Origin of the sequence: Arthrobacter sp. Soil763, assembly GCF_001428365.1 — a bacterium.
Taxonomy (GTDB): Bacteria; Actinomycetota; Actinomycetes; order Actinomycetales; family Micrococcaceae; genus Arthrobacter.
In genome coordinates this window covers 346,030-402,197 of record NZ_LMSH01000003.1, presented here as the reverse complement: position 1 = coordinate 402,197, position 56,168 = coordinate 346,030, and the positions used below count along the sequence as shown (strand labels likewise).

Below are 56,168 nucleotides of genomic sequence, written 5' to 3'. Positions count from 1 at the left end.
CCCCGACGTCGTCCTCACCCCGGCCGAATGCACGGTGCTGTTGCTCGCGGCGCAGCTCTGGGAGCAGGCAGCCCTCGGCTCCGCCGCCCGGGACGCCGTCCGCAAACTCCAGGCGGCCGGCGGCCTCGCCGACGCCGAGCCTCCGCCCGGCGTCCAGCCCCGCATCCGCCCGGCGGGCCAGGCGTTCGAAGACCTCGTCGCCGCCGTCCACGGCCGCCATCCCGTGCGGTTCAGCTACCTGGCCGGCAGCACCGGCAACGAAGAAGTGCGCACGGTCGAACCGTGGGGGCTGGGCAGCCGGTTCGGGCAGTGGTACCTCGTCGGCTACGACCGCGCCCGCGGCGACCGGCGGTTCTTCCGGCTGTCCCGGTTCACCTCAGCCGTCGAGGTGCTGGAGAAGGACAGCTTCACCCCGCCGTCGTCCTTCAACGTCCGCGAACAGCTCGCCACCCTGCCCGAACTTCCGGTCCGGCAAGCGGTCGTCGACGTCGCCCGCGGCGCCCTGCTGGGGCTCCGCAAGCACGCCGCACCGGCCGGCGACTCCGCGGACGCCTCCGACGCCGTCCCGCCACGCCCCGGCTTCGACCGGCTCACGGTGCCCTACCGTGACGCGGAAACCCTGGCCGAGGAGCTGGCCTCCTACGGCGCCAGAGCCGTCGTCGTCGCCCCGGCCGTGCTGCACACCTCGGTGCGCCGGCGCCTGGCCGCCGCAGCGGCGTTCGCCGCCGCTCCGGCGCCGCAGATCGACTTCCCCGAGCACGCCCCGGCCAAGCGGGTGCGGAAACGCACCTCCGAGGACCAGCTCAAACGCATGCTGCAGCTGGTGCCCTTCCTGGTCCACAACCAGGGCCTGCACATCAGCGACATCGCCGAGCGGTTCGGCATCAGCCGCAAGGAACTCGAAGACGACCTGCGCATCCTGATCTGCTCCGGCCTGCCCGAGGGCTACCCGGATGATTTGCTGGACATCCGCTGGGACGACGACCATGTCTACATCCTCGAGGACCTGGACCTGAAACGCCCGGTCCGGTTCACCGTGGACGAAGCCTGTGCGCTGCTCGCCGGGCTACAGGCGCTCAACGGGCTGCCCGGCCTGGACGAGGGCGGGGCCCTGGAATCGGTGACGCTGAAACTCACCGCGGCAGCCGGCGAGGAAGGCCTGAAGGCAGCCGCCGTCTCCGGACCGGAGGTGGCACCGAAAGACTCCGCCACCCTGGACGCAGCCCGGGAGGCCATCGGCGCCGGCGAACGGCTGCACCTCGAGTACCTGTCGCCCCAGCGCGACGCCGTGACCGAACGTGACGTGGACCCGTTGCGGCTGTATTCCCTGGACAGCACCTGGTACCTGGAGGCGTACTGCCACCTGGCCAGGGGCCTGCGGAACTTCCGGCTGGACCGGATCCAGGGCCTGCGCCGCACCGGGGTCCCCGCCGGTGCGGCGGCCGCCCCTGCGGGCGGGTTCCCCGAGAAGCTCTTCACGCCCACCGACGACGACGCCGTCGTCGTGGTGGAGTTGACCCGGCAGGGAGCCGGCCTAGCCGATGACTACTACGCCGAGCGCACCGCGGAGCTGCCGTCCGGGAACCTGCTGGCCGAAATCCGGTTCGGCAGCGCGGCGTGGCTGCCCATGTTCGTGGCGCAGCACGGCGGGTCCGTCCGGGTACTGGAACCCCGCGCCCTGGCAGAGGAAACCAGGACGTGGCTCGAGGCGGCCCTCGCCCGGTACGAACCCGCCCCCGCCGCCCGGCTAGACTGAACAGCATGCCTTGGTGGTCCTGGATCCTGATTTGGATAGCGCTCGTCGCGCTGTCACTGCTGTTCTTCGGCGTGCTCGGCGTGCGCTTGTTCCGGCAGTTCATGGCCACCGTCAAGGAGCTCGGGGAGGCGGGGGACCGCTTCGCGAACCTCGGCTCCGCGCCGCTTACCCCCGGTTCAGCCGTTGTTCATGTTGGGGACGTAGCGTCGGAGCACGACGGCGCGGGGGACTCCGCGGGGGCGCAGGCCGCCCCCGGCTCAGCGGTTTTTGCCCCGCCCGCGGCCATGCGACATGATTACCATGCATCCAAAGTCGCCCGGCAGGAAGCCCGGCGGTTGCGCCGGATCCGGCGCAAAGCGGAACGTGGCCAGCCCCAGGCGCTGCGCGACATCGATCTCCGTTAGACATAGGATGTACTCAAACGAAAGGACCATCCGGCATGAGGCTTGAAGGCTGGCATCTCATCATCATCATCGTCCTGGCACTGGTGCTCTTCGCGGCACCGAAGCTGCCGGGAATGGCCCGGAGCCTCGGGCAGTCGATGCGGATTTTCAAATCTGAGGTCCGCGAAATGAAGAAGGACGGCACCCCTGAGGCAGCCGCCGACCCCGACGCCGTCGAAGGCAAAGTCGTGAACCACCCCCGGTCCACCGGCACCGAAAGCCGCCCGGGCGGGGGAACCGATGTTCCGCCGCCGAACCGCGCCTAGAACCAGATGGCAGTAACCAAAAGCCGCCGATCGAATCCCGAGGGCCGGATGGCCCTCCTCGATCACCTCAAGGAGCTGCGGAACCGGCTCTTCAAGTCCGCCATCGCCGTCGTGCTCGGCACCGTCGTCGGGTTCCTGGTCTACCAGCCCATGCTGGCGGCCCTGATCAAACCCATCCGCGACCTCAACGAACACGAGGGCCGGCAGGCCTCCCTGAACTTCGACGGCGTGGCGAGCTCCTTCGACCTGATGATTCAGGTCTCCGTATTCCTTGGCCTGATCGTGGCCAGCCCGGTCTGGCTCTACCAGCTCTGGGCGTTCATCGTGCCGGGGCTGCACAAGAAGGAGCGGCGGCTCGCGCTGTCCTTCGTCGCCGCAGCCGTCCCGCTCTTTGTCGGCGGCGTGCTGCTCGCGTGGCTGGTACTGCCCAACGCGGTGCGCGTGCTCACCGACTTCACGCCCTCCGGCGGCTCCAACTTCATCAGCGCCCAGGTCTACCTCTCCTTCGTGCTGCGCCTCCTGCTGGCCTTCGGCATCGCCTTCCTGCTGCCGGTGGTGCTGTTCGGCCTGAACCTCGCCGGCCTGGTCAAGGGCCAGCAGCTGCTGCGGAGCTGGCGGATCACCGTCTTCCTGGTGTGCCTTTTTGCCGCCATGGCGGCCCCGGGCGCGGACGCGATGAGCATGTTCTACCTCGCCGTGCCCATGCTGCTGCTGTTCTTCACCGCCATCGGGCTGTGCCTGATCAACGATCGCCGGCGGGAAAAGCGCGCGGCCAGGGTCGACGCCGAGACCGAAGCCACCGCGGACCGGGCGACTCCCAGCTCCGAGCTGGAGAATCTCTAGCCCGCAGCACACTAGGCTGGAATCATGTCCTCACTACCCGGGCCGGAGTCGCCGTCCGAGCGCTACCGCGCCAGCGCCGAGCGGGCCGCAGAAGCCAAGACCTACCTGGGCGGATTCACCCGTTCCCTCGCCTTCGAGCTGGACCCGTTCCAGCGTGAGGCCTGCCTGTCCCTGCAGGCCGGCCGGGGCGTCCTCGTGGCCGCACCCACCGGAGCCGGGAAGACGATCGTGGGGGAGTTCGCCATCTACCTGGCCCTCCAGCGCGGCCTGAAGGCCTTCTACACCACCCCGATCAAGGCGCTGAGCAACCAGAAATACACCGAGCTGGCGGAGAAGTACGGCCCGGCCCAGGTCGGCCTGCTCACCGGGGACACCAGCATCAACGGCGAAGCGCCGGTGGTGGTCATGACCACCGAGGTGCTGCGGAACATGCTGTACGCCGACTCCGCCACCCTGGACGACCTCGGTTACGTGGTCATGGATGAAGTCCACTACCTGGCCGACCGGTTCCGCGGGGCCGTCTGGGAGGAAGTCATCATCCACCTGCCCAGCGAGGTCCAGGTTGCCTCGCTCAGCGCCACCGTGTCGAACGCCGAGGAGTTCGGCGCCTGGCTGGACACCGTCCGCGGGCAGACGGACGTGATCGTTTCCGAACACCGCCCGGTGCCGCTGTGGCAGCACGTCATGGTCGGGCGCAAGATCGTGGACCTCTTCGCCGGCGACACCAGCTTCGACGAGATCGCGCCGGCAGGCCAGGACACCGCCGCGGCCACGGCCGAACCCGGAGCCGCCCCCGGCGCAGGGCGCGGCACCATCATCACCGAACGCGCCGGCTACGAGGTCAACCCCGAACTGCTGTCCATGGCGCGGGCGGAAAGCCAGATGAACTTCCGCGGCCGCTACGGCCACGGCGGCCGCCGGCAGCGCAACCAGCGCGGCCCGCGGGACGCCGCGCCGCAGGCCGCCCCGCGCAGCCCCGTCCGCAAGGCCAGCAGGCCGCAGGTCATCGCCAGCCTGGACCGGATGGACCTGCTGCCGGCCATCACCTTCATCTTCTCCCGCGCCGGCTGCGACGCCGCCGTCGCCCAGTGCGTCTCCGCCGGGCTGTGGCTGACCACCGAGAAGGAACAGGCCATCATCGCCCGGCGGGTCGACGAGGCCGCCCAGGACATCCCCTCCGATGACCTCGATGTGCTCGGCTTCTGGAGCTGGCGCGACGGCCTCCTCCGGGGCCTCGCCGCGCACCACGCCGGGATGCTGCCCACGTTCAAGGAGGTCGTGGAGAAACTCTTCGCGGACGGCCTGGTCAAGGCCGTGTTCGCCACCGAAACCCTGGCCCTCGGGGTCAACATGCCCGCCCGTTCCGTCGTGCTGGAAAAGCTCGACAAGTTCAACGGCGAGGCCCACGTCAACATCACGGCGGGGGAGTACACCCAGCTCACCGGCCGGGCCGGCCGGCGCGGGATCGACGTCGAAGGCCACGCCGTGGTGCTCTGGCAGCCGGGGACCGACCCCGCCGCCGTCGCCGGACTCGCGTCCCGGCGCACCTACCCGCTGAACTCCAGCTTCCGGCCCACCTACAACATGTCCATCAACCTGGTGGCCCAGTTCGGCCGCGCCCGGGCGCGTGAAATCCTCGAGTCCTCCTTCGCCCAGTTCCAGGCGGACCGCTCCGTCGTCGGCCTCGCCAAGCAGGTCCGCAGCCGGGAGGAATCGCTCGCCGGCTTCAGTAAGTCCATGAGCTGCCACCTCGGCGACTTCACCGAATACGCCCGGCTGCGCCGCGCCCTGTCCGACGCCGAGAAGACGGCCGCGCGGGGCACCTCGCGCGCCCGGAAGTCCCTCACCGAGGACTCGCTGAGCCGCCTGCTGCCCGGCGACGTCGTGGACGTACCGTCCGGGCGGGCGCCGGGGCTGGCCGTCGTGCTGAGCTCGGACCACCATTCACGGGAGCCACGCCCGGCTGTCATGACGCTGGACAACCAGCTGCGCCGGATCGGCCTCACCGACGTCGAAGGCCCGCTCTCACCCATCACCCGGGTCCGGATCCCGAAGTCCTTCAACGCCAAGGTGCCCAAGTCCCGGCGGGACCTCGCGTCCTCGGTCCGCAACGCCCTGCGGGAGAACCGGCCGCCGGCACCTCCCAGCCGGGACGAGGACTTCGGCCGCGCCGCCGCCGCGCCGAACATGGAAAAGAAGATCACCGAGCTACGCCGCGAACTGCGCGCCCACCCGTGCCACGGCTGCAGCGAACGCGAGGACCACGCCCGCTGGTCCGAACGCTGGTGGAAGCTCCGGCAGGAAACTGACGGCCTGATCCGCCAGATCCAGGGGCGCACCAACACCATCGCCAAGACCTTCGACCGTGTCTGCGCGCTCCTGACCAGCTACGGCTACCTGGAGAGCTCCGAATCCGGGCAGCTGGCCATCAGCCCCGACGGCCAGCGGCTCCGCCGGATCTACGGGGAGAAGGACCTGCTGATCTCCCAGTCGCTGCGGATGGGGGCCTTCAGTGACCTGGACGCCGCCGAGATCGCGGCACTGGCCAGCGTGCTGGTCTACCAAGCCAAGCGCGAGGACCGCGGGCTGCGGCCCAAGATGCCGAGCGTCTCGCTCGAATCCGCCGTCGACACGGTGGTGCGTGAATGGTCTGCCCTGGAAGACGCCGAGGAAGCCGGCAAGCTGCCGCTGACCGGTGAACCGGAACTCGGACTGGTCTGGCCGATCTTCAAGTGGGCCAAAGGCCGGCACCTGCAGGACGTGCTCAGCGGCACCGACCTGGCCGCCGGCGACTTCGTCCGCTGGGTCAAACAGGTCATCGACCTGCTGGACCAGCTGGCCAAGATCCCCAGCCTGGATCCTCGCGTCGCCCGGCTCTGCGCCGAGGCGATCACCCTGGTCAAACGCGGGGTCGTGGCGTACTCATCCGTCGCCTGACCGGCTGACCGCCGGTAACCCTGCATTCCGCTTCCCACCCCGCCCGGCCCGCCGCCGGGCACCAGCAACAAGGAGTATTCCGCCATGACCGCTTCACCGTCCCGGCCGCGCAAAGTGACGCTGTACCGCAACGGCTCCGTCTATACCGCTGCGGACCCCTTCGCCACCGCCATGCTGGTCGACGGCGACACCGTCGCCTGGGTCGGGTCGGAACACGCCGCGACGTCCATCGCGGACTCCAGCATGGAGGTCATCGACCTTAAGGGCGCCTTGCTCGCGCCGGGCTTCGTCGACTCCCACGTCCACCTGACAGAAACCGGCATTGCCCTGGAATCGCTCCGGCTCGGCGGAGTCCGGTCAGCGGCGGAGCTCCTCGACGCCGTCGCCGGCTTCGCAGCGGCGGGATCCGCCGCCGACGGCGCCGTCCTGGGCCACGGCTGGGACGAAACGCTCTGGACTGATCCGGCGCTGCCCACCCGCGCCGAACTCGAACGCGCCGCCGGTGGCCGTCCCGTCTACCTGTCCCGGGTAGACGTGCACTCAGCGCTGGTCTCGGACTCCCTCGCCGCCGCGGCAGGCCTCGGAACCCTGGACGGCACCGGCCCGGACGCGCAGGTCAAGCGTGCCGCCCACACCGCCGCCAGGCTGGCTGCCCGGAAACTTCCCGCAGCCGCCGTGACCGGCTACCAGCAGGCCGCCCTGACCGAGGCCGCCGCGAACGGCTACGTCGCGCTGGCCGAGATGGCGGCCCCGCACATCGGCAGCATCGAGGACCTCCGGCTCGCCGCCGGCTGGAACGCCGCGGACCGGACCGGGCGGCCGGCGCCGGAGATCCTGCCATACTGGGGCCAGCTGGCGGCCTCGGAGGAACACGCCCGCAGCATCCTGGAGACCCTGGGGGTGCCTGTCCTCGGCCTGGCCGGGGACCTGAACATGGATGGGTCCATCGGCTCGCGCACCGCCGCACTCCGCGAGGACTACAGCGACGCCGCGGGGGAGCGGGGCACCCGCTACCTCTCCGTGGACGAAGCGGCGGCGCACCTGGCCGCCTGCTCGCTCCTCGGCCTGCAGGCAGGCTTCCACGTCATCGGTGACGCCGGACTCGACGCCGCGCTTGAAGCCCTGGACCGTGCGGCCGCCGAGGTGGGCGAGCAGCGTATCCGCGCGGCTGGCCACCGCCTCGAGCATGTCGAAATCGCCGACGCCGCAGCGATCGCGCGGCTGGCGCACTTCTCGGTCACGGTCAGCGCCCAGCCCGCCTTCGACGCGCTCTGGGGCGGCCCGGACAGCCTCTACGCCCAGCGGCTGGGCGCACGCCACACGGCCATGAACCCGTTCGGGTCCTTCTTCTCGGCCGGCGTTCCGGTGTGCTTCGGCAGCGACAGCCCGGTCACGCCGCTGCGGCCCTGGTCCAGCGTCCGCGCCTGCCTCGAACACCACAACGACGCCGAGCGGATCTCCGCCCGTGCCGCTTTCCTCGGCCACACCCGGGCCGGCTGGCGGGCCGCCCGGTACCGCAACCCCATGGCCGGCCAGCTCGTGCCGGGCGCCCCGGCCAGCTTCGCCGTCTGGGAAGTGGAGGAGCTGATGGTGCAGGTGGCCGACGGCCGGGTCCAGTCCTGGAGCACGGACCCCCGTGCCCGGACCCCCCTGCTCCCTGCGCTGGACACCGGGACCGACCCGGTGTGCCTGCAAACGGTGCGCGACGGCGTCGAACTTTTCGCCAACGGCGCACTTCGCAGTTAGCTGCACAGCTAGCCGGCGCCCGGATCCGGTCCGCCGGCTGGCTATAATGGAGAGCTGTGCCTGTCGCCGGCCAACTGCCGGCAATCCCGGCCCTTCGACCGTTTCCCCAAGGAAAGGCCCCGCTGTGCGTGTCCTCACGATTATCCCGACCTACAACGAGCTGGAATCGTTGCCCAAGACCCTTGGGCGCCTGCGCACCGCCGTCCCCGCCTCCGACGTGCTCGTGGTCGACGACAACAGCCCGGACGGCACCGGAGAACTCGCCGACAGCATCGCGGCCACCGACAGCCAGGTCCACGTCCTGCACCGTGCCGGCAAGGCAGGCCTCGGCGCGGCGTACATTGCAGGGTTCAAGTGGGGCCTGGACGCCGGCTACGACATCCTCGTCGAGATGGACGCCGACGGTTCGCACAAGCCGGAGCAACTGCCGCAGCTGATCGAAGCGGTGGAGCAGGGCGCCGATCTCGCCATGGGCTCGCGCTGGGTCCCCGGCGGAAGCGTGGTGAACTGGCCGCTGTACCGCCAGGCCATCTCCCGCGTCGGCAGCACGTACGCCCGCGTCATGCTCGGCGTCAAGATCAAGGACGTCACCGGCGGCTTCCGCGCCTTCCGCCGGACCACGCTCGAAAAGCTCAATCTCGATTCGGTGGACTCGGTCGGCTACGGCTTCCAGGTGGACCTCGCCTGGCGCGTTGCCAAGCTGAGCCTGAACATTGTGGAGCGTCCCATCACCTTCGTGGAGCGCGAACTGGGCGCCTCGAAGATGAGCGGCAACATCGTGGTCGAGGCCATGATCAACGTCACCAAGTGGGGCCTCACCGCCCGCTGGAACACCCTCAGCCGCAAGCTCGGCCGCAGCTAGCCCCGGGCCGGCGCAACCGACAGACGCAAAACAGGCCGGGCCGGCACCTCTTGGAGGTGCCGGCCCGGCCTGTTTTCGTGGGGCGCAGCCTCAAGCGGAGCGGCGTTCCCCGCGGCGCTCACGCAGAATGGTGAGGCGGTCTTCGAGGATCTGCTCCAGCTCCGGCAGGGAGCGGCGTTCCAGCAGCATGTCCCAGTGCGTGCGGACGGCTTTTTCGTTGCTGTTGACGGGACGTTCGCCGTCGACCAGCAGCGCTTCCTTGCCGGTCTTGGAAACCCAGACCGGGGGAATCTCGGCCTCGGAGGAGAAGGTTACGAAGACCTGCTCGCCGTCCTCGCAGCGGTACTCAACCCGCTGGCGCGGAGCCGGTTCGACGCCGGATTCCGTCTCCATGCTCTGTGCGCCAAGGCGCATGCCCCGCAGGCTGCGATCGCTCATCTTTTCTCCCTTATGCTCGGTTCCCAGGGCCCGGCCCTGCGCCGGCTGGCGCCGCTAGGCGCCGCCGGACTATGTGGTGCATTGCGTTCCCGGTGCACCTGCAGGTGCACTTTTCACTGCCAAAATCGACATTAGGTTCAACGCGCCGCGAAGCTTAATTGTTCCAGCCAGCCGAACCGGCCGGACAAATACTCCACTATACGCGCCCGCCGTCCGCCAGGTAAAGCCGCCGGACCGCGAAGGCCCGCCCCGCCGGCGTGGCGGGGCGGGCCTTCGGGCCGCTGCAGTCTGTTCTCAGGCCTCGGGCGCAGAGCCTGGGGCCGACGTCGGCACCGGTGGCGCCACCGGGGCTGCGGCGGCCGGAACAGCAGCTGCAGCTCCTGCAGCCGCAACCGGAGCCTGCCGGCCGGGACGGCCGTCGGGGTTGCCGCCCGGGACGTGCTCGGCGTCGGCCGCGGGGCCGAAACCGCCCAGCGCGCCGCCGATGCCCTTGAGCGCTTCACCGACTTCGCTGGGGATGATCCAGAGCTTGTTGGACGTGCCCTCGGCGAGCTTCGGCAGCGTCTGCAGGTACTGGTAGGCGAGCAGCTTGTGGTCCGGGTTGCCCTTGTGGATGGCGTCGAACACCTTCTGGATCGCCTGGGCCTCACCGTCGGCCCGCAGGATCGCCGCCTGCGCGTCACCTTCGGCCTTGAGGATCGAGGACTGGCGCTGGCCCTCGGCGGTCAGGATGGCGGACTGCTTGGTGCCTTCGGCCGTCAGGATGGCCGCGCGGCGGTCCCGCTCGGCACGCATCTGCTTCTCCATCGAATCCTGGATGGAGTGGGGCGGGTCAATGGCCTTCAGCTCAACCCGGGAGACCCGGATGCCCCACCGGCCGGTCGCTTCATCCAGCACCCCGCGCAGCTGGCCGTTGATCTGGTCCCGGGAGGTCAGGGCCTCCTCGAGGTTCAGGCCGCCGACGACGTTGCGGAGCGTGGTGGTGGTGAGCTGTTCGACGGCCTGGATGTAGTTGGCGATCTCGTAGGTGGCGGCGCGCGCGTCGGTCACCTGGAAGTAGACGACCGTGTCGATGGACACCACGAGGTTGTCCTCGGTGATCACCGGCTGCGGCGGGAAGGACACGACCTGTTCGCGGAGGTCCAGGAGGGGCAGCAGCCGGTCAACAAAGGGAATCAGGAGCGTCAGGCCCGGATTCAATGTCCGCTGGTACTTCCCGAGGCGTTCCACGACGCCGGCGCGGGCCTGCGGAACAATCCGCACCGACCGCACGAGCACGATTATGACAAACGCTACGAGTACCAGCAGCACTACTGCGACTGCGATATCCATACATCACCTTTTCCCCAAATTGTGTGGTTATGGTTGGCGCGGCAGTTGCTACCGCGTCCCGGGTTCCTGCTGCGGAACGATCACCGCGGTGGCGCCGTCAATGGCGCTGACCACCGCACGCTGCCCGGGCGCCAGCTCTCCGGACACCGAGCGCGCGCTCCAGACGTCGCCGCCAATCTTGACCAGGCCGCCGTCGGAGTTGACCTGTTCCACGACGATGGCGGGTTCGCCAATCAGCCGTTCAATGTTGCTGCGCTGGTCAGCCGGACTGTTGCGCAAGTGCTTGAGCGCCACGGGGCGCACGAAGCCGATCATGAGCAGGGAAACGACGCTGAAGACAACGATCTGCAGCCACGGTTCGGCGCCGGCAAAATCCGCAATGAGCCCGGCCAGGGCGCCGCCGCCAAGCATGAAGAAGAAAAGATCGAGGGTGAGCATTTCCACCACGGCGAACACCAGGAACACCGTGAGCCACAGCGCCCACCAGTTTTCGGCCAGCCATTCGAACATTTCGTCCCCCTTGGCCACGCGCTGCGGGCGCTGCGGACGCAGACCCGGCGTGGCTTGGTTCCATCCTAAGCCGGGGGGCAAGCCCGTGGGACGGGGCGCCGCAGCCGGCCGGTGACCGTGGCCAAGTCGTTATTCCGCGGCGGCGGGACCGGGCGGCTCCAGCGGCGCGAAGACGCTGATCCGGAACCGGGCCGCGACCTCCGTGCGGGCCGGCAGCGCCGCGGTACGGGCCGCCAGCACCGCCCGGTCCAGGTGGTGGCCGGCTGGACCCATCAGGGCGAGGTTGGCCACGTCCGCCGGCGCCAGCTGAAGGGTGAGGTCGAGTTCGTGTTCGCCGGCTGCCCGGAAGTGGCCGGAGAGTGCGGCGGCCAGGCGTTCCTCCTTGGCCGGTTCGATCCCCAGCATGCCGGTATGTCCCGCCACCTCGGCCAGGTGCCCCGGCCGGGGCGTGACCACCACCAGCCGGCCGCCGGGGCGCAGCACGCGGGCGAACTCCGCCGCGTTGCGCGGCGCGAACACCACTGTCACGACGTCGACCGCGTCGTCCTCGAGCGGAAGCCGCTGCCACACATCGGCGACGATGCTGACGGCTTCTGGGTTCAGGCGGGCCGCACGGCGGAGCGCGAACTTCGAGATGTCCAGTCCGGCAGCAGCGGCAGGGACACGGTCCAGCAGCGCGCGCAGGTAGTGCCCGGTGCCGGTGCCGGCGTCGAGAACGGCGGCGCCGGGGGCTGCGAGGAACGGTGCGGCCAGTCCGGCGACGGCGTCAGCGAGGGGGCGGTAATGCCCGGCGGAGAGGAAATCAAAGCGCGCCGCGACCATGTCCGCGGCGTCCGCTTCGAAGACGGTGCCCTTGCCGGTGAGGAAGTTGAAGTAGCCCTGCCGGGCGGCGTCGAAGCTGTGACCGGCGGGACAGGCGAGGCGCCGTCCGCCGCCGTCAACCTCCAGCCGCTCCCGGCACACCGGGCAGGTCAGGGCGGGGAGGGTCCGGGCGAACATAGCCTCCATCGTACGGCGGCCGGAGGACTCGGCCCCGCGGGGTGTTTCACGTCACGTCCGTTCAGGGCTAGGCTCGCACTCGTGAAATCCCACCACCTGCCCCTGCTCAAGTCCGTTTCCGCCCCGACCGTGCACCCGGACGGCACCCGTGCCGTCGTGTCCGTGGTCCGGCCCGATTTCGATGCCGACGCCTATGTGGGCCAGTTGTGGAACGTGCCGGTGGACCCGGCGCTCCCGCCGCGCCGGCTGACCCGCGGTTTCCGCGACACGGCGCCGGCGTTTTCGCCGGACGGCCGGACCCTGGGCTTCCTTCGGGCCGCGGCCGGCGGAAAACCGCAGCTGCACGTCGTTGAAGCCGCCGGCGGGGAGCCGGTACCGGTCACCGCCGCACCGCTCGGCGTCAGCGCCTTCACCTGGGCCCCTGATTCACGCACCCTGGTCTTCAGCGCCCGAGACCCGGAGGAGGGCAGGTACGGCACCATCGACGGGGTCGGCGCCGGCGCCGAGGATGCCCGGCTGATCACGGAGTACAAATACCGGATGAACGGGGTCGGCTACACGACGGACAAGCCGGTTCAGCTGTTCGCCGTCGACGTCCCGGACCTGGCCGCCGAACCTCCGGTGGCGCCCGCGGGACGGGCCCTGAAGGCCGGTGCCGGCAGCCCTGACGGGGAAGACGACGGCGTGCCGGCGGCCCGGCAGCTGACGGCCGCGCGCACCGACCATTCCGGCGCTTCCTGCAGCGCCGACGGCCGCTACGTGTACTTCACCGCTGCCCTGCACGAGGGGAGCGACAGCGACCTGGGCAGCGGGATCTACCGCCTTCCGCTGGGTCCGGCCGCGCCGTCGGACCCGGAAGATCTCACCCCGGCCGACCTTGGCCGGCTGTCGGTGGCCGCGGTCCGTGAAAGCCGGGACGGACACTGGCTCTACTTCACCGCCCAGGACATCGGCGCGTCGGGACGCGACTTCGTGGCCCGTAACACGGCGCTGTACATCATGCCCGCCGGTGGCGGCGACGCGGTCCGGCTCAGCGACCCGGAGACCGCGGACCTGGCCGCCGGCGGCATCGAACCCCGCGGCGCCGACGGTGCCCTGGTGCTGAACAACGCCCGCGGCACGGTCCAGTTGCTGGCCTTCGGCCCGGAAGGACGCTCCGAGGTGCTGCTCGACGGGGACAGGGTGGTCACCGGCGCGGCGGAAGCCGGAGGTGTCGTGGTGCTCAGCTTCGCCGACGCGCAGAGCGCCGGCGATGTGGCGGTCCTGCGGGAGGCGCAGCAGGAGGGAGCGCGGGATGACAGTGCCCGGCTCCGGGTCCTGACGGACTTCTCCGCACCGTTGCGGACCGACGCCGGGATCATCGCCCCGCAGGAGCTGACGTTCGCCTCGGCCGACGGTTACCCGGTGCACGGCTGGCTGGTCCGGCCGGAGGGCGAGGGCCCGCACCCGGTGCTGCTGAACATTCACGGCGGCCCGTTCGCGCAGTTCACCGGCGCCCTCTTCGACGAGGCGCAGGTTTACGCCGCTGCCGGGTACGCGGTCCTAATGTGCAATCCGCGCGGCTCGGCGGGCTACGGCCAGGCGCACGGACGCGCCATCAAGGAGCGGATGGGCACGCTGGACATGGCGGACGTCCTGGCGTTCCTGGACGGGGCGCTGGAGAAATTCGAGGAACTCGACGGGGGCGCCCTGGGCATCATGGGCGGCTCGTACGGCGGCTACCTCACCGCCTGGACCATCAGCCACGACCACCGGTTCAAGGCCGCCATCGTCGAGCGCGGCTTCCTGGATCCGGTGAGCTTCACCGGCAGCGCCGACATCGGCTGGTTCTTCGGCGGCGAGTACACCGGAACGGATCCCGACCAGGTGACGGCCCAGAGCCCGATGGCCAGGGTGGACCAGGTGCGGACCCCGACCCTGGTGGTGCACAGCGAGGAAGACCTGCGCTGCCCCGTGGAGCAGGGCCAGCGGTACTTCACGGCGCTCAAGCGGCTGGGCGTGGAGGCAGCCTTCCTGGTCTTCCCCGGGGAAAACCACGAGCTGTCGCGCTCCGGTACCCCGCACCACCGCCGGCAGCGCTTCGACGAGATCCTGCGGTGGTGGGCGCGGCACCTTCCGACGGCGTCGAACCCGTCCCCGGCGGACGCGCCGGCCGCCGGCTAGGAGCGTCGGACCCGGCTAGGCCCCGCCCGGCAGGAACCCGAGTTCCTGCCGGGCAAGGCTGATGTCCGGCTGGGACCAGCGGGAGGCGTACTCAGCGTTGCTGCTCAGGGAGCGCAGTTCCGCGCGGTCAAGGTACAGGATGCCGTGCAGGTGGTCGGTTTCATGCTGCACGATGCGGGCCTGCCAGCCGCTGAACTCCTGCTGCTGCCGGGTGCCGTCCGCCGCGGTGAAGTCCAGCCGGACAGCCGTCGGCCGGCGCACCGCGGCCTGCAGCCCGTTGACGGACAGACAGCCCTCGTAGAAGGCGGAGTGGGCCGACCCCAACGGGGTGTACTCAGGGTTCAGCATGGCGAAGAACGGCAGGGGTTCCCGGCCGCGGGCCGCCGCGACCAGCGGATCGACCTCGAAGTTGTCTTCAAGCACGGCCAGCTGCAGGGGAATCCCAAGCTGCGGAGCGGCGAGGCCGACCCCCGGCGCCTTGTGCATCACCCGGCGCATCAGGTCGATCAGGCGGCCCAGCCGTTCCTCGTCGAGCTGGCCGGTGAACGGGACCGCCCGGTGGCGGAGGACCGGGTGGCCCACCTGGACGATGGGCGGCAGCACCCCGGCGTCGAGGACGTGGTCCACCAGCTCCCGGATCTGGTCGTCGCTGGCCCCGCTCAACGGGGCGTCGTGGTTGGCTTCGTTCCTGGCGTCTGCAGACATGGCACCAGACTACTGGCGCCGGCAGGCGGAGGTGACGAAGTCGTAGATTTGTCCGCGCAGTGCTGCTCCTGCGGCCACCTTCAGCACGCCGTCCCGCCCTCCGGCCGAGATGGTCAGCGGGAGCAGCGTTCCCACCTTGTCCTCCGCGACGGCGTGCGGGTCGCAGCGGGCCGGCCGGATGCCCAGGCGCAGCACGCGTTCCGGCCCGCCCGCGACGATCCGCACCGGCCCGGGCCACGGAAGGGCCGGGTCCTCCGCCAGCAGCGTGGTGCCGCCGACGCCGTTGAGGACCAGGAAGCTGCCGGAGCCGGAGCGTGCCGGGGTAATGACCAGGCGCAGGACGGCGGTCCGGCCGTCCGGGGAGCGTTCCAGGCCCGGGCCGAGCCGGAAGGCCGCGACCTCGGCCGCTGCCCGGGCCAGGCAGAGCTCATCGTGGTTCCGGACAAGGACACCGAAGGGGTCTTCCGCGGCGGCCCGGACGGACGCTTCCGGAGAGCCGTCGGCGGAGGTTAACCGGACCACGACGGTGGCCGTCCCGGCGGCCTTGCCGGAGGGCGCCGGGCGGCAGTGCGCGGCGGGCAACCGCACGGAAAGGCTTTTCACCTGGCCCGGCGGTAACTCCGTTCCGGCTGGTGACGCCCAGCGGGCGCCGGCAGGGAAGAGCGGGCTGTGCAGCGTGGCCGCGACCGCAGTGATCGCTGCACTGCCGGTGTTGGTCAACTGGATTTCGACAACCTGCTTGCCGTAGTTGTCGCGGAACTGGCTGATCGAGGCGCTCAGCGGCGCGGGGCGGCCGGTCGGGGAGGAGGTCCCGCCGGCGGGCGTTACCGGGCCGGTGGTCGTCCCGGAGGCGTCCGCGCCGGGACCTGCCCCGGAGAGCCCGGTACCGGTGCTGCACGAAGCCGCCGCCAGCAGGAGCGCCGCCATCCCCAGCCGGGGCAGGGACCGGCGCAGGGAGGATGGAAGGCTGCCCATGCGGCCAGTGTAGGCGGCGGCCCCGGCCGCGGGACAGTGCCGGGGGCCGGGTGGGCTAGTCTCGGTCCATGACTTCCCGCGCTGCTGCCCATCCGCTGCCTCCGGGGACCAGTCCGCTTGATCGCGTGCTGGGCCTGCTGCGTGCCCTCGAAACCGGGGGCGCGGCCGCGCTGGACCCGTTCCTGGCACCCGGCTACGTGCTGACCGAGGCTCCCAGCCTTCTCGCGCCGCAGGGGTCCGTCCGAACGCGGTCCGAGGTCCTGGCCGGCGCCGAGCGCAGCGGGGAGGTCGTCGTCGGCCAGCGCTTCGAGGTCCGCCGCAGCACCTGCGAGGCAGGCCGGGTGGTGGTGGAAGCGGACTGGTCGGCGGTCCTGCAACTGGGACTTCCCTATTGGGACGCGGGAGAAGAGATCCGGGCCAGTACGGTCGCCGTCTTCGAGGTCCGGGACGGCCTGGTCACCAGCCAGCACAGTTACGACTGTTACCACCGGCCCGACGAGCCCGGCCCGACGGCTACTGCATAGTGAAGCGGCGGGCGACGAAACGGTTGACCGCCGGCACCGCGGCCGCGGCGGCGATACCGCCGTTCCGGACGACCAGCAAGCCTGCGGGCAGGGGCCGGCCGAGCGCCATGTTGATCTCGGCCTGCCGGGCCGCGCGTGCCGCCTGGCGCACCCGCGCCGCTTCGTAGCCGGCAAGCCCCTCGCCGCTCCCGGCCAGAAGCGGCGGCACCAGCGGCGCCAGGGCCACGGCATCCAGCCAGCCCAGGCTCATGCCCTGGCCGCCGATCGGGCTGATCTCATGGGCCGCGTCACCGATCAGGACGGTACGGCCGTGCACCATCCGCCGGACCAGCCTCGACCGGACACCGAAACTGCTGAGCATGCTGTTGCTCCCGGGGTCCACCTCGGTTCCGGTCCGCCGTCGCACTTCCCCGGCGAGCCAGCCGGCGTCCGCGCCGTGCCCGGCCGGGCCCAGCCGGACCACCCAGCGCCGCAGCATCCCGGGCAGCGGAAAGGATTCGACGATGCCTTCCCGGGCCAGGAACAGCGCCGCGTCCGCACCGAGCCCGGTGCCGTCCGCGAAGTCGCCCATCAGGTAGCGGTCCGGGTAGTCCTTGCGGCGCAGCGGCGGGGCGAGGATGGTCCTGGCCATCGAGCCGACGCCGTCCGCGGCGATCACGAGGGGCGCCCGGAACTCCAGCTCCCGGCCGCCGTGCCGTGCCGTGACCGTGACCCCGCCGTCCTGCTCGCGCAGTCCGGACACCTCCACGCCCCGGCGCAGCGTCCCGGCAGCGAGGGCTCCGACGCGTTCCTCCAGCACGGCCTCGGTGCGGTCCTGCGGGACGGACAGGACGAACGGGTAGCTGCCCGACACGCGGGCGAAGGACATTTCCGCGACGGTGGTGCCGCCGTGCAGGGCCCTGCCGCGCCGGATCGGGACGCCCTGGCGGATCAGGTCCTGGTCGGCGCCGATCCATGCCAGCGCCGCCAGCGCCGGGGGATGGATGCCGATGGCCCTCGGGTGCGCCGCGGGGGAGGTGCGCCGTTCCAGCACCGTGACCTCCAGCCCAAGCTGCAGCAGCAGGGCGGCCATGAAAAGACCGACCGGGCCGCCGCCGATGATCACGACGCCGGACACGGCTTCTCCCACACCAGCAGGTTGCGGAAGGGAGAGCGCCGCTCCACGGTCCAGCCCGGGGGAGCGGCGGCGGCAAGTTCGGCCTCCGTGTAGCTGCGCCGGATGGAGGTCAGCCCGTCGCGCCTGATGAAGGACCCGGTGAACGGCAGGGCGGCCGCCCAGAACAGCGCATAGGCCGCCGGGCTGCGGCGGAGGTCGTTGTGGATCACCCGCATAGTGGCGAGCTCCGCGGAATCGGCCAGGAAAGCGGTGAACTCTCCGGGCGCCAGGTGGTGCAGCACGTGGTTGGACACGACGACGTCGAAGCGCGCGCCCGCCGCGAGCAGGTCCCGGGTCGACTGCCGCCGGAACGAGACCCCTGCGCGGGGAGGGCGCCGGGCCGCGAAGGCCGCGGCCCGGCGGTCCGGGTCCACCGCGGTGATCTCCAGGCGCAACCCGTCCCGGGCCGCCCAGCGGGACAGCAACAGCGGCACGTCGCCGCCGCCGCAACCAATATCCAGCAGCGTCGTGGTGCCGGCCGCGGAGAGCAGCGGCCTCAGCTCCCGGCGGTAAATGCCCTGCCAGCCGGAAACGGCCCGGTTCACCACCCCGAACTGTGCGTAGGTGCGCTCCAGCCGTCCGGCGTCGCAGTCCGGCCGGTCCATCTCCTCGACGGCATCGAGGGCGCGGCCGCGCAGCAGGTCCATCCCGGCGGATCAGACCGGCGCGGTAACCGGCCGCCGGACTGCGTCGGAGTCCGCGCCGCCGGACCGCGGGGCGGTCAGCCGGGTGAACAGCGCCGTCTCCACGGTCAGGCCTGGCCCGAAGGCCATCGAGCAGATCCGTTCTTCGCCTTCCTCCCGCCGCGGGCTTTCAGCGGCCGGGGCCGGGTCTTCCGCCGGCTGGTCCAGGATGTGCCGGAGCACGAACAGCACCGTGGCGCTGCTCATGTTGCCGAAGTTGCGCAGGGTTTCGCGGGCAGGAACCAACTGTTCGTCGCTGAGCTCCAGCCTGGCCTGGACCTTGTCGAGGATGCTGCGCCCACCGGGATGGATCGCCCAGTGCCGGATATCCCGGTAGGGCAGACCGGCCAGCGAGGCATCCTGGGACAGGAGCGGGTCCAGCGCGCCGATGATGTGGTCGTCGATGATGTGCGGGACGTAGCTGCCCAGGATCATCTCGAAGCCCTCGTCGCCGATGTTCCAGGCCATCGCCTCCTCGCCCACGGGCGTCAGGACGGTCTCGAACCGGTCCAGGGTCATCAGCGCCGGCTGGTCCGGCAGTTCGCGGGAACTGACGACGGCGGCCGCGGCGCCGTCGGCGAACAGTGCCGAGCCCATGATGGTGTCCGGATCGTTCGAGGTCCTCACATGGAGGGAGCAGAGTTCGGCGCACACCACGAGCACGACAGCGTCCGGGTCGGCGTCGCAAAACGACTTGGCAGCGCGCAGGGCCGGGAACGCGGCGTAGCAGCCCATGAAGCCCAGGTGGTAGCGCTGGACCGCGGGATTCAACCCGAGGGCGCGGACAATCTTGTAGTCGGGCCCCGGGTTGAAGAACCCGGTGCAGGAGACCGTCACGAGGTGCGTAATCATCCGCCGGTCCATGCCGGGGCAGGCGTCCACCGCCTTTTCGGCCGCCTCGATGAAGAGCTTGGCCGCCTCGGCGGCGAAGATATCGTTCCGGGTCTTCGTGCTGGGACTGAGCAGCAGCCCGGTCGCCTGGTCAAAGAATTTCGGGTTCTCCGCCCTGGCGCCCGTGGTCAGTTCCTCGACGGCGGTGTACCGGGTGTCGATGGCGGCTGAGTCGAAGCAGGTGCTCACCAAGCGGGAACCCAGCCTGCTCAGCCCCGGCTGGGCCGCGAACACGTCGCGGGCTTCGGCCTGGATCAGCACGGTGGGCGGGACAGCTGTTTCGAGGGACCTCAGGTAGACCGTCATGGTTCATTCTTAGTGAGGCCGCCGGTTAAGGCAATGCCCGTCGCCGCGCCGCCGCGCCTGCGCCCGGCACCGGTCCGGCGCGCCCGGCCGCTGTTCTAAGCTGGTCACAACCAGCCAGGCCGCGGCCTCCGGACCACGGCCGGAGGCCCCGCGACGCAGAGGGAGAAACCATGGACCTGCCCCACCCGGACGCACCGCCTGCGTCGCCGCATGTGGCCGACACGCACGACCTGATCCGCGTCCAGGGCGCCCGGGAGAACAATCTCAAGGACATCAGCGTCGAGATCCCGAAGCGCCGCCTGACGGCGTTCACCGGCGTGTCCGGATCCGGCAAGAGCTCGCTGGTGTTCGCCACCATCGCCGCGGAGTCCCAGCGGATGATCAACGAAACCTACAGCGCGTTCGTCCAGGGCTTCATGCCGGCGCTGTCGCGGCCGGACGTGGATGTCCTCGAAGGCCTGACGACGGCGATCATCGTGGACCAGGAGCGGATGGGCTCGAACCCGCGCTCCACGGTCGGCACCGCCACCGACGCGAACGCGATGCTCCGGATTCTCTACAGCCGGATCGGACAACCCCACGTTGGGCCGCCGACGGCGTTCTCCTTCAACGTCCCGACGCGGAAGGCCAGCGGGGTGATGAGCACGCAGAAGAGCGGCCGGGTCGAGAAGCAGGTGGTGAACGAGGCCGTCTATCTCGGCGGCATGTGCCCCCGCTGCGAGGGCATGGGGTCGGTCTCAGACTTCGACCTCACCGCGCTATACGACGACAGCAAGTCGCTGGCCGATGGGGCGCTCACCATTCCCGGCTACAGCATGGATGGCTGGTATGGCCGGATCTTCAGCGGGTCCGGCTTCTTCGACATGGACAAGCCGATCAGCAAGTACACCAAGAAGCAGCTCCACGACCTGCTCTACAAGGAACCCACCAAAATCAAGGTTGAAGGCATCAACCTCACCTACGAGGGCCTGATCCCGAAAATCCAGAAGTCCATGCTCTCCAAGGATCCGGACTCCATGCAGCCGCACATCCGCGCGTTCGTGGACCGGGCCATCACCTTTGCCACCTGCCCCGAATGCGGCGGGACCCGGCTCAGCCAGGAAGCCCTGTCCGCCAAGGTCAACGGGAAAAACATCGCCGAGGTGTGTGCCATGCAGATCAGCGACCTGGCCGGCTGGGTCCGCGAGCTCGACGAGCCGTCCGTGGCGCCGCTGCTGGGCGGGCTCCAGCACCTGCTGGATTCCTTTGCCGCGATCGGGCTGGGCTACCTCTCGCTGGACCGCCCGGCCGGCACCCTCTCCGGGGGAGAGGCGCAGCGGACCAAGATGATCCGCCATCTGGGCTCTTCGCTCACCGACGTCACGTACGTCTTTGACGAGCCCACGATCGGACTGCATCCGCACGACATTGAACGGATGAACGGCCTGCTGCTGCAGCTCCGGGACAAAGGCAACACGGTGCTCGTCGTCGAGCACAAGCCCGAAACCATCGCGATCGCCGACCACGTCATCGACCTGGGCCCGGGGGCCGGGACCGCCGGCGGCGAGGTCGTCTTCGAGGGCACCGTCGAGCAGTTGCGGGGGAGCGGCACCACCACCGGCCGGCATTTTGATGACCGGGCGGCCCTGAAACCCGCCGTGCGGGCAGCGTCGGGAACGCTCCCGGTGCGGGGCGCATCGACCCACAACCTCCGGGACGTCGACGTCGACCTTCCGCTCGGGGTGCTGTGCGTCCTCACCGGAGTGGCCGGGTCCGGCAAGAGTTCACTCATCAGCGGCTCCGTGGCCGGCCGGGACGGCGTCGTGGTCATCGACCAGGGCGCGATCCGCGGTTCACGCCGCAGCAATCCGGCGACGTACAGCGGGCTGCTCGAACCGATCCGGAAAACGTTCGCGAAGGTCAACGGCGTGAAGCCGGCGCTCTTCAGTTCCAACTCCGAGGGTGCCTGCCCTGCGTGCAACGGCGCCGGGGTGATTTACACCGACCTCGGCGTCATGGCGACGGTGGAGACGACCTGCGAGGAATGCGAAGGCCGGCGCTTCCAGGCCGCGGTCCTGGAGTACACCCTGGCCGGGCGCAACATCGCCGAAGTCCTGGCCATGTCCGTCACGGAGGCCCTCGGGTTCTTCGCCGAGGGGGAGTCGGCAACACCGGCAGCGCACCGGATCCTGGAGCGGCTCGCCGACGTCGGACTCGGCTACCTCAGCCTGGGCCAGCCGCTGACGACGCTTTCCGGCGGCGAGCGGCAGCGGCTCAAGCTCGCCAGCCAGATGGCGGAGAAAGGCGCCATCTATGTCCTGGACGAACCGACCACCGGGCTGCACCTGGCGGACGTCGAGAACCTGCTGGCACTGCTGGACCGGATGGTCGACGCGGGCAAGTCGGTGATGGTGATCGAGCATCACCAGGCGGTCATGGCGCACGCGGACTGGATCATCGATCTGGGCCCGGGCGCAGGACACGACGGCGGCCGGATCGTCTTCGAGGGCACGCCGGCCGACCTGGTCGCGGCGCGCTCCACCCTGACCGGCCAGCACCTGGCCGCGTACGTCGGAGCGTAGCCCTACGAGGCCAGCCGTTCGGGGGAAAGCCGCTCGGGGGCGTCCGGGCGGGCGCCGCCGGCGGGGTGGCTGATCTCGGCCCAGACCGCGTCGAGGGAGAGCCCGAGGACACCGGCGATCGCGGCGATCGTTGGGAAGGCAGGGGTTGCAATGCGTCCCGTTTCGATTTTACGGAGCGTCTCCGGTGAGACCTGTGCCTCGAGCGCGACCTCCAGCATGGGGCGGTCCGCCCTGGCGCGGCGCAACAAGGCACCGAGGCGCTGTCCGCGCTCGACCTCTTCGCCCGTGAGCGGCAATCTGACCATGGCACCGAGTATAGCGGGATTATATGGCCGGTATAATAATTGGATGATCGAGATTTTGAATGCCGCCGAACTGGACCGCGCACGCCAGACAGGTGCCGTGGTCGCGGATATCCTGCAGACCCTAAGGAACCGCACCACCGTGGGAACGAACCTGCTGGACATTGACCGCTGGGCCCGGAGCATGATCGCCGACGCCAGTGCCTCGTCCTGCTACGTCGACTATGAGCCGTCCTTCGGGCGCGGACCCTTCGGGCACTACATCTGCACGGCCGTCAACGATGCCGTCCTGCACGGACTGCCGCGCGATTACACCCTCGCCGACGGCGACCTGCTGACACTGGATCTTGCCGTCTCCAAGGCCGGGATCGCCGCGGATTCGGCCATCAGTTTCATCGTGGGGGAGTCACAACCGCCGGAAAGCGTCGCGCTGATCAATGCCACGGAGCGCGCCCTGGCTGCAGGGATCGAGGCCGCCGGTCCGGGGGCCCGCATCGGTGACATCGCCTACGCCATCGGAGCTGTCCTGAGCGAGGCGGGATATCCGATCAACACCGAGTTCGGCGGCCACGGCATCGGCTCGACGATGCACCAGGAACCGCACGTTCCGAACACCGGCCGCCAGGGCCGCGGCTATGAACTGCGGCCGGGCTTGCTCCTGGCCCTGGAGCCGTGGGTGATGACGGACACGGCGAAGCTGATCACGGATCCGGACGGCTGGACGCTGCGCAGCGTCACAGGATGCAGGACGGCCCACAGTGAGCACACAATCGCCATCACGGACGACGGAGCGGAAATTCTCACCACCGCGACGGCGTAAGGATCAACGTTCGGACGACGTTAGGAACGCCGGCCAGGACTGCAATGTTGCCGCCACGGCGGATCCACCCAGCCCCTTTCGGCCACTCCTGCCTAACGCCGATAATCTACATTATGTAAAGTAGAGCGAAAAGAGGATGCCCCAATTCCTCCCCGCAATACCGGCCTACATCTACGGGCTGACCCGCTTCACGCCGGCCGGGCGTGGCCTCCCCGGATCCAGGAGGAAGTACGCGGCGGTGCCAAAAACCGAACCGCCGATGCACAACAGCGTCACCAGGATGGGTGCGGAGAACACCGGCACCATGGAACTGACATTGACCACGAGCGGAAACCACAGAGCGGACCAGACCACAACGCTAAGCCAGCACGCCCAGCGCCCGCCTTTGCGCAACAGGAGGAAGGCGCAGGCGCCCAAAATGGCAGCAAGCAGGCCGGCCGAGATTCCGATGAAGGGTCCCCGGAGCACGTCGCCATCGATCGTATGCCCCCGGGCCCGCAGGGCCGCCGCCGTTTGGGCGAGGCGGAAAGAGCCCGCAACGACGACGGAGGCACCGCCCAGGAAGAACATCAGATGCACCGCCTGTATGGCCCGGTATACCCCGATGCGGCTCCCCTGCCGCCCCTGCTCCCCCGTCATGCCCTGACAGTACGCCCCCGAGGGGTGTCCGTCGATTGGCCGAGGCACATCGACGTCCGCGCGCCGCCGCCCTGGGGCCGAGGGCCGTCAGGGTGCGGTCTGCCCGGCGGTATCGATCCAGTACCGCCGCTTGCCGTTGCGGGTGTCTTCGTAGATCCCGCCGTTCCTTTCGATGGTCGCCCTGGATCCGGCGTTGTCCTCGTCGCACGTAATGAGGGCCCGGGAAATACCGAGGTCCCTGGCGACGGGCATCGCATCGGACAGCGCCTGCGCCGCATGGCCGCGCCGCCGCGCGGACGGCCTGACGCTGTAGCCGATGTGGCCGCCTTCGTTGAAGAGGAAGCTGTTCAGCTCGTGCCGGATGGCCAGCGAGCCCAGGAACCTGTCTCCGTCCACGATCCACAGGTAGGTGCATGGGACGTACCCCGGCCTCCGGGGGCTTTCGGGCAAGGCATCGGCAACGAGCGCACGCACGAAGCGGCCAAAAGTGGTGGCGTCCGTGAGCTCCTCCAGCGGCCAGTCCTCCGCGCCGCCGCCGTCCCTGCGGCCGCCGTCGAACTCTACCGACCCCTCCAGCCAGGAGGCGTGATAACTGACATCGGGGACGATAAGGCGGGCCATCCCCCGATCCTACGTGCCGGGACCGGTCAGGGCGCCCCGCCGTCGAAGGCCACGGCACTGGTGGCCACGACCGCCGCAGTCCGCCCCGGAGCCGCATGGTTCTCCCAGTAAAGGTTCGTGTGCGCAATGACCAGCTCGGGCGGCGGAGCGCCCCAGTCCGAGAGGTCCTCCGTCGTGTGGGCGTCGGCGACGAGTGTCACGTCGTAACCGCGGACAAAAGCTCCGTGAATCGTCGACCGGATACATTCGTCTGTTTGCGCGCCCGCAACGACGAGCCGCCCGACGCCGGCGGCGGCCAGGGCGTCTTCGAGGTCCGTGCCCTCAAAGGAATCCCCGTAGGACTTGTGCACCAGCGTTTCGTGCCCGGCCCGCGACAACTCGGGGACGAACTGCCACGCGTCACTCCCCCGCGCCAGCTGCGCATCCGAATGCTGGACCCAGACGACCGGAACGGCGGCAGCCCGGGCCTTGTCCACCAGTTCGGCGATCTTCGCGACGACGGCGTCGCGGCGGTACGCACCCTCGACCACGCCGTTCTGCACATCGATCACGATCAGGGCGGTGCGGGGCCGGTCGGGCAGCGTGGTCATTGGTAAGCCTCCTGCGTGGGCGGGTCTGGGGACAGACTAGACCCGGGCGGGGCCCGACTCCAGAGCCGCCGAGGTTAGGCTTGAAGTATGCCCTCCCCCGCTTCCCCGCACTCCCCCGCGACTCCGGCCCGCCCGGCGTCGCCCGCCCGCACCGCGGCGCTTGCCGCCGCGGCCGACGCCGTCCTGATCCTGGTCTTCGCCGCGATCGGCCGCGACGCGCACCAGCGCGGCGAGATCGTCACCGGCGTCCTGGCGACGGCGTGGCCGTTCCTCGCCGGGGCCGCCGTAGCGTGGCTGGCGCTGCGGTTGTGGCGTGCTCCGTTGGCACTCTGGCCGGCCGGGGTCGGCGTCTGGCTTGGCACGGTGGCCGTCGGCATGCTCCTGCGCGCGCTCACCGGCCAGATCGTGGTGTTGCCGTTCGTGATCGTGGCGCTGCTCAGTGTGGGTGTCTTCCTGCTCGGCTGGCGCCTCCTGGCGAGGGCCGTCCGGCGCCTGCGGGCACGGCGCCGGCCTGCCTGATGCACTAGGCTTGCAGCAGATGGCACGGCCCTGCCGGGGCCGATCAACCCGCCGGTCCGCGGCCCAACAGATCTGAAAGGTTTCCACGTGATCACCGCTTTCGTCCTGATCAAGACAGACGCTTCAGCTATCCCGGAGACCGCCGAAAAGATCTCCGCGATTCCCGGGATCAGCGAGGTCTATTCCGTGACCGGCGAATGGGACCTGATTGCAATTGCCCGGGTGGCCCGGCACGAGGAACTGGCCGATGTCATCGCGGACAAGCTCTCCAAGGTTCCTGCCGTGGTGCACACCACCACGCACATTGCCTTCCGCGCCTACTCCCAGCACGACCTCGACGCGGCGTTCGCCCTCGGCTTCGAGCAGTAACTCCTGCTCAGTCGCGGGACAGGGCGACCCAGCGGTCCAGCACTGCGGCGGCCGCGCCGCTGTCCACGGACTCTTCGGCGCGCTTCATCGCTGCTGCCATCCGCTCCGGCAGGGAACCCGCGGCATCCTGATCGAAGGCCACCAGACCCGCAGCCGCATTAAGCAGCGTCGCATCGCGCGCGGGCCCCGGCTGGCCGGCCAGTACGGCGCGCACGACGGCGGCATTGGCCGCCGCGTCGCCGCCGCGCAGCTCTTCCACCGTCGCCTGGCGGATCCCCAGCCCGCGGGGGTCGAACACTTCTTCCGCCACTTTCCCGTCGCGGATTTCCCAGATCCGGGAGGGTCCGGTGGTGGTCAGTTCGTCCAGCCCATCGTCCCCCCGGAAGACCAGGCCCCGGCTCCCCCGCGCCGCCAGGACCCCTGCCACCAGCGGCGCCATCCGTTCGTTGGCGACGCCGACGGCGGATGCCTGCACGTGGGCGGGATTCGTCATCGGCCCCAGGAAGTTGAAAGCCGTGGGCACGCCCAGTTCGCGGCGGGCGACGGCGGCGTGCCGCATGGAGGGGTGGAAGACCTGGGCGAAGCAGAAGGTGATCCCCGCCTCCTCCGCGTTCCGCGCAACCCGCGGAATCGGCAGGTCCAGGCGTACGCCGAGGGCTTCGAGCACATCGGCGGAGCCGGAGCTCGAGGACGCGGCACGGCCGCCGTGCTTGACGACCTTGGCGCCGGCGCCGGCCGAGACCAGGGCGGCCATGGTGGAGATGTTAACGGTGTTCAGCTGGTCCCCGCCGGTGCCGACGATGTCAAGTTTTTCGCCGCCGATCTCGATCGGGTTCGCAGCCGCGGCCATCGCCTCCACCAAGCCGGTGAGCTCCTGCACGGTCTCGCCCTTGGCCCGCAGCGCCACCAGGAATCCGGCGACCTGGGCCGGCGTCGCTTCACCGGACATGATGGACGCCATGGCCCACTCGGTGTCCCCGGCGCTGAGGTCCATTCGGTTAATAAGGGCGCCGATGAGGCGCGGCCATGCCTTGCCTGCAGCCTGTGCAGATGCCTGAGAAGTCACGATCCGATGCTATCGAGCCGGAACCCGCAATGCCCAATGCGAAGGCGGTCGGGAACTTTTCCGCGCGATTTCGCGTCTTTGTAGAAAAAGTCCCCTCAAAACGCGGTTTGCGTTGGGCAGGACAGAGTTTTACAGACATAATGTCTATGTGACATCTGCGACCCATGCCCCCAGTACCCCGGCGCACCCGACGCTGAATCGCCCGAATATGGTTTCCGTTGGAACCGTCGTCTGGCTGTCCAGTGAGTTGATGTTCTTCGCCGGTCTCTTTGCCATGTACTTCACACTCCGTTCGACGTCCGGACAGATGTGGGCCGAAGAGACAGCCAAGCTCAACTTCCCCTTCGCGCTTGTAAACACCATCGTCCTCGTGGCCAGTTCCTTTACCTGCCAGATGGGCGTCTTCGCTGCCGAGCGGCTCCAGCCGCGCCGGCTCGGCGGTCCGCTGAGCTTCGCCCGGTGGGGAATGAACGAGTGGTTCACTCTGACATTCGTCATGGGCGCGTTCTTCGTGGCCGGCCAGGCGACCGAGTACGCGATGCTCGTTTCCGAGCACGTCTCGCTCTCCTCCAACGCCTACGGCTCCGCGTTCTACATGACCACCGGGTTCCACGGCCTGCACGTTATCGGCGGCCTGGTTGCCTTCCTGCTGATCATCGGACGCTCCTTCGCCGCGAAGAAGTTCGGCCACTTCGAGGCCACCTCCGCGATCGTCACCTCGTACTACTGGCACTTCGTCGACGTCGTGTGGATCGGCCTCTTCCTGGTCATCTACGTCCTCAAGTAGCCCCCCCTTGTCTCTCTTTCTACAAGAGATAGAATTTCAAGAATCGGCTCCCCGAGCCAACGCAGGATCGAATAAAGGAACCACCACGTGAAGGCACTCTCGCAGAAGCGACGTCACCCACTGGCAGCAGTTGCGCTGTTGCTGATGGGCCTCCTCATCACTGGTGGGCTGTACGCCGTCGCCACCACCGTCAACCAGGCCAAGGCCGACACCACGAGCTTCAGTGCAAGTGACGCAGAGGAAGGCGGCAAGCTGTTCGCCGCCAACTGCGCCACCTGCCACGGCATGGGTGCCAGCGGCTCGCAGGCAGGACCGTCGCTCGTGGGCGTCGGCGCCGCCGCCGTTGACTTCCAGGTTGGCACCGGCCGCATGCCCATGCAGATGAACGGCCCGCAGGCATACAAGAAGCCCGCCCAGTTCAACGAAGAGCAGACCCACCAGCTGGCGGCGTACGTTGCTTCGCTGGGCCCCGGCCCGGCCATCCCCGAGGCCGGTGTCCTCGACGAGAAGGGCGACGCTGCCAAGGGCGGCGAGCTGTTCCGCACCAACTGCGCCATGTGCCACAACGCCGCCGCTGCCGGTGGTGCGCTGACCCGGGGCAAGTTCGCTCCGGCCCTCGCCGACGTTTCCGGCAAGCACATCTACGAGGCCATGGTCACCGGCCCGCAGAACATGCCGGTCTTCTCGGACGCCAACGTCAGCCCCGAAGGCAAGCGCGACATCATCACGTTCCTGAAGCAGATCGAAGCCAACGGCTCCCCCGGCGGCAACGACCTGGGCGCCCTTGGCCCGGTTTCCGAGGGCCTGTTCGTCTGGATTGCCGGCCTGGGCGTCATCATCGCGTTCACGATCTGGCTGACCTCCCGGACGTCCTAGCCGCTCCGCGGCACCGTAAGAATTTCTGCCGATCCGTCGGCAGTTGGAATTGAAAAACTAACCCGGCATCAGCCGGGACGAGAGAAGGATGAGGCGAATTATGGGCAACCATAGTGACGGCAGTCCGAACCACTCGGGCACCGTAGCTACGGCTGGTCAGAATGAGGTGGAGAAGTTCCAGGATCCTGGAATTCCCCCGCATCGTTTGCGCCTGGCTGACACGGACCCGAGGGCCGCCAAGCGAGCGGAACGGCAGGTGGCCCTTCTGTTCGGCGCCTCGGTCGTGGGCACCCTGATATTCCTGGTGGCGTACTTCGCCATCGATCTTGGAGCGGACTCCTCGATCGCCACCATCCGGCTGCAGAACACGCTGCTGGGCATCGGCACCGCCTTTGCCATGCTGGGCATTGGCACCGGAATCGTGCACTGGGCCAAGGCCCTCATGCCGGACCACGAAGTGTCGGAAGAGCGCCACGCCATCCGCACCGAAGAGGACCGCCAGGCCGCCGTCCGGATCGTCGACGACATCGTCGAGGAAACCGGCATCAAGCGCCGCCCGTTGATCCGCAACACCCTGCTCGGCGCCGTCGCGCTCGCGCCGCTGCCGGCCCTGGCCGTCTTCGGTGACCTCGGCCCGCGTCCGGACAAGAAGCTGGCGCACACCATGTGGGCCCCGGTTGACGGCAAGACCAAGCGCCTGACCCGCGACCCTGACGGCACCCCGATCAAGGCCGCGGACGTCACCATCGGCTCCGCCTTCCACGTCATCCCGGAAGGCCTGAACGAGCTCGAAGAAGGCAAGCTGAACGAGAAGGCAAAGTCTGTCGTTCTGCTGATGCGCCTGAACCCGGAATCGCTCAACCCCTCCCCGGGACGCGAGGACTGGGGCTACAACGGCATCGTTGCCTACTCCAAGATCTGCACCCACGTTGGTTGCCCTGTTGCCCTGTACGAGCAGCAGACGCACCACCTGCTGTGCCCGTGCCACCAGTCGACCTTCGACCTGACCCAGGAATGCAAGGTCATCTTCGGCCCGGCCAGCCGGCCGCTCCCGCAGCTGCCCATCGCCGTGGACGACGAGGGCTACCTCTACGCCACGAGCGACTTCAAAGAACCTGTTGGACCTAGCTACTGGGAGCGTGATGAGCATGAGCGCAACATCAACAGCTGACACCCCCACCTTCGTCGCCAAGACCAAGGGCGGCCGCATCACCGACTTCGTCGACCAGCGCGTCGGCGGCTCCGGCATCCTCCGCGAATTCGGCCGGAAGGTCTTCCCGGACCACTGGTCCTTCATGTTCGGCGAAGTTGCCCTCTACTCCTTCGTCATCCTGCTGCTCTCCGGCACGTTCCTGACGTTCTTCTTCGACCCGTCGATGGCGGAGACGCACTACCACGGCTCCTATCTCCCGTTGAAGAACGTCGAGATGTCGGTTGCGTACAACTCCTCGCTGAACATCTCCTTCGATGTCCGCGGCGGGCTGTTCATGCGCCAGGTCCACCACTGGTCGGCCCTGCTGTTCGTCGCCTCCATCGCCGTGCACATGCTGCGCGTCTTCTTCACCGGCGCGTTCCGTAAGCCGCGTGAAATGAACTGGGTGGTCGGCTCCGTCCTGCTGATCCTGGCCATGGCTGCAGGCTTCACCGGCTACTCGCTCCCCGATGACCTGCTCTCCGGCAACGGCCTGCGCATCATCGACGGCGTGATCAAGTCCATCCCGGTCGTCGGCACGTACATCTCGTTCTTCCTCTTCGGCGGCGAGTTCCCGGGTACGGCCATCATCGGCCGCCTGTACATGCTCCACATCCTGCTGGTTCCCGCGCTGATCCTGCTGATGATCGCCGTGCACCTGTTCATGGTGGTCGTGCACAAGCACACCCAGTACCCCGGCCCGGGCCGCAACGACGGCAACGTCGTCGGCTACCCCCTCGGCCCGGTCTACGCGGCCAAGGCCGGCGGCTTCTTCTTCATCGTGTTCGGTGTCATCGCGCTGATGGCCGGTTTCTTCACCATCAACCCGATCTGGAACTACGGTCCCTACGACCCCTCCCCTGTCTCGGCCGGCACCCAGCCCGACTGGTACATCGGATTCGTGGACGGCGCCCTGCGCCTGATGCCGGGCACCTTCGGTGACTGGCACGTCGAGCAGGTCTGGTTCGGCCAGGTCTTCTCGTTCAACGTCCTCCTCCCGGCCCTGGTGCCGGCAGGCATCCTGTTCACCGTGATGTTCGCCTACCCGTGGATCGAACGCTGGATCACCAAGGACGACCGGGAGCACCACGTTCTCGACCGTCCCCGCAACGCCCCGACCCGTACGGCGATCGGCGTGGCAGGCTTCATCTGGTACTGCGTGATGTGGGCGGCTGCAGGTTCCGACCTCATCGCCACGCACTTCCACGTGGCACTGAACGACGTCACCTACTGGCTGCGCGCGCTGTTCTTCATCGGCCCGATCCTCGGCTTCATCGTCGCGAAGCGTGTCGCCCTGGCCCTGCAGCGCAAGGACCGCGAAATCGCGCTCCACGGCCGCGAAACCGGCCGCATCGTCCGGCTTCCGCACGGTGAGTTCATCGAGGTCCACGCCCCGCTGGACGAGTACAAGCGCTACAAGCTGGTAGGCTTCGAATCCCCGTCGCCGATCCCGGCCCAGCCGAACGAACATGGTGTGGTGGACCGCAAGGAGAAGCGCCGCGCGCTGCTCTCCAAGTGGTTCTTCGAAGACCGGGTCGCACCGGCCACGCCGGCAGAGCTCGCGGCGGCCCACGGCCACCACGGCGCCCACGAGGCAATCGACGCCACTGCCGACCAGAAGACGCTCAGCCACTAAGAGCGGTCGGCAACGCAAAAGGCCCGGTCCACCAGGACCGGGCCTTTTGCGTACCCGGAGCCGTGTCTGAAGCCCGTGGCCTGGTTCCACCGGACCACCGAGGCTACCGTCACGGCAGGGCGGTCCGGAGGCCGCTGCGGCTAGGGACGGTACCCGGAGGCATAATTGCGCGTCGGGCGGACGCCGGGCCGCTGCAGTGGCACCCAGAGCTTGTACCGGTCGGCACGGTAATAGGACACGGAGTAGTCCACCATCGCCCGGGCCACGAACGCGTGGCGCTGGATCTTCAGCAGCGGTGAGCCGACCTCCACGTTGAGCAGCCGCGCGGTGGATGGCGACGCAGCGGTCGCCTCGATCATGTCCTCCCCCCACTCCATGACCAGGCCATAGGACTCGCTTAGGACGTTGTAGAGCGACGTCGGGGGCTCGCCGTCGAGCAGCCCCGGGACCCGGTGGGCGGGAATGAAGTTCTCGTCGACGCTCATCGGTTCGCTGTCGGCGAGCAGGAGCCGGCGGAACCGGACCAGCGGGGTGCCCTCCTCCAACTGGAGCTCCCGGGCCAGGAAGGCGCTGGCGTTGATCTGTTCGAAGCTGAGGACCTTGGCGGCGGGGACCATGCCGCGCCGCTGCATCTCCTCGCTGTAGGAAGTGAGCTTGACCTGCAGGTCGAGCTTGGGCTTCCGCACGAAGGTGCCCAGGCCGACCACCCGCTCGATGACCTCTTCACCCACCAGCGCGTCGATGGCCTGCCGAACGGTCATCCGGGCCAGCCCGAAGCGTTCGGAGAGCTCCCGCTCGGACGGCAGGGCCGAGCCCGGAGGGCAGGAAGTGGCGATGTGGGCGCGCAGGATCTCCCGGAGCTGGACGTAAATCGGAGTGCCGCTGGCCCGGTCGATGGCTCCGGCCACCCTGGCCGCGTCAGAGCCCATGACGGTGCCCGCTGCATTCATTCATGCACCAAGTTTAAGTCACCCGCAAGCAGGTCTAGACCACTGCCGGATCAGGATTAGCCCGGGTCCGCTCCCCCGGCTACGCTGAATAAAGCCGCCGCACCGGCCGGCGCCCCGCCGTGCCCGGGACACTGCCGCAGCCGCGGCGCGAGGGCCGCGGGGGCAGCGCCAACTGAGGAGTCTTCATTGCCAGCACGCAAGGCGGTCGTCCGGTCGCCGATCGGATTGCACGCCCGTCCCGCCGCGGCCTTTGTCCGTGCCGTAACCCGGACCGGCTTCGCCGTCCGGATCAGCAAGGCCGGCCGGCCAGCCGTCGACGCCCGTTCCCTGCTGGAAGTCATGACGGAAGACTTTGACTGCGGCTGCGAGGTGGAACTGTCCATCCAGGCGGACCTGGTTCCGGCAGGGTCGGGACCCAGCGATGCGGACCAGGCCCTGGACGGGCTGTGCGCCCTGCTGGACTCGCAGGCAGGCTGAAGCGCCCGGGTCCGGCACGCACCACCGCACCACCGCACCAGCAGCGTGTGCGCGGCGCAGGACGCACACGAAAACGACGGCGGGCCCCACCATCAGGTGGGGCCCGCCGTCGTTTTAGTTTTGCTGTCTAATGGGCGTGGTCACCGCGGCTGTATTCGTAGACCCAGCCTACGAGAGCCACCAGGGCCAGGCCACCGGAGATGTAGGTGACCCAGAAGCCAACGGCCAGACCGAGGAACCCACCGGCCGAGGCCAGGCCGAGGACCAGCGGCCACCAGCTCCAGGGGCTGAAGTGCCCCTGCTCGCCGGCGCCTTCGTGGATCTCAGCGTCACTCCGGTCCTCCGGGCGCATGCCGACGCGTCGGGCGGTGAAGCCCAGGTAGGCGCCGATCATGCCCGCGAGTCCGGCCACCAGCAGGAGGGCGAGGTAGCCCACCGGCTCGTTCCAACCGGTCACGATGCCGTAGACGATGGCCACCGGAACGAAGAAGAAGACTCCGAGTCCAAAAATCCTTGATTCGATTTTCACTGGGCCTGGTCCTTCTGGTCGGCGTTGCCGAGCGTCGCGGCTGCCGGGGCAGGCGACTCGACGGTGTATGACTGGGAGAGTTCGGGGTGGTGCAGATCCAGGGCAGGACGCTCCGAACGGATCCGCGGCAGCGAGGTGAAGTTGTGCCGCGGCGGCGGGCAGGACGTCGCCCACTCGAGCGAAGCACCGAAGCCCCAGGGGTCGTCCACCAGGACCTTCTCGTTGCTCCGCCAGGTGATGTAGACGTTCCAGAAGAACGGGATCAGCGAGGCGCCGAGCAGGAAGGACGCGTAGGTGGAGAACTGGTTCATCCAGGTGAAGTTGTCCTGCGGCATGTAGTCCGCGTAGCGGCGGGGCATGCCCTCGACGCCGAGCCAGTGCTGGATGAGGAAGGTGCCGTGGAAGCCCAGGAAGAGCATCCAGAAGTGGATCTTGCCGAGACGCTCGTTGAGCATCTTGCCGGTCCATTTCGGCCACCAGAAGTAGAAGCCGGCGAACATCGCGAACACCACGGTGCCGAAGACCACGTAGTGGAAGTGGGCGACCACGAAGTAGGAGTCGGAGACGTGGAAGTCCAGCGGCGGAGACGCCAGGATGATGCCGGTCAGGCCGCCGAAGAGGAAGGTGGCCAGGAAGCCGATGCTCCAGAGCATGGGGGTTTCGAAGGTGATCGAGCCCCGCCACATGGTGCCGATCCAGTTGAAGAACTTCACGCCGGTGGGAACCGCGATCAGCATCGTCATGAAGGAGAAGAACGGCAGCAGGACCGAACCGGTGACGTACATGTGGTGGGCCCACACGGTTACCGAGAGGGCGGCGATGGAGATCGTCGCGTAGACGAGGCCCTTGTAGCCGAAGATCGGCTTGCGGCTGAAGACCGGGAAGATCTCGGACACGATGCCGAAGAACGGCAACGCGATGATGTAGACCTCGGGGTGGCCGAAGAACCAGAAGAGGTGCTGCCAGAGGACGGCGCCGCCATTTTCGGGGTCGAAGATGTGGGCACCGAAACGGCGGTCCGCGCCGAGGGCGAACAGGGCGGCGGCGAGCGGCGGGAACGCCATCAGCACGAGGATCGCGGTGACCAGGACGTTCCAGGTGAAGATCGGCATGCGCCACATGGTCATGCCCGGGGCGCGCATGCAGATGATGGTGGTGATGAAGTTGACGGCGCCGAGGATGGTGCCGAAGCCGGAGAGCGCCAGGCCGAAGACCCAGAGGTCACCGCCGACGCCGGGGCTGAAGGTGGTGTTGGACAGCGGCGCGTAGGCGAACCAGCCGAAGGAGGCGGCACCCTGCGGGGTGATGAAGCCGGAGACGGCGATCGTGGAGCCGAACAGGAAGAACCAGAAGGCCAGGGCGTTCAGCCGCGGGAACGCGACGTCGGGAGCGCCGATCTGCAGCGGCATGATGACGTTGGCGAAGCCGGCGAACAGCGGCGTCGCGAACATCAGCAGCATGACGGTGCCGTGCATGGTGAAGAGCTGGTTGTACTGTTCCTTGGTCTGCAGGATCTGCATGCCCGGTTCGAACAGTTCGGCGCGGATCAGCAGCGCCATGACGCCGCCGAAGCAGAAGAACACGAAGGACGCGATCAGGTACATGTACCCGATGGTCTTGTGGTCGGTGGAGGTGATCCAGTTGACGACGATGCGCCCCTTGGATTTGGGTACTACGGGAGCCTCAAGGGTCCCGGAGGGCTGAGAGTAGGTCGTTGCCACTTCGCGCTCCCCTTACTTGTTCTCGGTCTTGGCCGGGAGGCGGTCGTACTCTTCGCCGAGCAGTCCGGTGTTGCCGTCCTGGCGGAGCTGGTCCATGTGGGACTTGAACTCCGTCTCGGAGACAACCTTCACGCGGAACAGCATTTCGGAGTGGTACTCGCCACAGAGTTCGGCGCACTTGCCGTCGTAGGTTCCCTCTTTAGTGGGAGTGAACCGGATGTAGTTGGTCTTGCCCGGGATCATGTCGCGCTTCTGCAGGAACGCCGGCACCCAGAACGAGTGGATGACGTCGCGGGCGTTCAGCTCCAGATCGACGGACTTATTAACCGGCAGGTACAGGGTGGGCAGCTTTTCCTTGTCCACCTCGGTGCCGGTGAGGTGCGCCTGGACGCCGGCCTCGTGGACGTCGTCGGTGACGACGTCGCCCTTCTTGTAGTTGAAGTCCCAGGCCCACTGCTTGCCGCGGACGTCGACGACGACGTCGGCCGGAGCGTCCCGGTTGTCGATGGCCTGCTGGTCACGGTCGGTGAAGTAGAAGAACACCAGGACCATGAAGAGCGGGATCGTCAGGTAGAAGACCTCGAGCGGGAGGTTGAAACTGTTCTGGCGGGGGAAACCGACGGTGCCCTTGCGCCGCCGGTATGCGACGATGCACCAGATCATCAGGCCCCAGGTAATGATGCCCACGACCAGCGCGGCAATCCATGAGTTGACCCAGAGGTCCATGATGCGGTCAGTGTGGTTGGTGGTCCCGCGCTCGGTCGGCAGCCACCCTTTCTGTACCTCTGGTGAACATCCAGTCAAAGCCAACGCGCCGGCTAGTGCCAAGCCAGTGATCGTAGTGATCTGTTTGCGTCGGCTGCCGGTTCGGTTCTGCGAACTCACAGACGGCCCTTCCTACTTGTTGCTGCCGCCCGGCCGCCGAAAGCGTTCCGGGCACACTAAAAGTTTTACTACTCGGTGTAGAGCTTACCGCTCCCCGCGAGTTTTCGCCCACATGTCCGCGCCGTGCCCTGGCGGAGTTTTTAACCCCTCCGGCGAACGCCCCCCGGACGGAACTAAGGCCGGGCGGAAAGCCCGGCCTTAGCCCTTAGTGGAAGGAGTCCCCGCAGGCGCAGGATCCGCCCGCATTCGGGTTGTCGATGGTGAAGCCCTGCTTCGAGATGGTGTCCTCGAAGTCGATGCTGGCGCCGCTGAGGTAGGGGACGCTCATCTTGTCCACGACGACCTCGACGCCGTCGTAGTCGCGCACGGCGTCGCCCTCAAGCAGGCGCTCGTCGAAGTAGAGCTGGTAGATCAGCCCGGAGCACCCGCCCGGCTGCACGGCGACGCGGAGGCGCAGATCGGTGCGGCCTTCCTGTTCCAGCAGGCTGCGGACCTTGCCGGCGGCCACGTCGGTCAGCTGGACCTCGTGGCTGGGCAGCTCCGGGTCGGCCTGGACGGTGGTGTCGGCGCTGTTTTCATTGGTTGTAGTGCTCATGGCCTACCTTCTAACGACGGTCGTGGCGGCCCCGCCTGCGCGGCGCCCGCCCCTACTTACACGGTATGGGCTATAGCTACATGCTACGTCGATCGGCCCTGTAGCTCTAACTCCTGCCGTAACCGTGGAAGCGGGCTGGATGTTCCCTGTGGGCGCCGCTCCGGGGCGCCTAGGCCGGCGGTGTCAGGCCGTCGGCGTTCAGCCGGGCCAGCAGCAGCGCCTCCGCCACGATCACGTTCCGGAAATCCGCCAGGTGGAGTGACTCGTTGGCGCTGTGCGCCCGCGAGTCCGGATCCTCCACGCCGGTGACCAGGATCTGCACGTCCGGGTACAGCTCGGTCAGGTCCGCGATGAACGGGATCGATCCGCCGATGCCGGTTTCGACGGCGGGGACGCCCCAGGCTTCGCCGAGCGCCCACATGGCCAGTCCGGCCGCGGCGGAGCTGGTGTCGGTGGCGAAAGCGTTGCCGCTCTCCCCCGGGGTGAAGACCACCTGGGCGCCGAACGGGGCGTGCGACTCGACATGCCGGCGCACGGCGTCCATGGCCTCGGCCGGGTCCTGGCCGGGCGCCAGGCGCAGGCTGAACTTCGCGCGGGCGCGCGGCAGCAGGGTGTTGGAGGCCACGTCGACGGAGGGCGCGTCGAAGCCGATGATGGACAGTGCCGGCTTGGTCCACATCCGCGATGCGATGGTGCCGGTGCCGGCGAGCTTGACCCCGTCGAGGACCGAGGCATCGTTGCGGTACTCCTCCTCGGTGAGGTCGACCTCGGCGTCGTCGCGGCCGATGAGGCCCTCGATCGCGACGCTGCCCTCATCGTCGTGCAGGGTGGCGATCAGCCGGGCCAGCAGGGTGGGTGCGTCCAGGACGGGGCCGCCGAACATGCCCGAGTGCACGGCGTGGTCGAGGACCTTGACCTCGATCGTGCCGTCGACCAGGCCGCGCAGGCTGGTGGTGAGCGCCGGGATGCCCACCTTCCAGTTGGAGGAATCGGCCACGACGATCACGTCGGCGCGCAGCAGCTCCCGGTGCTCCTCGAGGAACGCGCGGAACGTCGGCGAGCCTGCCTCCTCTTCGCCTTCAAAGAAGAAGGTCACGCCAAGGCCCAGGTCCTCCCCCAGTACACGGGTCACGGCGGAGTAGGCGGCGACGTGGGCGAGGATGCCAGCCTTGTCGTCGGCGGCGCCGCGGCCGTAGAGCCGTCCGTCGCGTTCGACGGCGGTGAAGGGGTCGGTGTCCCAGAGCGCGGTGTCGCCGGCGGGCTGGACGTCATGGTGGGCGTAAAGCAGGATGGTCGGCTTGCCCTCGGCGGCGGGCCGGCGTGCGACGACGGCGGGTCCGCCCGGGGTGCCGTCGGCCTTGTCGCAGCGCAGGACGCGGACGTCCTCGAAGCCGCTGGCGCGGACCAGGTCCGCGACGGCCTCGGCGCTGGCATTCAGCGGCGCCGGATCGAAGCTGGGCCAGGCGATGCCCGGGATGGCGACCAGGTCCTTCAGCTGGGCGACGGTGGCGTCGAAGGAGTCGCTGACGGCCTGGCGGAGGGCGGCGGCGTCGATGGAGCCGGCGGCTGCGGACTGCGGGATCCCCGCGGATGATGAAGTCATGGCAAAAACCCTACCGTGTCATCCGTCACGGCAGACCGGGCACCGCAGGGTAATGTATAGGGGTGTTTGGACGTAAAAAGGAAGCGCCCTCGGCGCAGGACGTAGTTGACCAGCAGGCGGCCGCCGCAGCGGCCCGCGGCCCCGTGGGCGGCAAGGGCGCACCCACGCCGAAGCGCAGCGCCCAGGTTGCGGCCCGGAAGCGGCCCCTGGTGCCGGAAGACCGCAAGGCCTCCAAGGCTGCCGAGCGCGAAGCGGTCGCCGCCCAGCGGCTGAAGATGCGCCAGGCGATGGATTCCGGCGACGAGAAATTCCTGCCGCTGCGGGACAAGGGCCCGCAGAAGCGCTTCGCCCGCGACTATGTCGACGCACGCTTCAGCCTCGGCGAGTACCTGATGTTCGGCGCCCTGGTCTTCGTGATCATTTCGCTGTTGGTTCCGGCCAGCAGCGAGCAGATGATCTATGTCCTCGGCGGTTTCTGGGTCATGTTCCTGGCCGTCTTCGTCGACGTCTTCATCCTCTCCCGCAAGCTCAAGAAGCGCCTGGCCGAGAAGTTCGGCGAGGTCGAGCGCGGCACGGTCTGGTACGGCTCGATGCGTTCGCTGCAGTTCCGCCGGCTCCGCCTGCCCAAGCCCCAGGTCCGCCGGGGCGAATTCCCGGCCTGATTCACCCGCAACGAAAAACCCCCGGCAGTCCACTGCCGGGGGTTTTGCTGTCTGGGCCGGAGTTGTATCAGCGCCGGGACGGGTGCTTCGCGAGCAGCCGGTTGATCCGCGCCGCCCAGAACGGACCCTCATAGAGGAACGCCGTGTAGCCCTGCACCAGGGTGGCGCCGGCGTCGAGGCGCTGCTGGACGTCCTGCGCGGTTTCGACGCCGCCCACGGACACCAGCGTAATCGCGCCGGCGGTGGCGACCTTGAGCCGGGACAGCACCTCGAGGGAGCGCTGCTTCAGCGGCGCTCCGGAGAGCCCGCCGGCGCCGCAGGCTGCGACCTGCCCGGGCGCAGAGACCAGCCCATCGCGGGTGATCGTGGTGTTGGTCGCGATGATGCCGTCCAGCTTCATCTCCAGCGCCAGCCGCGCGACGTCGTCGATGTCCTCGTCGCTGAGGTCCGGGGCGATCTTGACCAGCAGCGGCACGTGCCGGCCGGCGGCGGCGTCCGCTTCCTTGCCGACGGCCTCCAGCAGGGGCCGGAGCGTGCCGACGTCCTGCAGGAGGCGCAGGCCAGGGGTGTTCGGGGAGCTGACGTTGACCACCAGGTAGTCGGCGGCCGGAGCCAGGCTGCGGGCGCTGATGAGGTAGTCCGCCACCGCGTCGTCGAGTTCCACGACCTTGCTCTTGCCAATGTTCACCCCGATCACCGGCCGGACTCCGGGGTAGCGGCGCTGCAGCGCAGCGCGGGCGGCGCGGAGCCGGGGTGCGACGGCGGCGGCGCCGTCGTTGTTGAAGCCCATCCGGTTGATGACCGCGCGGTCCTCGATCAGCCGGAACAGCCGCGGGGCCGGGTTGCCCGGCTGGGCCTGGCCGGTGATGGTTCCCACCTCGACGTGGCCGAAGCCCAGCTCGGTCAGCGCCTCGATACCGTGGCCTTCCTTGTCGAACCCGGCGGCGAGGCCGAACGGCGAGGGGAACGTCAGGCCGAACGCCTCGGTCCGCAGCGAGGCCGCCGGCGCGGTGAAGCGCTGCAGCACCCGGCCGGCGCCGCAGCGGTTGGCCAGCCGGATGGCCTGGAACCCGATCTTGTGGGCGCGCTCGGCGTCCATCCAGGAGAAGGCGAGCCGGAAGAAGGTGGGGTATACGCGCATGCCACTAGTTTTCCGGTTCCGGGCGCGCAATCCAAAATGCGCGCGGATTCGGTCGCCGCCGGGCGCTAGCATGAAGCCATGACCAGCGCGGATGCAGTCTCCAGCGGCGGCGCGGCCGCGCACGGTGCCCCGATCGAAGCCGACGTGATCGTCGTCGGCGCAGGACTCGCCGGCCTGGTGGCCGCCGCCGAAGCGTACGCTGCCGGCCGGCGGGTGGCGGTCCTGGACCAGGAGCCGGCAGCCTCTGCCGGAGGCCAGGCACACTGGTCCTTTGGCGGCCTGTTCCTGGTCAACACCCCGGAGCAACGGCGGCTGGGCGTCCGGGACAGCGCGGACCTGGCCCTGGCCGACTGGCTCGATTCGGCCGCGTTCGACCGCCCCGAGGACGCCCTGGCCAGGGACTGGGCAGCGGCGTACGTGAACTTCGCCGCCGGCGAGAAGCGCGCCTGGCTGGCGTCCCTCGGGGTCGGCCTGTTCCCGCTGGTGCAGTGGGCCGAGCGCGGCGGCTACGGCCCCGCCGGCCACGGCAACACGGTTCCGCGCTTCCACGTCGCCTGGGGTACCGGCCCGGCACTCGTCGCGCCGTTCCTCGCCAAGCTCCGCGAGGGCGAGTCGGCCGGCCGGGTCTCTTTCCACTTCCGGCACCGCGCCACGTCCCTGACGGCGACGGCGGGACGGGTCGACGGTGTGCGCGGCGAAGTCCTGGTACCGAGCGCCGCGGCGCGCGGCGAGCAGTCGGCGCGGACCCCGGTCGGCGAGTTCGAAGCCACGGCCCGCGCCGTCGTCGTGACTACCGGCGGCATCGGCGGCAACCACGCCGCGGTGCGCGAACAGTGGCCCGGCGGGGCCGCCCCGGAGACCATGCTCAGCGGCGTTCCGGCCTCGGTCGACGGCAGCTTCCTGGCCGCCGTCGCACGCGGCGGCGGCCGCCTCATCAACGGCGACCGGATGTGGCACTACCCGGAAGGGATCCACAACCACTCCCCGGTCTGGCCCCGGCACGGCATCCGGATCCTGCCCGGCCCCTCGGCGCTCTGGCTGGATGCGACCGGCCGGATGCTCCCGGCGCCACTCTTCCCGGGTTTCGACTCCCTCGGCGCGCTTCGGCACATCCTGGGCACCGGACACACCCACTCCTGGTTCGTGCTGAACCGCACTATCGCGCTGAAGGAATTCGCGCTGTCCGGCTCCGAGCAGAACCCGGACCTGACCGGGAAGGACATCCGGCTGCTGGCCGGCCGCCTCAAGCCCACCGGCGACAGCCCGCTGCAGCGCTTCCTGGACCGTGGCGTCGACTTCCTGCAGGCCGATTCGCCCGCCGCGCTGGCGGATCGGATGAATACCCTGACGGGTTCCGGGCTGGTGGACGCCGCCGAACTCGAGCGCCTGCTCCGGGCCCGGGACCGGCAGTTCACCAGCGGCCTCGGCAAGGACCCCCAGCTCGCGGCGATCCGTGCGGCCCGGCGCTTCACCACGGACCGGATCATGCGGGTCGCGCCGCCGCACCGGATGCTGGACCCCCGGCACGGACCGTTGCTGGCGGTCCGGCTGTCCGTGCTGACCCGCAAGAGCCTCGGCGGAATCCAGACCGACCTGCACTCCCGGGTCCTGGACGACGCCGGGCTCCCGGTGTCCGGCCTGTACGCCGCGGGCGAGGCCGCGGGCTTTGGCGGCGGCGGGATCCACGGTTACCGTGCCCTCGAAGGCACCTTCCTGGGCGGCTGCCTCTTCTCCGGCCGCGCGGCGGGCCGCGCCGCCGCGCAGGCCGGCTGACCGGAGTACGGAGGTAGGAACGCAGATGGAATGGCAGACCGACATCCTGGGCGAGGACTTCGCCTCCTGCGCCTTCCAGGCGGCCGGCCCGGACGGGGTGGAACGAACGGCCACCCTCATCCGGCACGTGCCCTCCGCGGGCGCCGGCCCCGCCCCGCAGCAGGCGGTGCTCTTCCTGCACGGCTGGAGCGACTACTTCTTCAACGAAGAGCTCGCGGAGTTCTGGACCGGCCACGGCTTTTCCTTCTTCGCCCTGGATATGCACAACCACGGCCGGAGCCTGCAGTCCGGCACGCACGGCGGCTACGTCGCCGACCTGGCCGACTACGACGCCGAGATCACCGCGGCAATGGAAATTATCGGCAGCCTGGGCCCCAAGGGCTCCCCTCCCCCGCCGGTCACCTTGATGGGACATTCCACCGGCGGGCTGGTCGCGGCGCTCTGGGCCGGCCGGCACCCGGGCCGCGCCGCGGCGCTCGTGCTCGACAGCCCGTGGCTGGAGATGCACGGCAGTCCGGCGGTGCGGCGCGCCGCCCGCACCATGGTCGAACCCCTCGCCCGGTTCCGGCCGGAGTCGGTGATCCGGCTGCCGGAGCGGGCGTTTTATTGGCGGAGCATCAGCAGCGCCGCAGAGGGCGAGTGGGTGCTCGATGACAACTACCGGCCGCCGCTGGCCTTCCCGGTCCGGGCCGGCTGGCTCAGTGCCGTCCTTGCCGGCCAATCGCAGGTGGCCCGGGGCCTGGACATCGATGTGCCCATCCTGGTGATGATTTCCGGAGCGAGCGCCAACGGGATGTTCTGGAAGGAATCGATGCGGCGCACGGACGCCGTTCTGGACGTTAACACCATTGCGCTGCGCGCCCTGAGCCTGGGCCGGACCGTTACGCTGGAGCGGATCGACGGCGCCCTGCACGACGTGTTCCTCTCCGCACCCCGGGTCCGGGCGGACGCCTACGCCCGGCTGGAGCGCTGGCTCCGCTCCTACGTCCCCGGCCCCGGCGGGAAGCAGTGACGATCCCCGCGGCGCAGCTTTGGCAGCGGGATGTCCTGGGCAGCCGCTTTGAGTCCCTGGAGCTGGCCCTGAGCCCGGACGAGGAGGGTCCCGTCATCGCCACCCTGGTCCGTCATACCGGTCCAGCCGCCGGCCACGGCACAGCAGCAGGCACAACACCAGACTCGGGAATCGACGCAGCGGAAGACGCAGCGGACGCCGTCCAGGCGACCGGTCCGCAAGGGCAGCGCCGGGGCGTTCCCGGCACTGCCGTGCCGGCGAAGGCGGTGCTTTACCTGCACGGCTGGGCCGACTATTTCCTGCAAACCGAACTTGCCGACGAGCTCGTGGCCGGCGGCTTCCACTTCTATGCCCTGGACCTGCGGAAGTTCGGCCGCAGCCTGCGCAGCTGGCAGACGCCCGGCTACACGACGGACCTGGCGGTCTACGACGAGGACCTCGACGCCGCCCTCACCGCCGTCAAGGCCGATGTCGCCCACCGGACGGGCATCCCCGGAGCGCCGACGGTGCATCTGCTCGCCCATTCGTTCGGGGGCCTGGTGGCCGCGTTGTGGGCCGACCGGAACCCTGGAGCGATCGGCACGCTGATCCTGAACGCGCCGTGGCTGGAGCTGCAGGGCAGCAGCCTGATCCGTAACCTCGCCCTGCAGCTCGTGGAACCCCTGGCCCGCATCGACCCCCGGCGGCCGTTGCTGCTGCCCAGCATGCCCGGCTACTGGGACAGCGTCAGCCGCACGGCCCACGGCGAATGGGAGCTGGATCCGCAGTGGCGGCCCCGGGAGTCGTTCCCGATCCGCCCGGGCTGGACCAAAGCGGTCCTCGCCGGTCACGCGACCGTGCAGCGGAAGCTGGACATCACGGCGCCGGTGCTGGTGATGCTGTCCGGACGCACCCGGATCCAGGCCGAGTGGTCCGAGGGACTGATGGACCTCGACGCGGTTATCGACGTCGAGGAAACGGCGCGCCGGGCGCTTGGGCTGGGCCGCCGGACGGCCGTCTTCCGCTATCCGGGGGCGATCCACGACGTCTTCCTCTCCCGGCCCGCGGTGCGGCGCGAAGCCTACGGGGATCTGCTGCTCTGGCTGAGCCTGTACCCCGGTTAGTCCGGCCCGCTGACTCGGCCTGGCCCGTGGGGGCTCAGGCAGGGTTCGGCGGCGCCGCCGCGTCCACCGCGCCGCCGTACCGGCGGTCACGGCGGGCGTAGATTTCGACGGCCTCCCAGAGCGTGCGGCGGTCCACATCGGGCCACAGCGTGTCAAGGAACACGAACTCGGCGTAGGCGGACTGCCACAACAGGAAATTGGACAGCCGCTGCTCCCCCGAGCTGCGCAAGAACAGGTCCACGTCCGGCAGGTCCGGCTCGTCGAGGTACTTCTGGATGGTCCGTTCAGTGATCGCGCCGGGCTTGAGCCGGCCCACCGCCACTTCCTCCGCGATCGCGGCCACGGCGTCGGCGATCTCCGCCCGGCCGCCGTAGTTAACACACATGTTCAAGGTGCAGGTGCTGTTGCCCTTGGTGAATTCCTCGGCGTCTTCGAGCTCGCGGATCACCGAGCCCCATAGCCTGGGCCGGCGGCCCGACCAGCGGATCCGGACTCCCCAGTCATCGAGCTGGTTGCGCTGGCGTCGCAGCACATCCTTGTTAAATCCCATCAGGAAGCGGACTTCTTCCGGGGACCGGCGCCAATTCTCGGTGGAGAAGGCGTAGACGCTGACGTGTTCGATGCCCAGTTCGATCGCCCCTGCCATCACGTCCAGCAGGGCGGGTTCCCCCGCTTTGTGGCCCTCGATCCGGGGCAGCCCGCGCTGGTTCGCCCAGCGGCCGTTGCCGTCCATCACGATCGCGACGTGGCGCGGTATGAGCTCCGCCGGGATGGCCGGTGGCACCGCACCGGAAGGATGCGGGTAGGGCGCCACCACCGGCGTGGTGCGCCGGCGAACCGGATTCTTCTTCTTGCCCAGGACCATACTTTTTCCCAACGACACAGTGTTTTTTACTGAGGTTTTTTCTACTGAGGTACTGACGTTTTTCTATTGAGGGTCTTCGACACGATTTCTCCCGGCGCGGTCTGTCCCGACGCCGGCGCTCCCGACCCTACAGCTAGGTTCGCTCCACATGCTTGAGGGACTTCAGCACCCGTTCCAGGTGCCATTGCAGGTAGCTGGCCACCAAGCCCGCGGCTTCCCGGCGGTGCACCGGCGCCGAGGCGTCCGCTGCCTGCCAGTTCCCGGTCAGCAGCGCCCCCAGCAGCAGCACGGTCTCGGCGGCGGGGGCGGGAGAGCCCGGCGGGCGGCACTCGGAGCAGACCATGCCGCCCAGCGGAGCGGAAAACGCGCCGTGCGGCCCCGGCGCGCCGCAGCGCGCGCAGTCGGTGAAGCTTGGCGCCCAGCCGCCGGTGGACAGGGCTCGCAGCAGGTAGGAATCCAGGATCAGCTCGGGAGCGTGGTCGCCGCGGCTGAGGGACGCCAGCGCACCCACCAGCAGGTTGTACTGGGCGGTGCCGGCCTCGCCGTCGACGTCGGTGAGTTTCTCCGCCGTCTCCGTCATCGCGGCCGCAACGGTGTAGCGGCTGTAGTCGGCGGCGATGCTGGAACCGTACGCACCCTTCGCGACGGCCTGGGTGACGACGTCGAGGGTGCGGCCGGAGATGAGCTGAAGGTCCGCGACCATGAACGGCTCCAGCCGGGCCCCGAAGCGGCTGCTGGTGCGCCGGACGCCCTTGGCGACGGCCCGGACCTGCCCGTGGTGCTTGGTCAGCAGGGTGATGATGCGGTCGGCCTCGCCGAGCTTGTGCGTGCGCAGGACGACGGCGTCATCGCGGTACGAGCGCGCAGCGAAGGAAGACGGTTGGGGCACGGTTAATCTTCGCACTGACTTCCGGGAAACGCCGCCTTTGCCTCACGGGCGGCGGGGCAACGGCAGCGCGCCGCCGGGATTCCGGCGGCGCGCTGCCGTTCCGTCCGGTCAGCCTCGGGCGTCCCGGATGGCGCGGTTGACGGCCGAGATGACGGCCTTGAGCGAGGCCATGGAGGTGTTGGCGTCGATCCCGACGCCCCACAGCACCCGCTCCCCTACGGCGCATTCAACATAGGCGGCGGCCTGGGCGCTGCCGCCCTCGGACAGGGCGTGCTCGCTGTAGTCCAGGACCCGGACGTCGACGCCGTCCTCGCGCAGGATGCTCAGCAGCGCCGCGATCGGGCCGTTGCCGCTGCCGGTGCGGCGCACCTGCTTGCCGTCCACCTTCAGCGCGGCGGTCAGCACCATGGTGCCGTCCTCGTCCGATTCGGTGCTGACGGCGCCCAGGGCGTAGCGGCCCCACTGCGTTTCGGCGGCGGTGGAGGGCAGGTACTCGTCCTGGAAGAGCTGCCAGAGCTGGGCGCCGCTGACTTCCCCGCCCACCGTGTCGGTGCGGCGCTGGATGACGCCGGAAAACTCGATCTGCGCGCGGCGCGGCAGGTCCAGGTTGTGCTCGTTCTTGAGCAGGTACGCCACGCCGCCCTTGCCGGACTGCGAGTTGACCCGGATGACGGCCTCGTAGCTACGGCCCAGGTCCTTCGGGTCGACCGGCAGGTACGGGACCTGCCAGGCGTAATCGGCGACGTCCTTGCCGGCGGCGGCGGCGTCCTTCTCCAGTGCCTCCAGCCCCTTCTTGATCGCGTCCTGGTGCGAGCCGGAGAACGCGGTGAAGACCAGGTCTCCGCCGTACGGGGACCGTTCCGCGACGGGCAGCTGGTTGCAGTACTCGACCGTGCGGCGGACCTCGTCGATGTCGGAGAAGTCGATCATCGGATCGATGCCCTGGACGAACATGTTCAGGCCCAGGGTCACCAGGTCGACGTTGCCGGTCCGCTCGCCGTTGCCGAACAGGCAGCCCTCGATCCGGTCGGCGCCGGCCAGGTAGCCCAGTTCGGCGGCGGCGACACCGGTGCCCCGGTCGTTGTGCGGGTGCAGGGAGAGGATGATCCCCTCGCGCGGGTGCAGGTGGCGGCTCATCCACTCGATGGAATCGGCGTAGACGTTCGGGGTGGCCATTTCCACCGTGGCTGGCAGGTTGATGATCACCTGGCGGTCGGCGGAGGCCTCGAAGACGTCGGCGACGGCGTTGCAGACCCGAACGGCGTAGGCCAGTTCGGTGCCGGTGAAGGATTCCGGCGAGTACTCGTAGGTGATGTGCGTGTCCTCGAGGGTTTCCTCGTACTTCTTGCACAGCCGGGCACCTTGCAGGGCAATGTCGAGGATGCCGTCCTCGTCCTGGTTGAACACGACCCGGCGCTGCAGGACCGAGGTGGAGTTGTACAGGTGGACGATGGCCTGCTTGGCACCGACCAGGGACTCGTAGGTCCGCTCGATCAGGTGCTCGCGGGCCTGGGTCAGGACCTGGATGGTGACATCGTCGGGAATGTGGTTGCCCTCGATCAGCTGGCGGACGAAGTCGAAGTCCGTCTGCGAGGCGGAGGGGAAGCCGACCTCGATCTCCTTGTAGCCCATCCGGACCAGCAGGTCGAACATCTTCATCTTGCGGGCCGGGCTCATCGGGTCGATCAGGGCCTGGTTGCCGTCGCGCAGGTCCACCGCGCACCAGCGCGGGGCCTTGGTGATGACCTTGTCGGGCCAGGTCCGGTCCGGCAGTTCGACCGTGATCAGGTCCTGGAACGGGACGTAGCGGTGGACCGGCATTCCTGAGGGCTGCTGTGCGTTTCGCATTACTATCGGGGCCTTTTCTGTGGTTCCTGGTGAAAGGGTGGCCGGGGCAACACAAACTCCGCAGCGAGGGTTGGCCTTGCGCTAGATCGCGTCTGAGGCCTCGCCGCGGCAGCTAAGAAGAAGCAGTTCTGCACGCACATTTTCACAGTAACACGGGTGCGTAAGATGAAGGAGCCATACCCCCGCAACGTCCACCATGCAGACGCCGGGCCGGTGCCAGGCCCGGTCCGGCGTCCTCTTCGAAGGAGCCCCAGTGCCGCTTTCCGGGATCGACCAGTCCACCATCGACGACGGCGTCCGCCCGCAGGATGACCTCTACCGGCACTTCAACGGCCGCTGGTTGAAGGCCACCGCCATCCCGGATGACCGGCCCCTGGAGGGAACCTTCACCGCCCTGCGGGACGGCTCGGAGCTGGCGGTCAAGGAGATCATCCTGGAGGCGGCCGGCCGCGGCAGCGCGGCGTCCGGCATCGAACGCAAGATCGGGGACCTCTACAACAGCTTCATGGACGAGGCCGCGGCGGAAGCCAAGGGCGCGGAGCCGATCCGGGAGCGGCTGGCGGAGGTTTTCGCCACCGGTTCCGTGGCCGAGCTCATCCGGCTGGCCGGCCGGCTGTTCCGCGCGGACGTCTCCGGATTGTTCTACATCTACCCGGCACCGGACGCGGGCAACCCGGACCGGATCCTGCTCTACACGGGCCAGGGCGGCCTGGGCCTGCCGGACGAGTCGTACTACCGCGAGGAAAAGTTCGCGCCGATGGTGGAGGCCTACCGCGGGCACGTGCGCGCCCTGTTCGGGCTGGCCGGTGTCGCCGACGCGGACGCGGCAGCGGACCGGGTGGTGGACCTGGAAACCTCCCTCGCCTCCCACCACTGGGACAAGGTCACGCTGCGCAACCCGCAGAAGACGTACAACCTCAAATCGGCGGAGCAGGCCGCCGAGCTGTTCCCGCTGCTCTCCGCCTGGTTCGACGCCGCGGACATCGCCCCGGAGAAGCGGGCCGAGCTGGTCGTCAGCACCCCGGATTTCTTCGCCGGTGCCGCCGGGCTGCTGGAGACGGTGCCGCTGGCGGTGTGGCAGGAATGGCTGGCCCTGCGGGTCATCAGCGCCGCCGCCCCGTACCTGTCGGCCGCTTTCGTGGACGCAAACTTCGCCTTCTACGGCACCACGCTCAGCGGCACGCCGCGCAACCGCGACCGCTGGAAGCGGGGGGTGGCAGTGGTCGAGGCCGCCCTGGGCGAGGCGGTCGGGCAGATCTACGTGGCCCGGCATTTCCCGGAGAGCCACAAGGAACACATGCGCTCACTCGTGGCAAACCTGATCGAGGCGTATCGCGGCTCCATCACGGAGCTGGCGTGGATGGGCGAGGAAACGAAGCGTGAGGCGCTGAAGAAGCTGGACTCCTTCCGGGCCAAGATCGGCTACCCGGAAAAGTGGATTGACTATTCCGCGGTCGAAATCGACCCGGCGGACCTTTTGGGGAACGTCGAGCGTGCCCACAGCGCCGACGTTGACCGGCACCTTGATGAAGTGGGCAAGCCCGTGGATCGGGAGAAGTGGCTCATGACCCCGCAGACGGTCAACGCCTACTACCACCCCCTGCTGAACGAGATCGTTTTCCCGGCCGCGATCCTGCAGCCGCCGTTCTTCACCGCCGACGCCGACGACGCCGTCAACTACGGCGGCATCGGCGCGGTGATCGGCCACGAGATCGGACACGGCTTCGACGACCAGGGCTCGCAGTATGACGGCAGCGGGATGCTGCGGAACTGGTGGACCGAGGCCGACCGGACCGCGTTCGAGGCGCTGACGTCAAAGCTGGTGGCCCAGTTCGACGCGCTCTCCCCCGCCGAGGCCCCGGGCCACCACGTCAACGGCAAGCTCACCCTCGGCGAGAACATCGGCGACCTCGGCGGCCTGACGATCGCCTACAATGCCTACCTGATCAGCCTCGGCGGGGAGGAACCGCCGGTCCTCGACGGGCTCACCGGTGCCCAGCGCTTCTTCGCCTCCTGGGCCGCAAGCTGGCGGCAGGTGATCCGGAACGAGGAGGCCGTCCGCCGGCTGGCGACAGACCCGCACTCCCCCAACGAGTTCCGCACCAACGACATCGCCAAGAACCTCGACGCGTTCCATACGGCCTTCGGGACGACCGCAGACGACGGGATGTGGCTGGCGCCGGAGGAACGCGTCAGCATCTGGTAGGCGCCGACCGTCCTCGGAGACGGGCTCGGCCCGCGGTAACGTCCGCGGGCCGAGCCCCTTTTCGTCTGAGCGTGCAGTGCTGCCTGGGCGTGCCGCCGGTCCCGGCGGGCCCGCTGCGGCGTGCCGTGCTAGGGGACGACGAGGGCCGGGTTGGCCTGCTGGCACTTGGCGTCGCCGGCGGTCTGGTTGACGATGTCCGGCGGCAGGGACACGGGCGCGTCGGCCTGCTTGGTCCCGGACTTGTAATCGCTGCCCAGGTACACCTGCACGCCGGCCACGTCGGCCGGCAGGACCTGCTTGGCGGGAATGCCGAGCAGCGCGGCAACGTCCTTGGCCACGTCGGCGAAGTCCGGGCCGTAGTACACGGCCGTGGTGGCCACCGCCTGGGCGGCGAACTGGCCGGTCTGGCTGAACCCGGCGGCCTTGAGCGCCGTCACCACGTCGTTGGCGCGGGCGGCGTCGGCGGAACCGTTGGCCACGGTCACCGGCTGCAGCGCCTTGTTGTAGGCCGGCGCGCTGGGCGTGGCGGCACTGGGCGCGGCACTGGCGGTCGCGGAGGGGCTCGCGGAAGGGCTGGCGGACGGGGACGGTTTGGCCGTCGGGTCGGTCAGGTCAATGTCCTTGCGCATCGCGGCGAACAGTTCGGAGGCCGCCGGTTCGGCCAGTTGCAGCCGGTTCGGGTCCGATTCTGCGGGCTCGGTGGGCGCTGCCACGAACGCGACCTTGCCGACGTCGATGGTCTTCAGGCGGTTTCCCACGGTCAGCAGCGTCGGCACGGACGCCAGGCCGTCGTCGATCGTCAGGTTCTTGGTGATGGCGTCCGCGATGCTGAGCATCCTGGCGGGGTTGGACAGTGTTCCGTCGTCCTTGATCTTGCGCACCAGCGCCGACAGGAACCCTTGCTGCGCCTTGATCCGGCCCAGGTCGCTGCCGTCACCGAACGCGTGCCGGGTGCGCACGAATGCCAGGGCCTGCTCACCCTTGACCTGCGAGGTGCCCTTGGGCAGCCGCAGGCCCGAGTCCGGATCGTAGACCGCGTCGCTGATGCATACGTCCACGCCGCCGACGGCGTTGGAGAGTTCCTTGACGGCGTTGAAGTCCGCCATCATGAAGTGGTCGATCTCCAGGCCGGTGAGCTTGTTGACGGTGTCGACGGCGCAGCCGATCCCCGCCTCGGTCATCGCCGCGTTGATCATCACGCCGCTCTGGGCCGGGTACTGCTTGTTGGTCTTGGGGTCCTTGCACGCCGGGGCGTCCACCAGCAGGTCGCGCGGGAAGCTGATGACGCCGACGCGCTTGTTGTCCGCGGAAATGTCCATCAGCATCATGACGTCGGAGTGCCCGTATCCGGAGGAGTCGTCCTTGGTGCCGTACTTGGAGTTCTTGCCCTCGCGGGTGTCGGTGCCGAGGATCAGGATCTGCATCCGGCCCGACGCGTCGTCGGGGGCGCCCTCGGTGCGGCTGTTGCCGGCGCCCAGGGCCTGGGTGGTGATGTTGCCCTGCAAGCGGATGACCCAGTACGCGCCGAAGGCGATGACGCCTACCAGCAGGACCGACAGGACGATCGTGGTGGCCTTCAGCCAGCCGGGGATCCGCCGGGCGGCGGCGAGGTGCCGTGCGGGCCCGACGGCGGTGTCATCCGTATGCCGGGCGGCCGCCCCGGGCCGGGCGGGCGGGCCAGTGCCGTCTGCACGGTTATCACGGGGTCGAACCACAGGTGGTGCCTTCCTAGACGAACGGGAGTCAAGCTATTTTACGGTCCGAAACTGGGAAAACCCCGAGGAACGAACCCCCGGGCGGGTCCGCCCGGGACCGGCGGCCTAGAAGCCGAGCTTGACCAGCTGCTTCGGGTCACGCTGCCAGTCCTTGGCGACCTTGACGTGCAGGTCCAGGTAGATGCGTGCCCCAAGGAGCGCCTCGATCGCCTTCCGTGCCGTGGTGCCCACCTCGCGGAGCCGGGCGCCGCCCTTGCCGATGATGATGGCCTTCTGCGAGGGCCGTTCGACGTACAGGTTGACGCGGACGTCCAGGAACGGCCGGTCCTCGGGCCGGTCCTCGCGGGGGACGATCTCGTCGACGACGACGGCGAGTGAGTGCGGAAGCTCGTCGCGGACGCCTTCGAGGGCTGCCTCGCGGATCAGCTCGGCGATCATCACCGCCTCGGGTTCGTCGGTCAGGTGTCCGTCCGGGTACAGCGGCGGCGACGGCGGCATGTGGCGGACCAGCACGTCGGCGACGGTGTCCACCTGGAACCCGTCCGTGGCGGAGACCGGGACGATGTCCTTGAAGCCGTCTTCGCCCAGCACCTCGCGGCCCAGTGCGGCGACGGCCAGCAGCTGTTCGGTCAGCCCCTGGCGGTCCACGGTGTCGGCCTTCGTCACGACGGCGACCACCGGCTTGTTGCCGAGTCCGGCCAGCTGCGCGGCGATGAACTTGTCGCCCGGGCCGATCTTCTCGTTGGCCGGCAGGCAGAACCCGATCGCGTCGACCTCCGCCAGCGTGTCCGCCACCAGCTCGTTCAGCCGCTTGCCCAGCAGGGTCCGCGGCCGGTGCAGCCCGGGGGTGTCGACGAGCACCAGCTGCGCGTCCGGGCGGTGCACGATGCCGCGGATGGTGTGCCGGGTGGTCTGCGGCTTGGCCGACGTGATGGCGACCTTCTGGCCCACGAGCGCGTTCGTCAGCGTCGACTTCCCGGCGTTCGGCCGGCCCACCAACACCGCGAATCCGGCGCGGTAACCGCCGTGGGGCGCTTCGCCGTCGGACTTATTCTGCTTGCTCACGTGGAACTCCCTGGTGCGTTGGTTCGGCCTCGTCGAGGAGGTCTTCAAGGTCAGTTTCTTCCTTTGGAACGGCCGCCGCAATGATGTGGCTGACGCGGTTCCGGCGGCCCTCGAGCCGGTCGGCGCGGAGGGTGACGCCGTCGACGGTGACGGTGCTTCCGACGATCGGGACCCGTCCGAGCGCCTTGGCGAGCAGGCCGCCGACGGTGTCGACCTCATCGTCGCCGAGCTCGAGGTCGAACAGCTCGCCGAGGTCGTCGATGCTCATCCGGGCGCTGACCCGGTAGCTGCCGCCGCCCAGCTCCACCGCTTCGGCGGCTTCGGTGTCGTATTCGTCCACGATCTCGCCGACGATTTCCTCGATCAGGTCCTCAAGGGTGACGAGTCCGGCGGTGCCGCCGTACTCGTCGATGACGATCGCCACGTGCGTGGATTCCTTCTGCAGCTCGCGCAGCAGTTCGCTCACCGGCTTGGAATCGGGGACGTAGCGCACCTCGCGGGCGAGGTCGTCGACGACGGGCGGCTCCTCGCCGGGGGCCAGGTTGTGCACCACCGCCGCGACGTCCTTGAGGTAGACGATGCCGAGGATCTGGTCCGTGTTTTCGCCGATCACCGGGATGCGCGAGTAGCCGGAGCGGAGGAACAGCGACATCGCCCGGTGCAGGCTGGAGCCAGAATCGATGCTCAGGATGTCGGTGCGGGGCACCATGACGGAGCGGACCAGGGTGTCGCCGAAGTCGAAGACGGACTGGATCAGTTCGGCCTCGTTGTCCTCGATCACGTCGGATTCGCTGGCGCGCTCGACGAGTTCGCGGAACTCCTCCTCGCTGAAGAAGGCCTCGTTGTCCGCCGGCGCGCCCGGTGCGACGGCGCTGCCGAGAGTGACCAGCCAGCCGGGAATCGGGCCGAGCACCCAGCACAGCCAGCGGATCAGCGGCGCGGAGAAACGCACCATGCCTGCGGAGTGCACCCGGCCGAGCTGCCGCGGCGAGACACCGACAATGACGAAGCCCAGCAGTGCCATGATGCCGGTGGCGGCCAGCCCGGCGAGCCAGACGTTGTCCAGCAGGCTGTGCAGCAGCACGGTCACGGCCACCGCGGAGGCCATCTCGAACCAGATCCGCCAGAACCGCAGCGCCCTCATGTGGGCGACCGGCTGGGCGAGGATCCGTTTGAGCGCGGCGCCGCGGCTGTGCAGCACCGCTTCCTCGGCGTCGTGCCGTGACAGGTAGTTGAAGGCCGCTTCCGCCGCGGTCAGCACGGCGGCAAAACTGAGGAAGACCAGCGCCATGCCGGCCAGGATCAGTGGGGTCACTGAATCGTCTCTGCCGGCGCGGCCTTACCGGTGAAGCCGGAGAGCAGTTCGCGCTGCAGCCCGAACATCTCCTCCTTCTCCTCCGGTTCCGCGTGGTCGAAGCCCAGCAGATGCAGGATGCCGTGCGTGGTCAGCAGCAGCATCTCGTCCTGGGTGGAGTGGCCGGCGTTCTTCGCCTGCACTTCCGCCACCTGCGGGCAGATCGCGATGTCGCCGAGCATCCCCTGCGGGGTCGGCTTGTCCGGCGTGCCGGGAGTCAGTTCGTCCATAGGCACGGAGAGCACGTCGGTGGAGCCGGGCTCATCCATCAGTTCGATGTGCAGCTTCTCCATCGCGGGCTCGTCAACGAGCAGGATGGACAGTTCCGCCTGCGGGTGGATGAAAAGCCGTTCGAAGACGTACCGGGCCAGCGCCACCAGTTCCGCTTCGTCGACCGTGACGCCGGATTCGTTGTTGACCTCGATGCTCATGCGCGTTCTCCCCGGTTCTCGCGGGCGGCGGAGTGCTTGACCCGGTTCCTTTGTGCCTCGTCCCAGATGCTGTAGGCGTTGACGATGTCCCCGACGAGGCGGTGGCGGACGACGTCGGAAGCGTCCAGGACCGAGAAGTTGACGTCCTCGATGCCGTGCAGGATGTCCTCGACGATCCGCAGCCCCGAACGGGTGCCGAACGGCAGGTCGACCTGGGTGATGTCACCGGTGACCACCATCTTGGAGCCGAAGCCCAGGCGGGTGAGGAACATCTTCATCTGCTCCGGGGTGGTGTTCTGGGCTTCATCGAGGATGATGAACGCATCGTTGAGCGTCCGGCCTCGCATGTAGGCCAGCGGCGCCACCTCGATGGTGCCGGCGGCCATCAGCCGCGGGATCGATTCGGGGTCCATCATGTCGTGCAGCGCGTCGTAGAGCGGCCGCAGGTACGGGTCGATCTTGTCGCTGAGCGTGCCGGGCAGGAACCCCAGCCGCTCCCCCGCCTCGACGGCGGGCCGGGTCAGGATGATCCGGTTCACTTCCTTTTGCTGCAGCGCCTGCACGGCCTTCGCCATGGCCAGGTATGTCTTGCCGGTACCGGCCGGCCCGATGCCGAAAATGACCGTGTTCGCGTCAATCGCGTCGACGTAGTTCTTCTGGTTCAGGGTCTTCGGCCGGATGGTCTTCCCGCGGCTGGAGAGGATGTTGTGGGTCAGGACCTCGACCGGGTTCTGCAGCGACTGGCTGCGCAGCAGCGAGACGAGCTGCTGCAGCACGGCGGGGGTGATGACGGTGCCGCGCGCCACCAGGCCGCGCACCTCGGTGAGCAGCCGCATGATCCGGGGCACCTCGGCGGCCGGGCCGCTGATGGAGAGTTCATTCCCGCGGACATGGAAGTCGACGCCGGGGAACTGGGTTTCGATGAAGCGCAGTGCCTCATCGTGGCTGCCCAGGGACTGCACCATCTGGTCGGAGTCGTCGAACAGGACCACTTCCGTCCGCAGGCCTGGGAGGGAGTGGGGGAATTCCCCTGCGGTGCGCTCGCCCGCGCTGTTCCGGGCCTTGCCGTTGGCTGCTTCAGTCATAGTGGTGGCCCGCGGGCCTCTGGTCCCCTCCAGTTCGAAATTTTCCCGCCGCGCCGGGTAGTTTGCGGCTTCTTCCATCTTACGCCAGCGCACCCGCAGCCCTGCGACAACGGAGCCCGTGACAACAGAGCCCGCGCCGGCGGCGGCCCGTTTGGTATCAACTTCATATCGTCCTCATATCGTTCCCGTTGCAGTTCGCCGGGAGGCGCCGAATCCCGGCCGGGGCCTGCTGGCGCTGTGGGATGCTGGATTCGGTCCTGCCGGGGAAGCCGCCGGCGCCGGGCCCCGTTCCGCGGGAGCCGCCCAGGACCGCACAGCGAAGGGACCGCACCATCAGCCAGCGTGGACAAAACCTCACAGCAGCAAGCCGGCGCACGCGCCGCAGCCTGCTGCTGCTGGTGCTGCCCGCGGCCCTGGCCCTCTCCGGCTGCGTGGCCACCCCGCAGCCCGGGATCACGAATTCAAACACGCCCTCGCGCACCGTTCCGGGCCCGACGGCGGGCGTCGCCACCACCAGCGCACCGCTGGAGTCCACCCAGGCCTCCAACAAGGCCCCGGTCTACTGGATCGGGCGCAGCAACGAGAACGTCTTCCTGTACCGGGAGTTCCGGGACGTTTCCGAGGACGACAATCCGATCACCCGCGCACTGCGGGTGATGATGTCCCAGAAACCGCTCGACCCGGACTTCTTCACCCCGTGGCAGAACCCGAAAATGCTGGCCACGTCGATTTCCGGCAAGAATGTC

Annotated in this window: 53 protein-coding genes (2 of these 53 only partly in view); 24 read left to right on the top strand and 29 right to left on the bottom strand. The window is 68.9% G+C overall.

Annotated features, from left to right (window positions below):
• From ASG71_RS11585 to ASG71_RS11555, 7 genes are all read left to right on the top strand, one after another.
• Positions 1–1,756, top strand: partial view of a helix-turn-helix transcriptional regulator gene (locus ASG71_RS11585; RefSeq protein WP_056739345.1) — the 3' portion only. Its footprint begins 263 nt before the window's first position; the window shows 1,756 of its 2,019 coding nt (coding positions 264–2,019); its start codon lies off the left edge, out of view; the stop codon is at positions 1,754–1,756.
• Positions 1,757–1,761: 5 nt separating this feature from the next.
• Complete coding sequence (locus ASG71_RS11580; RefSeq protein WP_056739343.1) at positions 1,762–2,160, top strand: hypothetical protein; 399 nt, start codon at positions 1,762–1,764, stop codon at positions 2,158–2,160.
• A 35-nt stretch (positions 2,161–2,195) separates the two neighbouring features.
• Positions 2,196–2,465 carry a Sec-independent protein translocase subunit TatA gene (gene tatA / locus ASG71_RS11575; protein WP_056739341.1) on the top strand — a complete coding sequence of 90 codons (270 nt, stop codon included), beginning with the start codon at positions 2,196–2,198 and terminating at the stop codon, positions 2,463–2,465.
• 6 nt (positions 2,466–2,471) lie between these two features.
• Positions 2,472–3,308 carry a twin-arginine translocase subunit TatC gene (gene tatC / locus ASG71_RS11570; protein WP_056739339.1) on the top strand — a complete coding sequence of 279 codons (837 nt, stop codon included), beginning with the start codon at positions 2,472–2,474 and terminating at the stop codon, positions 3,306–3,308.
• A 24-nt stretch (positions 3,309–3,332) separates the two neighbouring features.
• Positions 3,333–6,245: a DEAD/DEAH box helicase gene (locus ASG71_RS11565; RefSeq protein ID WP_056739337.1), complete on the top strand. Its 2,913-nt coding sequence runs from the start codon at positions 3,333–3,335 to the stop codon at positions 6,243–6,245.
• Positions 6,246–6,329: 84 nt separating this feature from the next.
• Positions 6,330–7,991, top strand: coding sequence for an amidohydrolase (locus tag ASG71_RS11560; RefSeq protein ID WP_056739335.1), 1,662 nt, complete (start codon positions 6,330–6,332; stop codon positions 7,989–7,991).
• Positions 7,992–8,115: 124 nt separating this feature from the next.
• Complete coding sequence (locus tag ASG71_RS11555; protein WP_056739334.1) at positions 8,116–8,853, top strand: polyprenol monophosphomannose synthase; 738 nt, start codon at positions 8,116–8,118, stop codon at positions 8,851–8,853.
• Positions 8,854–8,943: 90 nt separating this feature from the next.
• Here ASG71_RS11555 and ASG71_RS11550 read toward each other — a convergent pair whose 3' ends face one another.
• From ASG71_RS11550 to ASG71_RS11535, 4 genes are all read right to left on the bottom strand, one after another.
• Positions 8,944–9,291 (bottom strand): RNA polymerase-binding protein RbpA, encoded by a 348-nt coding sequence (locus ASG71_RS11550; RefSeq protein ID WP_026266329.1) that lies wholly within the window; start codon positions 9,289–9,291, stop codon positions 8,944–8,946.
• Between the two features lie 294 nt (positions 9,292–9,585).
• The gene (locus tag ASG71_RS11545) at positions 9,586–10,623 is read right to left on the bottom strand and encodes an SPFH domain-containing protein (protein WP_200947985.1); all 1,038 of its coding nucleotides are present in this window, start codon (positions 10,621–10,623) and stop codon (positions 9,586–9,588) included.
• 48 nt (positions 10,624–10,671) lie between these two features.
• Positions 10,672–11,133, bottom strand: coding sequence for an NfeD family protein (locus ASG71_RS11540; protein ID WP_056739332.1), 462 nt, complete (start codon positions 11,131–11,133; stop codon positions 10,672–10,674).
• 129 nt (positions 11,134–11,262) lie between these two features.
• A complete protein-coding gene (locus tag ASG71_RS11535) occupies positions 11,263–12,132 on the bottom strand; it encodes a methyltransferase domain-containing protein (RefSeq protein ID WP_056739330.1) in 870 nt (289 codons plus the stop codon).
• An 81-nt stretch (positions 12,133–12,213) separates the two neighbouring features.
• On the opposite strand from ASG71_RS11535, the gene ASG71_RS11530 reads away from it, so the two are divergent.
• Entirely contained in the window at positions 12,214–14,295 is a 2,082-nt protein-coding gene (locus ASG71_RS11530) for a S9 family peptidase (protein ID WP_056739328.1), read from the top strand.
• A 15-nt stretch (positions 14,296–14,310) separates the two neighbouring features.
• Here the strand turns inward: ASG71_RS11530 and ASG71_RS11525 are convergent, their stop codons facing one another.
• The gene (locus tag ASG71_RS11525; RefSeq protein ID WP_056739327.1) at positions 14,311–15,000 is read right to left on the bottom strand and encodes a peptide deformylase; all 690 of its coding nucleotides are present in this window, start codon (positions 14,998–15,000) and stop codon (positions 14,311–14,313) included.
• Positions 15,001–15,009: 9 nt separating this feature from the next.
• Positions 15,010–15,975 (bottom strand): hypothetical protein, encoded by a 966-nt coding sequence (locus ASG71_RS11520; protein ID WP_235564066.1) that lies wholly within the window; start codon positions 15,973–15,975, stop codon positions 15,010–15,012.
• Positions 15,976–16,043: 68 nt separating this feature from the next.
• Here ASG71_RS11520 and ASG71_RS11515 point away from each other — a divergent pair, with 68 nt between their 5' ends.
• On the top strand, positions 16,044–16,499 hold the full coding sequence (locus ASG71_RS11515; RefSeq protein WP_056739325.1) for a nuclear transport factor 2 family protein: 456 nt from the start codon (positions 16,044–16,046) through the stop codon (positions 16,497–16,499).
• Here ASG71_RS11515 and ASG71_RS11510 read toward each other — a convergent pair.
• Genes ASG71_RS11510 through ASG71_RS11500 form a run of 3 tightly spaced genes read right to left on the bottom strand, consistent with a single transcriptional unit; the run spans position 16,489 to position 19,535 of the window.
• The gene (locus ASG71_RS11510; RefSeq protein ID WP_268760379.1) at positions 16,489–17,628 is read right to left on the bottom strand and encodes an FAD-dependent oxidoreductase; all 1,140 of its coding nucleotides are present in this window, start codon (positions 17,626–17,628) and stop codon (positions 16,489–16,491) included. The two genes, ASG71_RS11515 and ASG71_RS11510, sit on opposite strands and share 11 nt — an antisense overlap.
• Entirely contained in the window at positions 17,601–18,302 is a 702-nt protein-coding gene (locus ASG71_RS11505; RefSeq protein WP_056739322.1) for a methyltransferase domain-containing protein, read from the bottom strand. The genes ASG71_RS11510 and ASG71_RS11505 overlap by 28 nt, the downstream gene beginning before the upstream one ends.
• Positions 18,303–18,311: 9 nt before the next feature.
• Positions 18,312–19,535, bottom strand: coding sequence for a type III polyketide synthase (locus ASG71_RS11500; RefSeq protein ID WP_056739320.1), 1,224 nt, complete (start codon positions 19,533–19,535; stop codon positions 18,312–18,314).
• A gap of 170 nt (positions 19,536–19,705) precedes the next feature.
• On the opposite strand from ASG71_RS11500, the gene ASG71_RS11495 reads away from it, so the two are divergent.
• Positions 19,706–22,096: an ATP-binding cassette domain-containing protein gene (locus ASG71_RS11495; RefSeq protein ID WP_056739318.1), complete on the top strand. Its 2,391-nt coding sequence runs from the start codon at positions 19,706–19,708 to the stop codon at positions 22,094–22,096.
• Positions 22,097–22,098: 2 nt separating this feature from the next.
• Here the strand turns inward: ASG71_RS11495 and ASG71_RS11490 are convergent, their stop codons facing one another.
• Entirely contained in the window at positions 22,099–22,401 is a 303-nt protein-coding gene (locus ASG71_RS11490; RefSeq protein WP_056739316.1) for a helix-turn-helix transcriptional regulator, read from the bottom strand.
• A gap of 43 nt (positions 22,402–22,444) precedes the next feature.
• On the opposite strand from ASG71_RS11490, the gene map reads away from it, so the two are divergent.
• Positions 22,445–23,218 carry a type I methionyl aminopeptidase gene (gene map / locus ASG71_RS11485; RefSeq protein ID WP_056739314.1) on the top strand — a complete coding sequence of 258 codons (774 nt, stop codon included), beginning with the start codon at positions 22,445–22,447 and terminating at the stop codon, positions 23,216–23,218.
• 171 nt (positions 23,219–23,389) lie between these two features.
• Here the strand turns inward: map and ASG71_RS11480 are convergent, their stop codons facing one another.
• The 3 genes from ASG71_RS11480 to ASG71_RS11470 all read right to left on the bottom strand — a co-directional run bounded on the left by ASG71_RS11480 (position 23,390) and on the right by ASG71_RS11470 (position 25,068).
• A complete protein-coding gene (locus ASG71_RS11480) occupies positions 23,390–23,857 on the bottom strand; it encodes a hypothetical protein (RefSeq protein WP_056739312.1) in 468 nt (155 codons plus the stop codon).
• Between the two features lie 87 nt (positions 23,858–23,944).
• A complete protein-coding gene (locus tag ASG71_RS11475) occupies positions 23,945–24,478 on the bottom strand; it encodes a GNAT family N-acetyltransferase (protein ID WP_056739309.1) in 534 nt (177 codons plus the stop codon).
• Between the two features lie 26 nt (positions 24,479–24,504).
• Complete coding sequence (locus ASG71_RS11470) at positions 24,505–25,068, bottom strand: cysteine hydrolase family protein (RefSeq protein WP_056739307.1); 564 nt, start codon at positions 25,066–25,068, stop codon at positions 24,505–24,507.
• A gap of 87 nt (positions 25,069–25,155) precedes the next feature.
• Here ASG71_RS11470 and ASG71_RS11465 point away from each other — a divergent pair, with 87 nt between their 5' ends.
• Together ASG71_RS11465 and ASG71_RS11460 are read left to right on the top strand one after the other, a co-directional pair.
• Positions 25,156–25,587 carry a DUF3054 domain-containing protein gene (locus ASG71_RS11465; RefSeq protein WP_056739305.1) on the top strand — a complete coding sequence of 144 codons (432 nt, stop codon included), beginning with the start codon at positions 25,156–25,158 and terminating at the stop codon, positions 25,585–25,587.
• Positions 25,588–25,674: 87 nt separating this feature from the next.
• Positions 25,675–25,956, top strand: coding sequence for an Lrp/AsnC family transcriptional regulator (locus ASG71_RS11460; RefSeq protein WP_056739303.1), 282 nt, complete (start codon positions 25,675–25,677; stop codon positions 25,954–25,956).
• Positions 25,957–25,963: 7 nt separating this feature from the next.
• Here the strand turns inward: ASG71_RS11460 and trpD are convergent, their stop codons facing one another.
• Positions 25,964–27,022, bottom strand: coding sequence for an anthranilate phosphoribosyltransferase (gene trpD / locus ASG71_RS11455; RefSeq protein ID WP_056739301.1), 1,059 nt, complete (start codon positions 27,020–27,022; stop codon positions 25,964–25,966).
• 208 nt (positions 27,023–27,230) lie between these two features.
• Between trpD and ASG71_RS11450 the strand changes: the two genes are divergently transcribed.
• The 4 genes from ASG71_RS11450 to ASG71_RS11435 all read left to right on the top strand — a co-directional run bounded on the left by ASG71_RS11450 (position 27,231) and on the right by ASG71_RS11435 (position 31,513).
• Positions 27,231–27,809, top strand: a complete 579-nt coding sequence (locus ASG71_RS11450) for a heme-copper oxidase subunit III (RefSeq protein WP_056739299.1) — start codon at positions 27,231–27,233, stop codon at positions 27,807–27,809.
• Between the two features lie 87 nt (positions 27,810–27,896).
• Positions 27,897–28,685, top strand: coding sequence for a c-type cytochrome (locus tag ASG71_RS11445; protein WP_056739297.1), 789 nt, complete (start codon positions 27,897–27,899; stop codon positions 28,683–28,685).
• A 100-nt stretch (positions 28,686–28,785) separates the two neighbouring features.
• Entirely contained in the window at positions 28,786–29,856 is a 1,071-nt protein-coding gene (locus ASG71_RS11440; RefSeq protein ID WP_056739296.1) for a ubiquinol-cytochrome c reductase iron-sulfur subunit, read from the top strand.
• Positions 29,834–31,513, top strand: a complete 1,680-nt coding sequence (locus ASG71_RS11435) for a cytochrome b (RefSeq protein ID WP_056739293.1) — start codon at positions 29,834–29,836, stop codon at positions 31,511–31,513. Before ASG71_RS11440 ends, ASG71_RS11435 begins: the two co-directional genes overlap by 23 nt.
• Positions 31,514–31,653: 140 nt before the next feature.
• Here ASG71_RS11435 and ASG71_RS11430 read toward each other — a convergent pair whose 3' ends face one another.
• Positions 31,654–32,463 (bottom strand): GntR family transcriptional regulator, encoded by an 810-nt coding sequence (locus ASG71_RS11430; protein ID WP_414826670.1) that lies wholly within the window; start codon positions 32,461–32,463, stop codon positions 31,654–31,656.
• A gap of 186 nt (positions 32,464–32,649) precedes the next feature.
• On the opposite strand from ASG71_RS11430, the gene ASG71_RS11425 reads away from it, so the two are divergent.
• Positions 32,650–32,940: an HPr family phosphocarrier protein gene (locus ASG71_RS11425; RefSeq protein ID WP_056739290.1), complete on the top strand. Its 291-nt coding sequence runs from the start codon at positions 32,650–32,652 to the stop codon at positions 32,938–32,940.
• Positions 32,941–33,067: 127 nt separating this feature from the next.
• Here the strand turns inward: ASG71_RS11425 and ASG71_RS11420 are convergent, their stop codons facing one another.
• From ASG71_RS11420 to ASG71_RS11400, 5 genes are all read right to left on the bottom strand, one after another.
• Positions 33,068–33,469: a cytochrome c oxidase subunit 4 gene (locus ASG71_RS11420; RefSeq protein ID WP_056739288.1), complete on the bottom strand. Its 402-nt coding sequence runs from the start codon at positions 33,467–33,469 to the stop codon at positions 33,068–33,070.
• Complete coding sequence (ctaD, locus tag ASG71_RS11415; protein ID WP_056739286.1) at positions 33,466–35,190, bottom strand: cytochrome c oxidase subunit I; 1,725 nt, start codon at positions 35,188–35,190, stop codon at positions 33,466–33,468. Before ctaD ends, ASG71_RS11420 begins: the two co-directional genes overlap by 4 nt.
• A 12-nt stretch (positions 35,191–35,202) precedes the next feature.
• Positions 35,203–36,075 carry a cytochrome c oxidase subunit II gene (coxB, locus tag ASG71_RS11410; RefSeq protein ID WP_056739284.1) on the bottom strand — a complete coding sequence of 291 codons (873 nt, stop codon included), beginning with the start codon at positions 36,073–36,075 and terminating at the stop codon, positions 35,203–35,205.
• 205 nt (positions 36,076–36,280) lie between these two features.
• A complete protein-coding gene (locus ASG71_RS11405) occupies positions 36,281–36,670 on the bottom strand; it encodes a HesB/IscA family protein (RefSeq protein WP_056739282.1) in 390 nt (129 codons plus the stop codon).
• A 169-nt stretch (positions 36,671–36,839) separates the two neighbouring features.
• Positions 36,840–38,273 (bottom strand): dipeptidase, encoded by a 1,434-nt coding sequence (locus ASG71_RS11400; RefSeq protein WP_056739280.1) that lies wholly within the window; start codon positions 38,271–38,273, stop codon positions 36,840–36,842.
• A 62-nt stretch (positions 38,274–38,335) separates the two neighbouring features.
• On the opposite strand from ASG71_RS11400, the gene ASG71_RS11395 reads away from it, so the two are divergent.
• Entirely contained in the window at positions 38,336–38,935 is a 600-nt protein-coding gene (locus ASG71_RS11395) for a DUF3043 domain-containing protein (protein WP_056739278.1), read from the top strand.
• Positions 38,936–39,002: 67 nt separating this feature from the next.
• On the opposite strand, the gene ASG71_RS11390 is transcribed toward ASG71_RS11395, so the two are convergent.
• A complete protein-coding gene (locus tag ASG71_RS11390) occupies positions 39,003–40,076 on the bottom strand; it encodes a quinone-dependent dihydroorotate dehydrogenase (protein ID WP_056739276.1) in 1,074 nt (357 codons plus the stop codon).
• 78 nt (positions 40,077–40,154) lie between these two features.
• Between ASG71_RS11390 and ASG71_RS11385 the strand changes: the two genes are divergently transcribed.
• The 3 genes from ASG71_RS11385 to ASG71_RS11375 are packed head-to-tail and all read left to right on the top strand — an operon-like array spanning position 40,155 to position 43,964.
• Complete coding sequence (locus ASG71_RS11385) at positions 40,155–41,849, top strand: FAD-binding dehydrogenase (protein WP_056739274.1); 1,695 nt, start codon at positions 40,155–40,157, stop codon at positions 41,847–41,849.
• A 25-nt stretch (positions 41,850–41,874) separates the two neighbouring features.
• Positions 41,875–42,861: an alpha/beta hydrolase gene (locus ASG71_RS11380; RefSeq protein ID WP_056739272.1), complete on the top strand. Its 987-nt coding sequence runs from the start codon at positions 41,875–41,877 to the stop codon at positions 42,859–42,861.
• Positions 42,858–43,964 (top strand): alpha/beta hydrolase, encoded by a 1,107-nt coding sequence (locus ASG71_RS11375; protein ID WP_056739270.1) that lies wholly within the window; start codon positions 42,858–42,860, stop codon positions 43,962–43,964. Before ASG71_RS11380 ends, ASG71_RS11375 begins: the two co-directional genes overlap by 4 nt.
• Positions 43,965–43,998: 34 nt before the next feature.
• Here the strand turns inward: ASG71_RS11375 and ASG71_RS11370 are convergent, their stop codons facing one another.
• From ASG71_RS11370 to leuA, 3 genes are all read right to left on the bottom strand, one after another.
• Positions 43,999–44,829, bottom strand: a complete 831-nt coding sequence (locus tag ASG71_RS11370; RefSeq protein WP_056739268.1) for an isoprenyl transferase — start codon at positions 44,827–44,829, stop codon at positions 43,999–44,001.
• 133 nt (positions 44,830–44,962) lie between these two features.
• Complete coding sequence (recO, locus tag ASG71_RS11365) at positions 44,963–45,718, bottom strand: DNA repair protein RecO (protein WP_056739266.1); 756 nt, start codon at positions 45,716–45,718, stop codon at positions 44,963–44,965.
• Between the two features lie 108 nt (positions 45,719–45,826).
• On the bottom strand, positions 45,827–47,566 hold the full coding sequence (leuA, locus tag ASG71_RS11360) for a 2-isopropylmalate synthase (RefSeq protein ID WP_056739263.1): 1,740 nt from the start codon (positions 47,564–47,566) through the stop codon (positions 45,827–45,829).
• Between the two features lie 253 nt (positions 47,567–47,819).
• Between leuA and ASG71_RS11355 the strand changes: the two genes are divergently transcribed.
• A complete protein-coding gene (locus ASG71_RS11355; protein ID WP_056739964.1) occupies positions 47,820–49,772 on the top strand; it encodes a M13 family metallopeptidase in 1,953 nt (650 codons plus the stop codon).
• A 128-nt stretch (positions 49,773–49,900) separates the two neighbouring features.
• Here the strand turns inward: ASG71_RS11355 and ASG71_RS11350 are convergent, their stop codons facing one another.
• The 5 genes from ASG71_RS11350 to ASG71_RS11330 all read right to left on the bottom strand — a co-directional run bounded on the left by ASG71_RS11350 (position 49,901) and on the right by ASG71_RS11330 (position 55,422).
• Entirely contained in the window at positions 49,901–51,487 is a 1,587-nt protein-coding gene (locus tag ASG71_RS11350) for an LCP family protein (protein ID WP_056739261.1), read from the bottom strand.
• Positions 51,488–51,592: 105 nt separating this feature from the next.
• Positions 51,593–52,552, bottom strand: a complete 960-nt coding sequence (gene era, locus ASG71_RS11345) for a GTPase Era (protein WP_056739259.1) — start codon at positions 52,550–52,552, stop codon at positions 51,593–51,595.
• Positions 52,536–53,867, bottom strand: coding sequence for a hemolysin family protein (locus ASG71_RS11340; RefSeq protein ID WP_056739257.1), 1,332 nt, complete (start codon positions 53,865–53,867; stop codon positions 52,536–52,538). The genes era and ASG71_RS11340 overlap by 17 nt, the downstream gene beginning before the upstream one ends.
• Entirely contained in the window at positions 53,864–54,337 is a 474-nt protein-coding gene (gene ybeY, locus ASG71_RS11335) for an rRNA maturation RNase YbeY (protein ID WP_056739255.1), read from the bottom strand. Before ybeY ends, ASG71_RS11340 begins: the two co-directional genes overlap by 4 nt.
• Positions 54,334–55,422: a PhoH family protein gene (locus ASG71_RS11330; RefSeq protein WP_056739253.1), complete on the bottom strand. Its 1,089-nt coding sequence runs from the start codon at positions 55,420–55,422 to the stop codon at positions 54,334–54,336. Before ASG71_RS11330 ends, ybeY begins: the two co-directional genes overlap by 4 nt.
• A 242-nt stretch (positions 55,423–55,664) precedes the next feature.
• On the opposite strand from ASG71_RS11330, the gene ASG71_RS11325 reads away from it, so the two are divergent.
• Positions 55,665–56,168: the start of a GerMN domain-containing protein gene (locus ASG71_RS11325; protein ID WP_082575071.1), read on the top strand. The gene runs 537 nt beyond the window's last position; the window shows 504 of its 1,041 coding nt (coding positions 1–504); the start codon lies at positions 55,665–55,667; the stop codon falls past the right edge of the window.

Coding starts and splice junctions, on each gene's coding strand:
- ASG71_RS11545 (WP_200947985.1), bottom strand. CDS start 10,623: ATGGATATCGCAGTCGCAGTAGTGCTGCTGGTACTCGTAGCGTTTGTC.
- ASG71_RS11380 (WP_056739272.1), top strand. CDS start 41,875: ATGGAATGGCAGACCGACATCCTGGGCGAGGACTTCGCCTCCTGCGCC.
- ASG71_RS11480 (WP_056739312.1), bottom strand. CDS start 23,857: ATGACGGGGGAGCAGGGGCGGCAGGGGAGCCGCATCGGGGTATACCGG.
- ASG71_RS11370 (WP_056739268.1), bottom strand. CDS start 44,829: ATGGTCCTGGGCAAGAAGAAGAATCCGGTTCGCCGGCGCACCACGCCG.
- ybeY (WP_056739255.1), bottom strand. CDS start 54,337: ATGAGCATCGAGGTCAACAACGAATCCGGCGTCACGGTCGACGAAGCG.
- ASG71_RS11535 (WP_056739330.1), bottom strand. CDS start 12,132: ATGTTCGCCCGGACCCTCCCCGCCCTGACCTGCCCGGTGTGCCGGGAG.
- ASG71_RS11505 (WP_056739322.1), bottom strand. CDS start 18,302: ATGGACCTGCTGCGCGGCCGCGCCCTCGATGCCGTCGAGGAGATGGAC.
- ASG71_RS11405 (WP_056739282.1), bottom strand. CDS start 36,670: ATGAGCACTACAACCAATGAAAACAGCGCCGACACCACCGTCCAGGCC.
- ASG71_RS11540 (WP_056739332.1), bottom strand. CDS start 11,133: ATGTTCGAATGGCTGGCCGAAAACTGGTGGGCGCTGTGGCTCACGGTG.
- ASG71_RS11440 (WP_056739296.1), top strand. CDS start 28,786: ATGGGCAACCATAGTGACGGCAGTCCGAACCACTCGGGCACCGTAGCT.
- ASG71_RS11580 (WP_056739343.1), top strand. CDS start 1,762: ATGCCTTGGTGGTCCTGGATCCTGATTTGGATAGCGCTCGTCGCGCTG.
- ASG71_RS11525 (WP_056739327.1), bottom strand. CDS start 15,000: ATGTCTGCAGACGCCAGGAACGAAGCCAACCACGACGCCCCGTTGAGC.
- ASG71_RS11435 (WP_056739293.1), top strand. CDS start 29,834: ATGAGCGCAACATCAACAGCTGACACCCCCACCTTCGTCGCCAAGACC.
- map (WP_056739314.1), top strand. CDS start 22,445: ATGATCGAGATTTTGAATGCCGCCGAACTGGACCGCGCACGCCAGACA.
- tatC (WP_056739339.1), top strand. CDS start 2,472: ATGGCAGTAACCAAAAGCCGCCGATCGAATCCCGAGGGCCGGATGGCC.
- leuA (WP_056739263.1), bottom strand. CDS start 47,566: ATGCGAAACGCACAGCAGCCCTCAGGAATGCCGGTCCACCGCTACGTC.
- ASG71_RS11495 (WP_056739318.1), top strand. CDS start 19,706: ATGGACCTGCCCCACCCGGACGCACCGCCTGCGTCGCCGCATGTGGCC.
- ASG71_RS11560 (WP_056739335.1), top strand. CDS start 6,330: ATGACCGCTTCACCGTCCCGGCCGCGCAAAGTGACGCTGTACCGCAAC.
- ASG71_RS11330 (WP_056739253.1), bottom strand. CDS start 55,422: ATGACTGAAGCAGCCAACGGCAAGGCCCGGAACAGCGCGGGCGAGCGC.
- ASG71_RS11475 (WP_056739309.1), bottom strand. CDS start 24,478: ATGGCCCGCCTTATCGTCCCCGATGTCAGTTATCACGCCTCCTGGCTG.
- ASG71_RS11515 (WP_056739325.1), top strand. CDS start 16,044: ATGACTTCCCGCGCTGCTGCCCATCCGCTGCCTCCGGGGACCAGTCCG.
- ASG71_RS11450 (WP_056739299.1), top strand. CDS start 27,231: ATGGTTTCCGTTGGAACCGTCGTCTGGCTGTCCAGTGAGTTGATGTTC.
- ASG71_RS11520 (WP_235564066.1), bottom strand. CDS start 15,975: ATGGGCAGCCTTCCATCCTCCCTGCGCCGGTCCCTGCCCCGGCTGGGG.
- ASG71_RS11385 (WP_056739274.1), top strand. CDS start 40,155: ATGACCAGCGCGGATGCAGTCTCCAGCGGCGGCGCGGCCGCGCACGGT.
- tatA (WP_056739341.1), top strand. CDS start 2,196: ATGAGGCTTGAAGGCTGGCATCTCATCATCATCATCGTCCTGGCACTG.
- ASG71_RS11470 (WP_056739307.1), bottom strand. CDS start 25,068: ATGACCACGCTGCCCGACCGGCCCCGCACCGCCCTGATCGTGATCGAT.
- ASG71_RS11490 (WP_056739316.1), bottom strand. CDS start 22,401: ATGGTCAGATTGCCGCTCACGGGCGAAGAGGTCGAGCGCGGACAGCGC.
- ASG71_RS11500 (WP_056739320.1), bottom strand. CDS start 19,535: ATGACGGTCTACCTGAGGTCCCTCGAAACAGCTGTCCCGCCCACCGTG.
- ASG71_RS11430 (WP_414826670.1), bottom strand. CDS start 32,463: ATGAATGCAGCGGGCACCGTCATGGGCTCTGACGCGGCCAGGGTGGCC.
- ASG71_RS11550 (WP_026266329.1), bottom strand. CDS start 9,291: ATGAGCGATCGCAGCCTGCGGGGCATGCGCCTTGGCGCACAGAGCATG.
- ASG71_RS11390 (WP_056739276.1), bottom strand. CDS start 40,076: ATGCGCGTATACCCCACCTTCTTCCGGCTCGCCTTCTCCTGGATGGAC.
- ASG71_RS11400 (WP_056739280.1), bottom strand. CDS start 38,273: ATGACTTCATCATCCGCGGGGATCCCGCAGTCCGCAGCCGCCGGCTCC.
- ASG71_RS11465 (WP_056739305.1), top strand. CDS start 25,156: ATGCCCTCCCCCGCTTCCCCGCACTCCCCCGCGACTCCGGCCCGCCCG.
- ASG71_RS11565 (WP_056739337.1), top strand. CDS start 3,333: ATGTCCTCACTACCCGGGCCGGAGTCGCCGTCCGAGCGCTACCGCGCC.